This is a genomic window from Altererythrobacter chaiwopuensis (genome assembly GCF_054957735.1).
In genome coordinates this window covers 1,321,482-1,376,532 of sequence record NZ_JBTXJF010000001.1, presented here as the reverse complement: position 1 = coordinate 1,376,532, position 55,051 = coordinate 1,321,482, and the positions used below count along the sequence as shown (strand labels likewise).

Genomic DNA, 55,051 nt, shown 5'->3' with positions numbered 1-55,051 from the left:
TGGCGCCCCGCAGGTGGTTTGCGTTTCGACGTGTGTAACCATGGACCGACATCTGCGCAGCGCGCCAGAAAAGTGCAAGTCCATTCGCCGCAAGATCGCTTGCACCTCTTGCAAGATGATACACCATAACATAGATACAACCGGTACCATGCCAGTAAACAACATCTCGATTCGCCGCCGGCTTGACCGTGCGGGCATCTGGCTTTCGAGCCTGTGCCTGCTGCATTGCCTTGCGACTATCCTGATTGTTTCGGTGTTGGGATTGGGCGGGCAATTGCTGCTTGCGCCGGAAATCCACCGTTATGGCCTTGCCTTGGCGCTGATCATCGCGGCGGTGGCGATCGGCTGGGGCGCGCTGCGCCACCGGCGCCCTGCGCCGTTCGTGACGGCAATGATGGGGCTTACCTTTATGGGCGGCGGGCTTGCCGTGCCGCATGGCTGGCACGAGGCGGCGCTAACTATTATCGGCGTGGCGCTGGTTTCAATCGGCCATTTGCTCAATATGCGATAGCACTTGCCTGACACGCATTGAGGCTTATGTGGCCCTTGTATGAGCGCCACCAAGACCATCACACTCAACGGCGATACGCGCCGGACCACAGCCCGAACCATCGCTGCGCTTGTACGCGAGCTCGAGCTTGAACCGGCCAAGGTTGCGGTTGAGCGCAATCACGTGATCGTGCCGCGCTCGACACTGGAAGAGACCGCCCTGTCCGATGGAGATATGCTGGAGATCGTGCATTTCGTTGGCGGCGGTTCTGCTGCGGCAAAGGCGGATGACAGCTGGAGCGTGGCGGGCCGGACATTTCGCTCGCGCCTGATCGTGGGCACCGGCAAATACAGGGATTTCGAGCAGAATGCCGCCGCGGTCGAGGCGTCAGGGGCGGAAATCGTTACCGTGGCGGTGCGCCGGGTCAACGTCAGCGATCCCAAGGCACCGATGCTGACCGACTATATAGATCCCAGGAAGATCACCTATCTGCCCAACACCGCCGGGTGCTTTACCGCCGATGAGGCCATCCGCACCCTGCGGCTGGCGCGCGAGGCGGGCGGTTGGGACCTGGTGAAGCTGGAAGTGCTGGGCGAGGCGCGAACGCTCTATCCCGATATGCGTGAAACGCTTAAAGCGACCGAAGTATTGGCGGGCGAAGGCTTTCTGCCGATGGTCTATTGCGTCGATGATCCGATCGCGGCGAAGCAGCTGGAAGATGCCGGCGCGGTGGCGGTGATGCCGCTCGGCGCACCCATCGGTTCCGGCCTTGGCATCCAGAACCGAGTCACGATCCGCCTGATCGTCGAGGGCGCGAGCGTGCCGGTGCTGGTCGATGCGGGTGTGGGCACTGCGTCGGATGCGGCAGTGGGCATGGAGCTGGGCTGCGACGGGATTTTGATGAATACTGCGATCGCCGAGGCAAAGGATCCGGTCCGCATGGCGCGCGCAATGAAGCTGGCTGTCGAGGCAGGGCGCGAAGCCTATCTCGCCGGGCGCATGGGGCGGCGCATGTATGCCGATCCGAGTTCACCGCTGGCAGGCCTGATCTGACTTCGGGTTAGTTTCCGGCGGCTGACCATGACCCTGTGCGCAAGCAATCCCGCTATAGTTACCGTTAATTAACCACGCTCGGCCAAAATGCTCCTTGCAACAGGGAGCAAAAGCCATGCCGGTAACTGGCACCGCCTCGATGACCATTAGCGAGATGCGCGAATTTGCGAGCTTTTCGGCCGCAGAGCAGCGTTACATCAAGCGCAGCCTGGATATCGGGCTGGGACGGCAGGATGCGTTCAAGCTGTGGGCGCGCAGCGAAGGCGAGAACGCCGCGATCCGCTGCCAGTATGTTGCCTATCAGGAACTGAAGACGCTCCGCGCGACCATTCCACATGATGTCACCATTGCGCAGATCGAAACCTTCATCGGCAAGCTGGTGCGAGTTGCCGCTTTTGATCTGTCACAAGAACGGATCAGCAGCTTCTCGGCATTCCGCTTTCTCTACGAGCGCTTGCTGGGCGCCGATGTGCGCCCTTGGCTGCCCAGCGCATTCTGTGCTGCCGCTGCGCTGCCGCAAATCCGGCCCGATTGCCGCAAGGAGTTGCTGCAAAGCCTGAGCGAAGCCGCCGCCACCGCACCAGGCTGGTCGGATCGCGAGCCGAGCTTCTATCCGGAATATGTTGAGGATGTTGAGGCTGCGTGAGCAAAGAGATTCCAGTTGTCGCGGCAGGCCCGACGGGTGACCTCGCCGATGCCTATCAATGGCTGGCACAGGTGCTCACGAGCTTTGCAAAGGCCGAACAAGCGATCGGCCTGCTATGTTTGCGGCTCGATTTGTCGATGAAGAACGGACCACTCGGCAGCACTAACGAGCTGCGCACCCGGCTTGCCCGGACCGAGGACCGCCGCTGCAAGAGCCTTGAGAAACGTATCGTGCGCTGGCAATCGCTCCGCCCCGTGCGGCACGTTCTGGCGCACGGGACTCTGCAAGTCGTCTATGATGACAAACGAAATCCGCTGTTCGTGACGAGGCATTTGCCGCTCGACAGGGACGATGTGACGCCTGACCGCGTGTGGACCGATGACGAACGTTTGGAATTGCTGCGCATGGCGACCGGAGATGGCCGCTCGATTCACGACCAAGTGCGCAATCTGCTCGATGACGCAAAGATCATCGAGCAGCTTCGCAAGCCCTAACCCTTGTAAAGCCCGTCAATCCGGTCCTGGTAGCGCTCGCGGATTTTGTGGCGGCGGATCTTCATGCTCGGCGTCAGCTCCTCGTTCTCGATACTGAACGGCTCGTCAGCGCAAGCGAACTTGCGTACTTTCTCGATCACGGAAAGGTCATGGTTCACGCGGTCGATTGCTACGCGCAACGCGCTCTTGAAAGCGGGCAGGTCCTGCAGCGCCGCCATGTCGAACTTCTCGTCATTGGCCTTGGCCCATTCCAAAGCCCATTCGGCGTCGGGCACGATCAGGCCGACGATATAGGGCCGCTTGTCGCCGCTCACCATGGCCTGCGCGATCTCGGGCTGTAGCGTCAGCATGCCTTCGATCTTCTGCGGTGCGACATTGTCGCCCTTGTCGCTGATGATCATGTCCTTCTTGCGATCGGTGATCACGATCCGGCCCTTGTCGTCGAGATGGCCAATATCGCCGGTGTGGAGCCAGCCATCCCTGATCGTGCGCGCGGTCTCCGCCTCGTTGCGCCAATAGCCGTGCATCACCAGTTCGCCGCGCACCAGAATTTCGCCATCTTCCGCGATCTCCACCTCAACCCCGCGCATTGGCGGGCCAACCGTGTCCATCTTCAGCCCGGCCTTGGGCCGGTTGCAGCTGATGACCGGGCCGGCCTCGGTCTGGCCATATCCCTGCAGCATGGTGAGCCCCAGCGCGTCGAAGAAATTGCCGACATCGGGGTTGAGCGGCGCGCCGCCGGAAACCATGGCCTTGATCCTGCCGCCAAAGCGTGCCCGGATCTTGGGCCGAAGGGTCTTTTCCAGGATAAAGTTCATCGGCTTGTCACGCTTGCGCAAGCGCCCGTGCTCGCCTTCCTTTTCGCTGATCATCAGCGCCCGGCCCATCAGATAGTTCGCGACCTTGCCCTGCTTTTCGACCTGTTTCATGATGCGTGCGCGCAGCACTTCGAACAGGCGGGGCACCACCACCATGATCGTGGGGCGGGTTTCCTCGATATTGCTGGCAAGCTTTTCCAGCCCTTCGGAATAGAAAATTTCCGCGCCTACGCTGATCGGCAGGTACTGCCCGCCGGTATGTTCATAGGCATGGCTGAGCGGCAGGAAGCTGAGGAAGCGTTCGTCACTAATCCCGAAATCCTCGATCAGGATATCCGCCGCCCCGGCGACATTGCACAGGATCGCGCCGTGATGCTGCAACACGCCGCGCGGTGCCCCTCCAGTGCCGCTGGTATAGATGATGCAGGCGGTCTGCTCGCGATCGATTCCCGCCATTCGCTCGTCCACCGCCTTGCGCGCTGCCACAGGATCGCCAGCGATCATCTGCTCCCAGCCATGGTAATCGAAGCTGCCCGACTGATGCCGATGCAGGTCCTCGATACCGATAACGTGCTCGATGATTCCTGTTGCCAGGATCGCTGGATGAAGCGGCTGAAGCAGCCTTTCGGTCGACACGATCACCGCCCGGGCGCCCGAATTGTCGAGAATATGCGCATGGTCGCGCTCGGTATTGGTAACATAGGTCGGCACGGTCACACAGCCCGCCGCCATGATGGCCAAGTCTGCTATGCACCATTCGGGGCGGTTTTCACTTACCAGGCAAACCCGGTCGCCATCCCTCAGGCCAAGTGTGCGCAGGTTTTCCGCCAATAGGCAGACGTGATCCGCCACTTCACGCCAGCTTTGCGTCACCCAGCTGCCGCCTTCCTTGCGGCCAAGGAAGGGCGCATCACCTTTGGCGTCCGCGCGTGTAAGGAAAAGCTCAACCAGATTTCTGGCATTGTCGATATCGGTCAGCTGCACTGACTTGCTCCTGCTCCCGGGGAAGCCCCCTTTATTCTATGGCCGAGGTCTAGGGTCCTGCCCGCCGCACCGCAAGAGCGACTGCACTTGCGCGCCGCGCAAGCCACATTGCCTTGTCCTGCGCGCCGCCTTAATGGGCGGCGCATGACACTGCACCGTCTGCTCCTTTTGCTGCTCGCCGCCCTCGTCACCGCCTGTGCCACTGTGCCGCCAGGCGATGCCGCCACACCTCGGGCGGGAGTGGCCCAGCCATTCGTGATCGCGGCAAATCCAATGGCGGCAAAGGCCGGTATGGACGTGCTCGATCAGGGCGGGAGCGCAGTCGATGCAGCGATTGCGGTGCAGGCGATGCTTTCGCTGGTTGAGCCGCAGTCTTCGGGCATCGGCGGCGGTGCATTCCTGTCCTATTATGACCAGCAGTCGCGCAAGATAGCCATCTATGACGGGCGCGAAACCGCGCCTGCCGGGGCCACGCGAACGATGTTTCTGGGGCCGGATGGGGCGCCACTGGCGTTCCGCGAAGCAGTTATCAGCGGCCGGGCCACGGGAGTTCCCGGGGCTGTGGCGGCGCTGGCAATGGCGCACCGCGAACACGGCGCATTGGCATGGAGCAGCCTGTTCGATGCCGCGATCGAGACAGCGCAAGAAGGCTTTGTCATCAGCCCGCGGCTCGGGCGGTTCCTGACAAGACCCTTTCCCCAGCTGTCCACGCCAGATGCCAAGGCCTATTTCTCGCGGCCCGATGGCACTCTGCGGCAGGCCGGTGACCTGCTGGCCAACCCTGACTATGCGCGCTTCCTGCGGCGGCTGGCCGAGCATGGGCCGGAAGCGCTTTATGGCGGCAGCACTGCGGCAAAGATCGTAGAGCGTAGCCGCGCCGCACCGCTGGGCGGCACCATGACCATGGCCGATATCGCCGCCTATCGCCCGGTCAAGCGCGAAGCTGTGTGCCATCCCTATCGCGCCTATCTGGTATGCGCTCCGCCGCCGCCATCGAGCGGCGCGGCGCTGCTTCACCTGCTGGGCCTGCTCGAGCGGACTGATATCGCCGAGCGCGGCCCGCACGATCCGCAAGGGTGGTACCTGTTCGCCGAGGCAAGCCGGCTGATGTATGCTGATCGCGACGCCTATTTCGGCGATGGGGATTTTGTCTCGGTGCCGGTGCAGGGCATGCTCGAAGCTGCCTATCTTGACCGCCGTGCCGCGCTCATTGGCGAGCGTGCGGCGGCGAAGGCTTTGCCTGGCGATCCGGAGGGCTCGACGCAGGGCGTAGCGGACCAGACGCTGGAGCCGGCGGGCACATCGCATTTCATCGTGCGCGATGCGGCGGGCAATGTGGTTTCCATGACCACTACGGTCGAATCGATCTTCGGCACCGGCAGGATGGTCGACGGCTTTTTCCTCAACAACCAGCTGACGGATTTCTCATTCAACCCGCTGCAGCCCGATGGAGAGCTGGCCCCCAATGCGGTTGCACCGGGCAAGCGGCCGCGCTCGTCGATGAGCCCGCTCATCCTGCTTGATCAGGACGGAAGCTTCGCCGGCGCGATTGGATCGGCTGGCGGCAATTCGATCCTGGCCTATGTCGGCAAGTCGCTGGTAGCCGCGATCGACTGGAACCTCCCGATGCAGGAGGCGCTCGCCCTGCCCAATCTGGTCGCGCGCGGAGACAGGCCGATGGGCGAAGTGGAGAAGTTCGATCCTGCGGTCATCGCGGGGTTGAAGGAACGCGGCATCGCGCTTGTTCCCGGGCAAGGAGAGGATTCAGGGGTCCACGCCGTGCTGATCCGCCCCACTGAAGACGGGCGCGGCAGGGTTGATGGCGGATATGATCCACGCCGCGAAGGTGTGGTGCTGACCGGCGCGCGTTAGAGTGATTTCGAGTGAAATGGAACATTTCGCGGCTCGGAAATCACGCTAAAACAAGAATTTAGACTCAGATTTTGGTTCAATCAAAATCGAACAGAGTCTAGCGGCTTTCAGAGCCCACCGCCTCGGCAATGCTGGCGAAGCCTTCGCGCCGCATCAGGCGTTCCAACCCGCGCACGATCCTGGCCCCCAACCATGGGCCCTCATAGACCATCGCGCTGTATATCTGCACCAGACTGGCGCCGGCCTTGATCCGTTCCCATGCATCATCTGCGCTGGCAATACCGCCCACGCCCACCAGCGGGATCGCGCCGCCGGTGGCCTTGCGGAAATCGCGCAAACGCTCGAGCGCAAGTGGACGTAGCGGCGCGCCCGAAAGCCCACCAGTTTCCCCGGCATGGGATGATCTTAGCGGTGGACGTGAAATGGTTGTGTTGGACACGATCAGCGCGCCGAGCTGCTTGTCGAGTGCGATTCGGGCGATTGCATCGATGTCGGCCGGTTCGAGATCGGGCGCGACCTTGAGGAATATCGGCGGCGGCGCTTCGGGCATTGCTCCGGCACGCGCAGCCAGCACGGCATCGAGCAATTCCGCCAGAGCGCCTTCGTCCTGCAGCGCGCGCAGCCCCGGCGTGTTGGGGCTCGAGATATTTACCGCCAGATAGCTTGCATGCGGCGCCATCAGCCGGGTCATGGTGGCATAATCGGCAATGCGATCCTGCGAATCCTTGTTGGCGCCGATATTGATACCGACCACGCCCGCTCGGCTCTTGCGCGCAGCAAACTGTTCGAGCGCGGCCTGTGCACCACCATTGTTGAAGCCCATGCGATTGATCACTGCGCGATCCCGGGTCAGGCGAAACAGCCGCGGGAGCGGATTGCCTGCTTGCGGGAGCGGGGTGATTGACCCCACCTCTGCAAAGCCGAATCCCAGCCCCAGCAGCGCGTCGGGCACTTCCGCATCCTTGTCGAAACCGGCCGCCACGCCCACGGGGTTGGGAAAAGCAATTCCGGCGACTTCGGTGGCGAGAATCCCGGCTTTGGGCGGGTTGCGCTGCGGCAACATCTTCAGCCCGCCCACCGCGAGTCGGTGCGCGGCTTCCGAATCGAGCAGGAAAAGTGCCGGGCGAAGGAGGTCAAAGAGCATGAAGCACGCCTATGGCAAGCGTGGGCGCGCCTGTCGAGCACCGATCAAGCTTGACCGATTTATTTAATTGTTTCAGAATAATGACTTAAAAAGACCTGATTCAAATCAACTCTTGTCGTTTGCATACAATTCAGGACACTACGAATCGGTTAAGTGGGGACTGCGACCCGAAGGGCTCAGAGCAGCGATGCGAAGAGTTCCTCAACTTCAACGGCGGTCCCCCACAAGGGGACCGCCTTTTTTCGTTGAATTGGAGGCTGATGAAGAATCCAGACGAGCCGGGTGCTCCGCGTGAACGGAACAGATCCGACTTTGCGCTCACGCCGCAAAGCCTGTTCCAGCTCGACTATATCGCCGCGCCGCCTGCGCTCAGCGACTTCATCACCACGCTTTATCACTTTCGCTGCGATGCAGCGCTGATTCGCGATATCCAGCCGGCGGCGCTCGGTCAGCTCTCCATTTTTCCTCATGGTGTGGGTGAGATGCGGTTTCTTGATGGGCGGGTTGATCCCAGCCATGAAACCAATCTGCTCTCCCCCTTTTCAATGGCGGCACCGTTTGTGGTCGATGGACCATTCCATGCGATCGGGGCGGCCCTTTCGCCACTTGGCTGGGCCGCGTTGACCGGGCGCAGTGCGGCGAAATATAGTGATCGGTTCGTTCGTGCGGGCGAGTGGCTTGGCGATGAAGCAGACGCGATGGGCGGTGAATTATGCGCGGCCTATCGCAGTGGCGAGAAGAGCGGGCGCGATTGCGCGCTGGGTCTGTGCGATTATATCGCCGCGCATCTCAGGCCCGTGAAACCGCGCCACATCGAGCTTATTCATACCACCACACGCTGGCTTGGCTCCTCGCTCAATCCCGATCTTGCACAGCTCAACCATGAGGCGAGCTATTCAGAACGGCAGGTACAACGGCTGGTTGAGCGCTATTTCGGCCTTCCGCCGCGGGCCCTGGCGAGGAAGTACCGCGCTTTGCGCGCAGCTGCATTGATGGGCCTGCCGCAGCTTTCCGACGAATATGAAGCGCAATTGGGCGAGGCCTTTTACGACCAGTCGCACATGATTCGCGAGATCAGCCTGTTCGTGGGGCGCACGCCTGCGCGCCTGGCGGGCGATGAAAACCCCTATCTCGCGGAAATGCTCACGCCCAAGAATCTGCGCGAAGTGCGCATTCCCGGCGAAGTTGGAAACAAAGCGGCCCATCCGCTTGATGAGCCCTGACGCCGGCGAGGTGATCTTGATGCGGGCGCTTGTGACAACTTCTGCGGCAAGATGGCCTGCCATGTCGCTGAGCTACAATGGAAGTGACTAGCTATGGACTATCCCTGCTCACGCACCAAAAGAATGAGTTCCTCGCAAAGCCCTTGTTCGGTGCATGGGGCGGTTCGGTCCGTGGTTGGGTCGTAGATGACAGGCTATGCCGCCCCACTTTCACCTGGAATATTACGAACCTCCTCAAGGACTTGAGCGCCATCTGCTGGCGCTGTTTCATTTCGCCTGGGACGCGCCGGTGATCCATGAGCGCCACCCCGGGGCGCTCGCCCAATTGGTCCTTTTTCCACATGGAACCGGGACGGTGACGTTCGGGCAACGCGAAGATGCCATTCTGGGCGAAGCGTATATGATCAGCGCGTTTTCGACCGCTGTGCCCTATTCGATGAACGGCCCGTGGCACGCCATCGGGGCTTCGCTTTCCCCGTTCGGATGGGCCGCGCTAACCGGCCGCTCGGTCAAGGACCTGCTGGACAGAGTCCATCCCGCACACGAATTGCTGGGAGATGATATCAGGCAAGCCGCCCATAACATCAACACCGCCTATCGCGCCGGCAAACTAGACGGGCGGCAGGCCTGCAAGTGCCTCGCGCAATGGATCGAGGCACGGCTGCAACAACTGCCTCCTGCGCATGAACGCCTGATCGAACGCACAATCGACTGGCTCGGGCAGTCGCTCAAGCCCGATGTCGAAGCCCTGTTTGATCGCCTTGACTATTCACGCCGCCAGGCTGAGCGCCTTATCGAACAATATTTTGGCTTTCCGCCCGCCGCATTGGCACGCAAATATCGTGCGGTGCGCGCCGCATCGCTGCTGGCCCGTGCAAATCTTAGCGACAGGGCGGAATCCGAAATCGCGGAGGCATTCTATGACCAACCGCATATGGTGCGCGAAATCCGGCGCTATTGTGGCTATACACCTGCCAAGCTTGGCGGAAGCGATGAGCCGCTGTTTCTTACCCTGCTGCGGATGAAGAATCTCAGCCAGTTGGGCCGGTCGCGCACGAATGGTTGAGACCTTTTGCTAACGACTCGCAACAAGGGATTTCGCATTGAAACCCACCGAACCCGCTCCTAACTGCAAATACGAACGAATCAGTCTGATTTAAGTAGGAGCGCTATGCGCCTGTCGAACCTTGCCGATTATGCCGTCGTGACGATGAGCGCCGCCGCGCGCCATTGCGGCGGTGGGCGCGTTTCGGCAGCGGAACTGGCGGCGGAAACCGGCTTGCCCGCTCCAACGGTGCAAAAACTGGTCAGCAAGCTGACGGCGGCGGGCCTGCTGCGATCGATGCGCGGCGCGGGCGGCGGGCTGCAACTGGCGCGTCCGGCAGCAGCAATCAGCCTGGCCGATATTGTCGAGGCCGTTGAAGGGCCGATTGCGCTCGCTCAATGCATCGATGCGCATGCCTGCGGTTATGAGAAGGGGTGCGAGGTCAAACCGCATTGGCCGGTCATCAACCAGGCCCTGCGCGGAGCCCTGGCGGCCATTCCACTCACCCAACTGACTCGCATGGAAGAAGCCGTATGAGCGAAGAACTGAACATTCAGGATCGCCCCGAAATCGACAGGGAGGCGCACGAAGCTGCCGCCAAGGCCGCCGATTACGAGCACGGCTGGTCATCCGAAATCGAGACCGAATTCGCGGAAAAGGGCCTCAGTGAAGACACCGTCCGGTTCATTTCGGCCAAAAAGGGCGAGCCGGAATGGATGCTCGAATGGCGCCTCAAGGCTTTTCGCCTGTGGCAGACCATGGAAGAGCCTGACTGGGCCAGGGTTGGCTATCCGCCGATCGACTACCAGAACGCCTATTATTATGCCGCGCCCAAGAGGAAACCCACGCTGACTTCGCTTGACGAACTCGATCCCGAGATCAAGGCGGTCTATGACAAGCTCGGCATCCCTGTAGCCGAACAGGAAGTGCTCGCCGGGGTAGAAGGCGCGCGCAAGGTCGCGGTCGATGCTGTGTTCGACAGCGTAAGCGTTGCCACCACTTTTCGTGAGGAACTGAAGCGCGCGGGCGTGATCTTCCTCTCGATCTCCGAAGCGATCAGGGAATATCCCGAACTGGTGAAAAAGTGGCTGGGCAAGGTGGTGCCGCAGCATGACAATTTCTTCGCTACATTGAACTGCGCGGTCTTTTCCGACGGCACCTTTGTCTACGTGCCCGAGGGGGTGCGCTGCCCGATGGAACTCAGCACCTATTTCCGCATCAATGCCGAAAATACCGGCCAGTTCGAACGCACGCTGATCGTGGCGGAAAAGGGCAGCTATGTCAGCTACCTCGAAGGCTGCACCGCGCCAATGCGCGACGAGAACCAGCTCCACGCCGCAGTGGTGGAACTGGTCGCGCTGGAAGATGCCGAGATCAAATATTCGACCGTGCAGAACTGGTATCCCGGCGATGCCCAGGGCAAGGGCGGGATCTACAATTTCGTCACCAAGCGCGGGCTGTGCCAGGGCGCGCGCAGCAAGATTTCATGGACGCAGGTGGAAACCGGCAGCGCAGTGACGTGGAAATATCCGTCATGTGTCCTGAACGGCGAGGACAGCGTGGGCGAATTCTACTCGGTCGCCGTCACCAATAATTACCAGCAGGCCGATACCGGCACCAAGATGATCCACAATGGGCGCGGTTCGCGCTCGACCATCATCTCCAAGGGAATTTCTGCGGGCAAGAGCAACAACACCTATCGCGGCCTGGTGCGCGTCGGCCCCAATGCCGACAACGTGCGCAATTTCACCCAGTGCGATTCGCTGTTGCTGGGCGATCAGTGCGGCGCGCACACCGCGCCCTATATCGAGGTCAAGAACCCCACAGCGCAGATCGAGCACGAGGCGACCACTTCGAAAATCTCCGACGACCAGCTGTTCTACGCCATGCAGCGCGGATTGCCGCAGGAAGAGGCGGTGGCGCTGATCGTCAACGGCTTCGCCAAGGACGTGCTGAAGGAACTGCCGATGGAATTCGCAGTCGAGGCGCAGAAGCTGCTGGCGATTTCGCTTGAGGGGAGTGTGGGGTGATGAGCTTTACCGACAATCCGCTAGCCATCCTCAAGGGAATCTTTTTGCTGATCGCTGCCGGGGCATTCGCGTGGGGCGCATTTGGAGCTCTCCGTAAGAAATCTGCGCAAACCAGTTTCGGCACCTGGTCACCGAAAGAAACGCCTGTGCGCTTCTGGGCTTCGACTTCGCTCGGATTGTTTTCCGCACTATTGCTTATGGCCGCAGGGATTTCGGTTGCTTTGGGAGTAATTGAGTGATGAGCACCCGCAAAATCCTGAAGCTCCCGGAAGCGGATGCCACTGACACCCCCGGGCTCAAGAAGCGCGGTCGCGGCTGGGAAATCTCGGACAAGCGGCTCGACGTGCTGCACGAGCAGGCGCGCGAGATGCGGCGGCATTCGTCCGAAGCGCACAAGGCGCTCGCGGCGCGCTTCGCCAAGGCCGATCTCGGGCGCCACAAGTTCACCCGCCATGCGGTGGTGGGCAGCGCGATTGTCGATTTCAACTGCCACAGCCTCGGCATGGCGATCGATATCGACGAGGAAGGCGAAAACGAAGCGCTGGCGAAACGCCGCGACAAGAGCCTGGAGAGCGTCGGCATCCGGGTGATGCGGATCAAGGCCGCCGACATTCTCGAAAACATGGACGATGTCCTCGCCCGGATCACCGCCGGAATGCGCATACGGATCGCCGACAAGCGGGATGCCGCGCGCGCGCACAAGGAAGCCAACCCCAACCAGCACTATTCGCGCCCCACACCGCGCGCCCCGCAAGATCGGGCGCCAGCTGGAAGGAAGCCACGATGATCCGCACGCTTGCCTTTGTCGCCGCGCTGGGTGCTTCCGTACCCGTAGCCGCCACCAACGAAGCTGCGGAGCTGGCCGAATCGCGCTTGCGTGGCTGCCTGCTGGTTGGCTCCAGTGCAGCGCCGCAAACCGGGCTGGAGGAAGCGATCATCTCGGTACGCGCGTTTTGCGGCACCCAGATCCGGCGCGTGCGTGACGACCGGGTGGAGGCCGCGACCGCCGGCCTGTCGGGCGAGGCCCGCAAAGCTGCCGAGGACACCGCGATCCGTGCGCTCAATGACGAAATCGCCCTAACCATTGCCAATTTTACCGGACTGACATCCTGACCATGCTCGAAATCACCAACCTCCACGCCACTGTCGCCGACAAGCCCATCCTCAAAGGCCTGTCCCTCACCGTTGCGGCGGGCGAAATCCATGCGATCATGGGGCCGAACGGCGCAGGCAAATCGACGCTGGCCTATGTGCTGGGCGGGCGGCCCGGCTATGAAGTGACCGAAGGCAGCGTCACCTTCATGGGGCAGGATCTGTTTGCGATGGAGCCGCACGAACGAGCGGCTGCCGGCCTGTTCCTGGGCTTCCAATATCCGGTCGAAATCCCCGGCGTCTCATTTGTGCAGTTCCTGCGCGAAGCGCTCAATTCGCAGCGTAAGGCGCGCGGGGAAGACCCACTGTCGGGCGGCGATTTCCTCAAGCTGGCAAAGGCAAAGGCGGCCCTGCTCAAGCTCGACATGGAAATGCTCAAGCGGCAGGTGAACGTCGGCTTTTCGGGCGGCGAGAAGAAGCGCGCCGAAATGGTGCAGATGGGCATCCTCGATCCCACGTTTGCAGTGCTCGACGAAACCGACAGCGGGCTCGATATCGACGCGCTGCGCGTGGTGGGCGAGGGGATCAATGCGATCATGCGCGATCCCTCCAAGGGCGTGTTGCTGATTACGCATTACCAGCGCTTGCTCGACGTGGTGAAGCCAGACAAGGTTTCGGTGCTTGCCGCCGGGCGGATCGCCCAGACCGGCGGGCCCGAGCTGGCGCAGCGGCTGGAAGAAGAAGGCTATGACGCGGTTATGGCTGATGCCTGAAGCGGCGATCCTTGAGCGGCCTACCAATAGGGACGAGGCCTGGCGCTATGCCGATGCCGGCTATCTGGCGGAGGCGGAACTTGCCTTGCTGACCGGCTGGCAAGAGCTCCACATTCCGGCGGGCGAAGCGCGTGAGGAAACGCGAATTGTCGAAGCGGGCGTCGAACGTCTGCGCGTCAACGTGGGGCAGGGCGCGCGCTATGCCCTGTTCGCGATCAACGCGGCGGGGCCTTACGCCCGGCTCGAAGTCGAGGTGACGCTGGAAGAGGGCGCGCATTTCGAATTCGGCGGCGTGACCCTTGGCGGCGGCGACAAGGTGCAGGAATTTGTCACCCGCACGATCCATGCACAGCCCCATGCGACCTCGAACCAGGTTGTGCGCGCGGTGCAGTGGGGCCGCTCCACGGGCAATTTCCTTGGCCGGATCGAAGTGGTGAAGCACGCGCAAAAGACCGACGCCGCACAGAATTTCCGCGCGATGCTGCTGGAGAAGGGCGCCAGCGCGAATACCAAGCCGGAGCTCGAAATTTTCGCCGACGATGTGCAATGCGCGCATGGTGCGGCGATCGGCCAGCTTGATGAAGCCGCGCGTTATTACATGGCTGCGCGGGGGATCGCGCCCGATGTTGCGCGCAAGCTGCTGGTACAGGCATTCATCGGCGATGCCTTTGTCGAAATGAGCGACCAGTCACAGGCCGAATCGATGCTGGAGCGTGCGCTGGCGCAGCTTGACGAGGCCGCGCTGTGAGCAGCGCCGCCACCCTTTCACGCCTTGCCGATGCGCGGGCGCAGTTTCCCGGCATGGTGACCGCGGACGGCAATCCGTGGCACTATCTCGATACTGCTGCCACCGCGCAAAAGCCGCAAGCGGTGGTGGATGCGATGGCGCGCGCGCTGGGCAAGGATTATGCCACCGTGCACCGCGGGGTCTATGCGCGCTCGGCAGAGATGACCCTGCGCTATGAAGCTGCGCGTCGGCGGGTGGCGGAATTCATCGGCGGCAGGGAAGAAGAAGTGGTCTTCACTCGCGGCGCGACCGAGGCAATCAACCTGGTCGCCGCGACATGGGGCGCGGCCAATATCGGTGCGGGGGATCGCATTCTGCTGTCCACGCTCGAACATCACTCCAACATCGTGCCGTGGCAGATGCTGGCCGAGCGGGTGGGCGCGCAGATTGACGTGTGCCCGCTCACCGATGACGGGCAGATTGACCTTGATGCTGCCGAGGCCATGCTGAGCGAGCGGCACAAGCTGGTTGCGCTGGCGCATGTCTCGAACGTGCTCGGATCGGTGCTTGATTGCCGCCGCGCGGCGCGCTTGGCGCACAAGGTTGGCGCAAAGCTGTTGCTTGATGGCTGCCAGGCCGTTCCGCGCCTCCCCGTGGATGTGGCCGCGATTGATTGCGATTTCTATGTTTTCAGCGCGCACAAGCTCTATGGCCCGACCGGGATCGGTGCGTTGTGGGCGCGGGCCGAAGTCCTGGCCGAGATGCCGCCATATCAGGGCGGCGGCTCGATGATCGATCGCGTAACCTTTGCCAAAACCACATATGCCCCGCCGCCGCAGCGCTTCGAAGCGGGAACCCCGGCGATCGCAGAGGCAGTGGCATTGCATGCGGCGATCGACTTTGTCGAAGCCATCGGGCTCGATAGGATCCATGGGCATGAGGCGCAGCTGGTGGCGCAGTTGCGGGCAGAGCTTGGCGCCATGAACGATGTCACGCTGTTCGGCCCGGCAGATAGTGCCGGAATCGTAAGTTTCATGATGGACGGGGTTCACCCGCACGATCTGGGCACCATATTGGATGAAGCGAATGTGGCGATCCGCGCCGGGCATCATTGTGCGCAGCCGCTGATGGATCATCTGGGCGTGCCGGCTACGGCGCGGGCCAGTTTCGGGCTCTACTCGGATGAAAGCGATATCGCGGCGCTGCTCGAAGGCATCGCCAGAACCAGGAGGATATTCGGATGAACAAGCCATCCGAGGATAAGGAATTCGTGGCGGCTCCCTCGCCTGCCGAAGCGGTAGGGGGCGCGCTTCAGAAGCCAAGGCGCGCACGAGTGGAGGATGCTGTCGATCCTGATGAGACGCCGCGCGAAACCTTGGAGCGCAAACGCGATTATCTTGAGGGCTTTCTGGCCAAGAAGCCGGAAAATGTCTCGCCCGGCGAACCGGGAGGCGAGCTGCATGACGCAGTGATCGCGGCGCTCAAGGAAATCTATGACCCCGAAATTCCGGTCAACATCTATGATCTTGGCCTGATCTATGGCGTCGAGATCACTGACGATGCCGATGCGCTTGTAACCATGACGCTTACCACGCCGCATTGCCCGGTGGCCGAATCGATGCCCGGCGAAGTCGAGCTGCGCGCCGCCAGCGTGCCCGGTATCCGCGATGCCGAGGTCAGCCTGGTGTGGGATCCACCTTGGGGGCCGGACAAGATGAGCGACGAGGCCCGGCTCGAACTGGGGATGCTGTGATGCCAGAATCAGATAACGCAACGAAAACCCGCGAAATTCCCGCAGCCGTCAAGCTGACGCCCGCCGCCGAGGCGCGCATTGCCGAATTGATGGGCATGGCGCCTGAAGGCGCGATCGGGGTGAAGCTGTCGACCCCCCGGCGCGGCTGCTCGGGCCTTGCCTATTCGGTCGATTACGTCACCGAAGAGGCGAAGTTCGACGAAAAGATAGTGACCCCGGGCGGCGCGTTCTACATCGACGGGGCAAGCGTGCTCTACCTCGTCGGCAGCACGATGGATTGGGTGGAAGATGATTTCACCGCCGGTTTCGTGTTCGAAAATCCCAATGCCAAGGGCGCATGTGGCTGCGGCGAGTCCTTCATGGTGTGAATTCCACCGTGGTGGGCTGCGAACGGCGCCGGGCTGCGCTTCCGGTGCTCACGGACCTAAAAGTCCGCTGCGCGCCGGTTCTCGCGCGGCGTCGTTCTCGCTCCACCACGCCGTAATTTCATGACAGGCCTATAGAGTTTCAGCCCTCGTCGATGATCCGCGCGAGCAGAGCGCGTTCGAGATCGTCAACCTCGCCATCGGCGTCGATCATCTTCTCGAGCCATTCCTGCTCGAAATCGTCGACCAGGTTTCCGGCGGCGGCAGCCTCGGTATAGCTCTGGCCCTTATCATTCCTGCCGAAGACCTTGCCGAAATGGTTCCGCGCTTGCGGCACCTCGCGCGCCATGGCGCCGATGAAACGACCGACGCGCGCCTGGTTGTCGGCAACGAAAGCTTCAAGCTCCTTGACCCGTGCATGGTCGAGTTGCGCATTCTGCAGCTGGAAGCCCTTGAGGTAATTGGCCACACCGTCGACGAAGAGATCGTCCCACAGGGGCGAGTTCTCATCCTGCATGGTCGCATCTTTCAGGCGGAACAGCAGCTCGGCATCGTGGCGGCTGACGGCAGCAGGGCCATAGCCCCCGCTGGCAAAGATCACGCGGCGCAGCAGGCGGCATTCACTCGTGCTGATATGGCTTGCCGAAAGTTCGCCGCCGCAGCGCGTCGGGCCGTTGCCAGTCATGACCGCCTGTTCGATCTGGCGCAGGACATAGCGTTTGAAGAACTCTGGCACGTTCTGTGCCTTCTCAATCACGCTCACCAGCAGTTCCAGCTCGGCCATGGAGTCGAGCTTGCCGTCATGATCCAGCGCGCCGATCAGCCAGCGCGCCTCATCATCATCGCACATGCCGCGCGGTTCGGTGCCATTGAGCACGAATTCGCCGATCGCCTCGACGAAGAAATCGACCCATTCGTCCGAGGGCTGCTTGAGCAAGCGATTGATCGCGAAGATGGCTTCGGCTTCCTCGCGGTAGATCTTGCCGTCGCCCCAGCCGAGCTGGCGCAGCGAAAGCAGTTCTTCAGCAGTTAACTGGCCATCTTCCGCCACGCGGCTGGCCAGATCGGCAAATTGAATGCTCATCTTGCGCAGATCCCCTGATTAATGCGGGATTTCTATCGCAGAACAGACTTAAAACCGGGTTACCAGCCGCAATATCGGCTTCATTTGCCGCCCAGCGCTTTCACGCAGGCGGCGCGATCGACATCGAGCCCGTCGCTGGCGCGGCGTGCCTCTATATGCGTGGCCACCGGGTCCGCGCCAGGGCGCAGCGGATAGAGGAAGATGTCGAGCACACAGGGCTCACCGGCAAATTGCAGCTTGCGCGCATCGCCCTCGATCACATCAAGCCTGGGCTTGCCGAAGCGTCGTTCGAGCTGCGCTGCGCCCACTCCGATGACATTTTCGAGCCCCGGTGCGCGCATCAGCGGCGGCGGGATGAAGCCGGAAGTTGGCGGCGCGGGATCGCTTGGAGGCACGCGCACAGCCTGTGTTGGCGCGCCGCTTGACGATGGCCGGTCAGGGACCAGCACCGGCGCGCTTCCGGCCGAGACGCAGGCGGCAAGCAACGGCAGCGGGGCGATGGCGGCAAGGATTTGGCGAAAGGGACGCATGGCTTGTTCCTAGGTCGCTTTTGGACGGGAAAGTTGCACAAGGTGGGTTCCGGCCGCTGCACCGATAATTGGCGCCAGCAAATTGATGAAGGGCACCGCCATCAGCGCAGCGATCACGCCGCCCAGCAGCAGCCGGTCAAATCTGCTCACCGGGGATGGATCGGTTGGTGCCGGGCGATGGCGCAACCAGCCCATATCGGTAAGCTCGCGCCCCAGCAGCACCGCATTGACAAGCAGGAACACCACTGCGGGGCCGATCGCGGTGAACAGCAATACCAGCGCCACCGGCGCTGCGAGCGCGTTGAACAGGAGCGCGCGGCCAGCGCCGCGCAGGCTGTTGGCCAGGTCCCTGTGGAATGGCAGTTGGCGCGCTGTCACGGCGGCTTGCGGATAGTGCTTGCGCTCGACCGCGATCACCACCTCGTCAGCAAAGAACTGCAGCACGGCCAGGGCGACAACGCGAAACAGCAGCCACGCGGCCAGCAAGGTCAGCACCAATGACGCCAGATAGGTGGCTTCAGCTCCAATATTCATGCCGATATAGGTGCTTAGCGCCGCAATAGCCTGGAATGTCGCCACGCCGAGCAAGGCGAAAACCACAAGCGTCAGGGCAACACTCTTCGCCAGCACGCGCAGCACTGCGCGGTCACCCATTTGGCTGAAGGCAAGGCCGAGAGATTTGAGAACAGCGCTCATCCGAGTGTGCATTTCCCTGCGATTGCGCGACAAGTCAACGCACTGAGAGACAATCCGCCCTTGGCGCGGGCGGCGCGGGGCGCTAGGCGCCGCTTTCCATATCTGATCCAGCAACGAAATCAGGAATTCGTGTGTCCGAACCCCGTTATGATGTAATCGCCATCGGCAACGCTATTGTCGACGTGATGGCCCCTGCAACAGATGAACTGATCGAGGAATTGCAGCTCAATCGCGGCGGGATGACGCTGGTTGATGCAGACCGCGCGCGCGAACTCTACGAAGCAATGGGTCCCGCGCGCGAGATTTCCGGCGGTTCGGCTGCCAACACGCTGGCGGGGCTTTCGGCGCTGGGCGCGCAATGCGCCTTTATCGGCCAGGTGGCGAATGACCAGTTGGGCGAGGTTTTCGCGCATGATATCCGCGCCGTGGGAATCGATTTCGACGTTGCCCCGCGCCCGACCAGTCACACCGATGCCGATCCGCCCACCGCGCGCTGCCTGATCTTTGTCACGCCCGATGCGCAGCGCACCATGAACACCTTTCTGGGCGCGAGCCAGTTCCTGCCGGCCAGCGCACTGGATGACGAGGCCGTGGCGGCGGCGCGCGTGCTTTATCTTGAGGGTTATCTGTGGGATCCGGAAGAACCCCGCGCGGCGATGCGGCGCGCCATTGAAACCGCCAAGGATGCCGGGCGCGAAGTCGCCTTCACCCTGTCCGAAGTGTTCGTGATCGACCGCCATGGCGACGATTTCCGCGCGCTGATCGAGGATGGGCTGATCGACATATTGTTCGCCAATCATCTCGAGCTCTTCGCGCTCACTGGAACAGACAATATCGAAGCGGGGATCGCCGCGCTCAAGGACAAGGTGCCGACACTGGTCGTAACCCGCAGCGCCGATGGCGCGATCGCGACCCGCAATGGCGAACGCGCCGAAGTGCCCGCCGAACCGATCAAGCATGTGGTGGACACGACCGGGGCGGGCGACCTGTTTGCTGCGGGCTTCCTGTTCGGCCACGTCCGCGGCGAGCCGCTCGAACGTTGCCTGCGGCGCGGGGCGATTGCTGCGTGCGAGATCATCTCGCATTATGGCGCGCGAACCGAGGTGGACCTCAAGGCCCTGATGGACGCAAAGCTGGGTTGATCAGGCCCGGGCGGCTGCAGTCGCTGGCTTTGCTCGACTGCTGCCGGCCCGCCATCCGTACCATCCGGCCAGGGCGCCCGCTGCGACACCGGCAGTGAAGGTTACCCCCTGGGGAATCTGCGCATAGGCGACGAACCAGCCATCAAGCCCTGGCATGAAGGGCACATTCCACATCACCACCGCCTGCAGCCCCATGAAGAACGAGGCGACCAGCCACGGCATGCCATGCTTGCGATCCATGAAATACAAAGTCATGGCAAAGATGATTGCCATGCCGTCGCTGATTACAATCGTGTCCTGCACTGCCTGCGGCCCGTCGCTGCCAATCACATTCATCCACGGCATGAACTGATCGATTACGCGGCTAAACGGTGATTCAAACAGGATCAGCGGCGTGGCCAGCATGTAACCTGCGTGGAGCTTTACGTTCCGCCGGTTCTTGAGCGCCTGGTAGAACAGAGTCAGATAGGCACTGATTGCGATCACCATGCCGATCCCGAACGAAGGGCCATTGTGCAGGATGAATTCATTTTCTGCCGAAGCCATGCGCTGCGCGGAAACGTCGATGATCATCATGAAGCCGAGGATCAGGAAGGGGAAGAGCGCGAAGCTGGCCAGCCCCATTTGCTTGTGAAAAGCGTTTGAGCGGCGATGGATCGCAACGCTCTGGACAATCAGCAGCAGCAACCAGGCCGAAGAGCTGATCGCATGGACGTGGAAGGCCAGCGGAACATTGCCGATTGCCGACCAGTAGCTGGCCCAGAATCCGGCCAGGATAACCAGCAATACGAAACCGACGAAATAGTGGCCATGACGATAAGGCATCGAGTAATCCCCCTCTCGATGCGACCCCTGATTTCATATTAGCACGGACGGTGGGAAATCCGCAATCGGCGTGGCGTCGGCCCTATTCGGGCACGCGCCGGTAATCCTCGCTCTGCAGGGTCAGGATGTAGTCCGCAATCTGTTCAACCTGCGGCGGGTCCAGGTCAAAATCCATCATCTCGGGATAGTTGTGTGCATCGGTCAGCCAGGTGACCAGCGTGGCGCGGGAAAGCCCTTCGCGATTGGCAATATCGGCGAATGGCGGCGAGGCCGGGTTGGGCGAGAGGCCGGGAACTTCAACCGCATGGCAGCCGCCGCATGCCGCCTGCACGAAGGCAAGCCGGTGGTGTTCGGCTTCGGACATGGCCTGCGGTGCAGGGGCGTCCGCCAAGCCCTCTTCCGGCGCTGTATAGGCGCAGGCCGCAGCGCCGAACACCAAGGAAACGATGAAACCAACTCTCGTCATTGCACTTCCTTCCCAACATCGCCCAGTAAATCAAACCGCAAGTCTCTGAGCCAGTCCATGACCGCGATCAAACTTCCGTTTCGCGCAGCACTTCGCGCCAGCCGATGTCGCGGCGGCAGAAGCCGCCGGGAAAGCTGATCCGACCCACCGCTTCATAGGCGGTGCGCTGTGCCTCAAGGACAGTCTTACCCGTTGCAGTGACATTAAGCACGCGCCCACCGCTGGCGACAAGCTGGCCGTCCTTCATTGCAGTGCCGGCATGGAATATCTTGGCGCCGTGTCCCTCGGCATCGCGCAGATGGATTGCGCCGCCCCTTACTGGCGTGCCAGGATAGCCATTGGCCGCCATGACCACGGTCAGTGCTGTCTCATCGGCAAATTCGCCTGTCACGCCCTCCAGCTTGCCAGTGGCGCAGGCGAGCATAATCTTTGCCAGATCGCTCTCCAGCCGCATCATCAGCACCTGGCATTCGGGATCACCGAAACGGCAGTTGTACTCGATCAGCCTGGGGCCGGTATCTGTCAGCATCAGCCCGGCATAGAGCACACCCGAATAGGGCATGCCTTCGGCTGCCATGGTGCGCACGGTCGGTTCGATGATTTCGCGCATTACCTGCGCCTGCAATTCGCTGGTCAGCACCGGGGCGGGCGAATAGGCGCCCATCCCGCCGGTATTGGGGCCGGTGTCGCCATCACCCACCCGTTTGTGATCCTGCGCCGTGCCAAACGGAACGATGGTGGTGCCATCGGTCAGCGCGAAGAAGCTGGCCTCCTCGCCCGCCATGAATTCCTCAATCACCACCTCGGCCCCCGCTTCACCGAAACTGCCGCCGAACATGTCGGCCAGCGCAGCTTCGGCTTCCGCGCGGTTTTCCGCGATCACCACACCCTTGCCCGCGGCCAGCCCGTCAGCCTTCAGTACAAAGGGGGCGTCGAAGCGATCGAGCGCTGCCGTCGCTTGCTCAAGCGAAGCCGTGCGAACATAGCCAGCGGTTGGAATGCCTGCGCGTTCGCACAAATCCTTGGTGTAACCCTTGCTGCCTTCAAGCTGCGCGGCCGCCTGCGAAGGTCCGAATACGGGGATGCCTTCCGCACGCAAACTGTCCGCCAGCCCGTCGACCAGCGGAGCCTCCGGCCCGATCACAACCAGGCCAATCTCCTTCGTCTGGCAGAATGCGATGACTGCGGCATGATCGGTTGCATCAAGGCCGACCAGCTCTGCCTCTTGGGCAATGCCGGGATTGCCGGGGGCAGCATAGAGTTTTGTGCAGCCGGGGGATTGCGCAAGCTTCCATGCCAACGCATGTTCGCGCCCACCCGAACCGAGCAAAAGGATATTCATGGCCGCCGCGTCCTCCGATGATCAGTCAAACGGGCTGGTAGCGCGCACGCCGCCGGGCGACAACGCCGCACCGCTCTCGATCACCGAGATTTCGGCATTGCTCAAGCGCACGGTCGAGGATCGCTTCGGCTTTGTCCGGCTGCGCGGCGAGCTTTCGGGGGTGAAGCGCGCCGCATCGGGGCATCTCTATCTGGCGCTCAAGGATGAGAATGCCGTGCTCGACGGGGTGATGTGGCGCGGCAGTGCGCAGCGCCTGCCCTTTTTGCCCGAAGACGGGATCGAGGTTATCGCCAGCGGCAAGCTGACGACCTTTCCCGGGCGTTCGAAATACCAGATCGTGATCGACAGCCTGGAGATCGCAGGCGAAGGCGCCTTGCTGGCACTGCTCGAAAAGACCAAGCTGAAGCTCGAGGCCGAGGGGCTGTTCGCGCGCGAGCGCAAGCAGGCGCTGCCCTTCCTGCCGCGCGTGATCGGCGTGGTGACCTCGCCCACCGGATCGGTGATCCGCGATATATTGCACCGGCTGGCGGATCGCTTCCCCAGCCATGTGCTGGTGTGGCCGGTGCTGGTGCAGGGGCAGGGCGCAGCGCAGCAGATTGCCGATGCTGTACGCGGGTTTGCCGCGCTCGATGGGAGCGACACGGTGCCGCGCCCCGATGTGGTGATCGTCGCGCGCGGAGGCGGCTCGATCGAGGATCTGTGGGCCTTCAACGAGGAAATTGTGGTGCGCGCCATCGCCGATTGCCCGATCCCCGTGATATCTGCCGTGGGGCATGAGACCGATACCACGCTGGCGGACTATGCCGCCGATCGCCGCGCGCCTACGCCAACGGCCGCCGCAGAAATGGCGGTACCGGTGCGTGCCGACCTTGTTGCGACGGTGGCGGATCTGGTCAATCGCCAGCAGCGCGCAGTGCTGCGCCCGGTTGAGCTGGGGCGCGAGCGGCTTGAGGCGCGAATGCGGCGCATGCCCCGGCCTGAACAATTGTGCCAGCCATATTCGCAGCGGCTCGACGAACTTGGCGAGCGCCTGCGCCGCGCCTTGCGCGACAGGGCCGGGCAGGGGCGCGAAAGGCTTGCCGGGGTCTCCTCGCGCCTCGCGCCGGTGCTGTTGAGGCGGAACCTGGCCGATGCAAAGGGCCAGCTTGAACGCGCCCGGCTCAGGCCCGCGCTTGTCACCGCGCCAATTGACCGCAAGCGCGAAGCGCTCGCCGCTCTCTCGCGGCTGGCGCAGCAGTTCCATCCCGAAGAGCCGCTGAAGCGCGGCTATGCAATCGTTCGCGATGCGAGTGACAAGGCCCTGACCAGCCGCGAGCTGGCAGCGAAGGAGGCGGCATTGGTGCTGCAATTTGCAGACGGGCGGCTCGATGTGGTGCAGGCCGATGGAACCCAGCCAGCATCCAGGCCCCGCAACCCGGCCCGCAAGGCGGCCCCAACCTCACCCAGGCAGGATGATCTGTTCGGTTAATTGCAGGTTCGGTAATCACTTGCTAGAAACCGGGGCATGTTGATGTCGTCAAGCGATGGTGAGGCCAAGCTCTATTACGGTCCAAGCGCGTTCAAGGTGCTGCGCGGCGGGAAATTCGTGCGCTGCGCGATCAGCGGCGAACCGGTTGCGCTTGAGGAGTTGCGCTATTGGAGCGCGGAATTCCAGGAAGCCTATGCCAGCTGTGAGATTGCGACCCGGCGGCTGACCGGACAGATTTGATGCAGCTGCGGGCGATCGGAGCACTTGTTGCTCTTGCCGCTTTGCTCGGGCTTGGGGCTTGCGAAAACCGTGAGAACACCACAGCGCAGCCGGGCTATCTCCCTGTTCTTGCGGCACCGCTGTTAACGATTGATCTGGCGCAGGGCGCCGTTGACGCGCCCCCACCGCAAGCGGAACCGCGAGATGGGTCGTCCGAGGCCAAGCTGAAAATGGTGGCCAATCTCGCTCAGGGCGGCTGGATGCGCGGCCAGTTCACCTCTCAGGCCAAATCGGTCCGGCTCGACGGGACCGAACTTGCGCTCGATGACAATGGCCGATTCTTCGCCGGTTTTGATCGTGATGCGCCCAGCGAGATGTTGCTCACCGCGATGCTGGCTGACGGTTCCGAATATCGGCATCGGATCGAATTGGCCGCGGGGGATTGGCAGATCGAGCATGTCGATGTCGCGATGCGGCCGAGCGGAACAAGCGAGGCTTTCCTGGAGCGCCGCCGCCCAGAACTGGCCGCGATCCATGCTGCGCGCGCCAAGGAAACCGGGGCGCAAGGCTGGCGGCAACCTTTCATCTGGCCGGTAAATGGCCGCATTTCAGGGCGCTTCGGATCGCAGCGGATATATCGCGGCGAGCCGGGCAGCTACCATTCCGGCCTCGACATCGCGACCGGCGCGGGCACGCCCTTTGCTGCGCCGGCTGACGGTGTGGTGGTGCTGGCGGCGGACGATTTCTCGCTTGAGGGCAAATTGCTTATCATCGACCATGGCCAGGGGCTCAACAGTGCCTTCCTGCATGCCTCGCAGCTGTTCGTGCGCGAGGGTGATCAGGTCAGGCAGGGCCAGCATATCGGCAATGTCGGCGCCAGCGGGCGCGCCACTGGCCCGCACCTGCACTGGAGCCTCAAATGGCGCGATGCGCGGCTCGATCCGCTGCTGTTTCTTCGGCCGGCTAGCCAAGCGGCAATTCCTGCCAGCGATTGATGCCCTCGCAAGGAAGAGGAATGCGCATGAAAAGAGGCGCGCAGGTTACCCTGCACGCCCCGTTTGATTTCGTATAGCCCTTGCGGGGAGAGTTCAGGCGGCTTCGCTGCCAGCCTTTTTCAGCTCGCGCTTTATCTTGAGCGCGCGCGCGCTTAGCTTCTCGTCCTTGGTCTTCAACAGCCAGTTGTCGAGCCCGCCATTGTGCTCGACCGAGCGCAAGCCATTGGTCGAGACGCGGAACTTGAAGCCGCGGCCCAGCTTTTCGCTCAGCAGCGTAACGTTCTGCAGGTTCGGCAGGAACACGCGCTTGGTCTTGTTGTTGGCGTGGCTCACATTGTGGCCCACCTGGCGGCCCTTGCCGGTCAGTTCGCAAATACGCGACATGGTATCTCTCGTTCGTTCTCTAATGCTGGCTTCCGAACGAATCGGGCGGCCACTCACAATCGGTATGAAACCGTCAGGTTTCCCGGGAAGGCGGGCGCATAGCGGCGGCTTCCCGAATCGTCAAGCAAAGTTGCGGCATGGCGCGAGTGCCGCTAGCGCGCAGTTATGACCCGCCAAGGAACCCGGTGGCCGATCCCGCAAGCGATGCAACTGGCGCTCGATGCCGCGCGCACGGCCGCTGCGGAAGGTGAGGTACCGATCGGAGCGGTGGTGGCGCGCGGGGACGAGGTGATTTCCGTCGCCGCCAACCGCACCCGCATTCCGCCCGATCCCACCGGCCATGCCGAGATTGTCGCGCTGCGCGAAGCGGCGGCGAAGCTCGGCAGCGAACGGCTCAGCGGCTGCGACCTCTATGTCACGCTAGAGCCCTGTGCGATGTGTGCCGGGGCGATCAGCCACGCGCGGATTGCCCGGCTCTATTATGCGGCACCCGATCCCAAGGGCGGTGCGGTGGAACATGGCGCGCGGGTGTTCGAACATCCGCAATGCCTCCATCGACCCGAGGTTTATAGCGGCATGGGCGAGGCCGAAGCAGCAGAATTGCTCAGGGATTTCTTCAAGGCGCGGCGGTAAACCCGGCAATTGCCGGCCCCCTTTTTCGTTTGAACGCAAGAAGCGGGACGCGGAGTCCGGTTTCCCGCTCCATGCTGCGCGAATTGAAAAGGAAACGCCATGTCATTTCGCGTAAAGGGGCTTGAAGCCGATCAGTTCGTCCACCTCTATGGGTTGAGCGACGAGGAGTTGAGGGCGCAGGGCGTGCTCCGCTACCGCGCCGATTCATCCCCCGGCTTCCCGGACCGAATTGAAATGCGCGACGCGCAACCCGGCGAACCCCTGTTGCTGCTCAATCATGAGCATCTTCCGGTCGATAGCCCTTATCGCTCCAACCACGCGATCTTCGTGCGCGAGGGCGCGCGGAAAGCCTATGACGAGATCGACCAGGTGCCTGCAGTGATGGCGGTTCGTCAGCTCTCGGTACGCGCTTTCGACGACCTCGGCATGATGCGGGACGCGGCGCTGGTCGATGGCCGCGAGGCGGCCACCATGTTCGAACGCCTGCTGGCGGATCCTGCGGTTTCCTACCTGCATGTGCATAATGCCGCGCGGGGCTGCTATTCGGGCCGGGTCGAACGCGCCTAGAGGCCGCGCCAGATCTTGGCAGGCGTATTGTCCTTCGCGCCCAACCGCGTGCGGTCACAGCGTTTGGGCATGAAGTCCCTGCCGTAGCAAAGCCTTAGCTCTTCGAGCCAGCCGCGTGCATTGAGCTTTACCCCGATCATATCGGGCTCCCAATGCCTGCCGTTGGCATCGGAGAATGCGCGGCGAATATCGCCAGCGGTCAGCCCATTCTGGCGCGAAAGCCGGTCATAATCGGGGATGCGCAGACTGTTCCACAAGATACGGGCGGCCTTGAAATAGGACTCGGGCCGCGCCGCCATGCAAGAACCATGCTTGGCCCATTGGCGCGCCATCAACCGGACAGAGGGCGTCATGCACAAATTGCGGCGCACCTCGGCCGGGCTGACGGTTCGCGCAGTTTGGCACCACTCAGGCCAGGTGCTGCGTCCGTGAGGCCACAGTCCGTGGACGATGAGGCCGAAACGACCGTTGCGGCCCGAACATTGCAGGCGTTGGCGCGCGTCCATTTCGCGGTTCTTGCAGAATTCGGGGCTCCAGCTGAGTGCAAGCGTATAGCCGGTGACGGGGACCTGCCGCGTCGGCCCGTCGGCGCGCACCTGCGGCACGCTGACACTTTGCGGCATGCGGCATTGATAGGCCTGGGCTGACGCAATTCCCGGGAACAACAGCAAAAGGACCGTCATCGCGAGCGACGAAGTCGCGCGGCGATCCAGAGCGCAAGCATGCAACCGGGCTGGATTGCCGCGTCGCCTGCGGCACCTCGCAATGACGACTTTGGGCACCAACCTATTCCAGCGTGAAGTCCAGCCCGATATCGGCGGCTGGCGCACTCTGGGTCAGCCGCCCGACCGAGACATAGTCCACGCCGGTTGCTGCCTTGGCCTTGATGGTTTCAAGATTGATTCCGCCTGAAGCCTCGGTGGGGACGCGGCCTGCCACAATGCCAACCGCTGCGCGCAAAGTCGGCGGGTCCATATTATCAAGCAGCAGCCGCGTTGCGCCCGCTGCCAGCGCAGGTTCGATCTGGTCCAGTCGGTCGACTTCGCAGATGATTTCCTTCACCCCCGCCGCCACCGCGCGGCGCACCGCTTCGCCGACATTGCCGGCAACCAGCACGTGGTTGTCCTTGATCATCGCCGCATCCCACAACCCCATGCGGTGGTTGCTGCCGCCGCCCATGCGCACGGCGTATTTCTCAAGGTGGCGCAGGCCGGGGATGGTCTTGCGGGTGTCGAGCAGGGTGCAATCGGGATTGTCCATCGCGCGCACGTATTCGCGGGTCAGCGTGGCGATGCCGGAGAGGTGCTGCACAGTGTTCAAGGCGCTGCGTTCGGCCGTAAGCATGGCGGGGGCATTGCCGTTAAGGCGCATCAGGTCCGTGCCCGGCGGCACCTGCTCGCCCTCGCCGACCAGCAGCTCGATCGCCATGTCGGGATCGAGCGCGCGGAAGAAGGCCTCGGCAATCGGAAGCCCGGCAACGGTGATCGCATCGCGGCTGTCCATCACGCCGGAAAAGCGTGCATCGGCGGGGATCACGCTTTCGCTGGTGACGTCATGCCCGCCGCCGGGAAGCCCTGTGCCAAGGTCTTCGGCGAGAGTCTCACGCACGAATGCGTCCAGATCAAAGCCGGGAAGAGTGAACGTGCTCAAGCCTTATCCCTCATCATTGCGAGCGACCGAAGGTCGCGCGGCAATCCACGGCGCTATGGATTGCTTCGTCGATTGCGCTCCTCGCAATGACGGGCGGCGGGGTCAATGCACGAAGCGCGCCACGACATCCCGGTAGCTGCGCGAAACCTTCACCTCGGCGCCGCTTTCGAGCACCAGGAAGCATTCGCCATTGGTGTGCGGCCTTACCTGGCGGACCTGGTTCAGATTGACGATGGTCGAGCGGTGAACGCGCTGGAAGGTGCGCGGATCAAGCCGCCGCTCGAGGTCTTTCATGGTTTCGCGCAGGATCAGCGAATTGTCGCCGGTATAGATGCACATATAGTCGCCTGCGGCTTCGATATGTTCGATCGTATCCACTTCGACGCGGAAAATCTGGCCGCGGTCCTTGATGTTGATCAGCTTTTCGAACCGGTCGCTGGCTTCGGCCTCGCCGCTGGAAAATTCCACCGCCATCTCGGGCGCGACTTCGGCCAGCACATTCATCAGCTTGTCCGCTTCCTCGGCCGATTTCTTTTCGGCCAGGCGCTGACGCACGCGTTCGATTGTGTCGGCCAGCTTGTCGGTATCAACCGGCTTCATCAGGTAATTGACCGCATTGGCCTCGAAGGCGCGGATTGCATGCTCTTCATAGGCGGTGACGAATACGAACAACGGCGGCTCAATCTCCATCACGCCCTTGACCACGCCGAAGCCGTCAAAACCAGGCATCTGGATATCAAGGAACACCAGATCGGGCTTTTCGGTCTTGATCGCGCGGATCGCCTCGCGCCCGTTCGAACAGGTTGCGATCACTTCGATGTCCTCGAACGGTTCGAGTCGCAGTTGCAGGCCCTGGATAGCCAGCTTCTCGTCATCGACCAGTATTGTACGGATTGTCATGCTTTGGGTTCCATGCTGCGGATTGGCGAGAATGCCATGGCGGGCGCCTGCTTGGCCAGCTGTGCCGGCAGGGGTGGGGTTGGGGGCTGGGGCTGGGGCGTTTCTTCCGCATCGGCCGAATCCTGTCGTGCTGTCTCGAACGGTATTTCGATCAACACAGTAAATCCGCCGCCAGCGCCAGAGCGGGTTTCAAAGCGGTGATCCGGACCATAAGCCTGGATCAGACGGTTGCGAATATTGGCAAGGCCCACACCGGTCGACATGGTCTCGTCTGGCTTTTCGCCAGAGCGCAGCAGATCTCCCTGGCGCTGGCCGGAAACCCCGGGACCGGTGTCTTCGATCTTGATCCGCAGCCGGTGGCCCTGAACCTTGGCAGTGAGCGAAATGCGCGCGCCCTCCTCTTGCGGCGAAACTGCGTATTTGACTGCATTTTCCACCAGCGGTTGCAGGAGCATCGAAGGCAGCAGAGCCTCCTGTGCAGCATCGTCGATATCGAAACAGGTGCGCAAGCGATCCTCGAAGCGCATACGCTCAATATCGAGATAGAGTTGCAAGGTTTCAACCTCCTGCGCCAGCGTGACCTGGCTGCCTGGCTGCATGATCAACGTATGACGCAGGAAAGCGGACAGGCGCGAAAGCATGGCATTGGCCGGCTCGGTCTGCTTCAGCAGCACCAGAGTGCTGATCGAATTCAGCGTGTTGAACAGGAAATGCGGGTTGAGCTGGTAACGCAACATGGCCAGCTGCGCGCTCGTGGCCTGTGCTTCCAGCCGCTCTAGCCGATCCGCCTGTTCCTCTACGGTGAGGAAGTAATTGATTGCGAAGTAGAGTGCACTCCATCCGCCCAGCAGCGTCAGCGGAATATAGGAGAGGCCGATGAATCGCTGGGCAAATGTCGTCTCGCGAATCCCGGCAAAATAGATGCCCTGCACCCAGGCATCGATCGAGGCATGCACTATCACTGCCACCAGCAAGATTACAACGGTCATGCCCCATGCCACCAGCGGCTGCCTGTCGATCAACTGACGGAACACGACCGAAAGCACCATGCTGATCGAAAAGCCGGTGATGGTCGTGACCAGTATAACCGCCAGCAGGTCCCACGGCTGGCCATTGGCGATTGCGGCACTCGCGCGCAGCAGGAATGCCCCGCCCCAGCCGACCAGCTGGAGGTTCCAGAATGCCCGATTCTTGTTGGCAAAGAAGGGCGTGGGACGGAAGGGCAGCACTGCCATAGCGCTTCCCCTTAGCCGATTTGGCAGGCGGGGTGCAGTTTGTTTTGCGGCCAACCGTCGCGCGGGCTACACTGGTCACCAGCAAGGAGAGGAATCATGGCCACGATCGAACATCCGCAAGAGCGCGCCAAGTTCACCGCGATGACAGAAGGCACTGCGGAAGACTGGGCAATCATAGGCAGTCAGTATCGCACCTTTGCCAAGGGCTTGCCGGATCGGGTGCTCGATCATCTGAAGCTGCTCAAGGGGGATTTTGGCGGCTTCCCGGTGTGTCGACTCGAGCATTCGCTGCAGACCGCGACTCGCGCGCATCGTGACGGGCGCGACGAGCGATATATCGTCATGGCATTGCTGCACGATATTGGTGACACACTGGGCACCTATAATCACCCCGATGTAGCCGCCGCGATCATCAAGCCATTCGTGCCGGAAGAATACCACTGGATCTGCGAAAAGCATGGCGCCTTCCAGGGCTATTACTATTTCCATTACGTTGGCATGGATCGCGATATCCGCGAACAATATCGCGGTCATCCGCACTTCGAGGCCTGTGCCCATTTTTGCGAGAAATACGATCAGGCGGCGTTCGATCCCGGCTATGACAGCGCGCCGCTGAGCTTCTTCGAACCGATGCTGCGACGGGTGATGGAAAAGCCGATAAACTCGATGTACGCAAAGGTGATCGACGACTGAGGCTCATTGGTCCGGATCAATATCGCGCCGGAAATGGCTGTGCCAATCAGCGCTGCCATCTGCATGCCTCACCTTGTCGATCTGTACCAGTTCGGCCTCGATGAATTCGAGCCGCTCGTCCCAACCGTCATGGCTGCGTTTGCGGAAAATCCCGCCCGAATGGTCCGGGCCCCAGCGTGCCATGAAGCGCGACGCGGCTGACGGCTGGTAACCGGCATTGGCGAGCAGCCACGGCATCAGCCGGTCGGCCTCGCGCTCGGTCAGGCGGATGTTGCGGCGACCGCGCCCTTCGCGCTCGAGCCATATCCTGTGCCGCAGCAGATTGTGCGCCAGCTCGTGCGCCAGCGCGGCGGCCAGTTCGTCTTCAGGATAACCCAGTCCCGGGAAATCGCGTTCAACAATCACCCGCATACCCTCAGCAAGCGCGCCCTTGCCGCCGCCGCCCATTTCGAAACGCGAGGCGCAGGCAGGTTCGCCGGCCAGCTTCACCCGGCTGCCTTCACGGCGCTGCAGAACGACTACTCCAGAAGTTGCGAGCCGCGCAGAGATCAGATCATGCGCGCGCACTGTCCGGCGCCAGTCGCCATGCGTTTGCGAGGGCCAGCTTGAGAGCACCTCATTGTCAATGGCGGCAATTTCGACGCCTGTAGCCAACCCAGCTTTAGCGGCAGGTGACCCCTCGGCTGCGGCCAGCACGGCGAAATCGCTCTCGAGCCCCAGCAGGTTCCGCACTGCGGCTGGTTCGCGATAGCTCGCCATGTCGTGCAGCAACAGGCCGATCGCGGGCACCACATTATCGCAGAAGCGGCTGTTCCCGGTGACCAGGCGCCAGCCGATGTCCTGAACGCGCTGCTCAACCTGTTGCTGGGCCTGAAACCGCTCGAGCGCAGGGGTGTTGCTGCCAGCTTTGGCGCTTGAAGCAGGAGTTGCCGCCGCAGCAAGCGCGGCAGACAAGGCCAGGGCAAGCGCGCGGGCCGCAGGCATCAGCTACCGCTTGGTTCCAGCGCTTCCTTGAGTGCGCCAAAGCCCACGGCACCTTCGAAGGCGCGGTCCCGCGTCACCCAGCTGGGCGTGCCGGTAAAGCCCAGCTGGCTGGCCAGGGCATGGTTGCGGGCGATTTCCTGCGCCACTTCTTCCGATTCGGCATCGGTACGTGCGCGCTCGAGATCGAGCCCGGCTTCGCGTGCGGCTGCCTCGACACTTTCGGGTGAGACCGGGCCAAGGCGGAACATGGCATCGTGAAAGGCAGGGTATTTGCCCTGTTTGGCTGCGGCGAGCGCCATCTTTGAGGCGATTTCGCTGCCCTGGAAAATCGACCATTCGCGGATCACAACCTTCACTTCGGGATCGGATTCGACCAGCCGCTGCACATCGGCCTGACTCATCGCGCAATAGGGGCAATTGTAATCGGTGAACTCGACCAAGACTTTCGAACCCTGCGGATTGCCGATCACGGCGCCGGGAAAGGGCACCATCACCTGATCCGAAATGCCCGCAAGCCGTTCCTGCGCCTGCCTTTCCTGATAGGCTTCGGCCATCTCCGGCAGGATTTCGGGATTGGCGACGAGATAGCTGCGGGTGCGCTGATCACCCAGGCCTGAATATGACCATATAGCCGCACCTGCAAAGCCGAACAGCATGGCCAGTGCGGCAGTCAGCAGGGATTGTTTGAACATAGGGGTCATCCGTAATTCCAGTGGTGCGGTCTAATTGCGGTCGCGGATTTCTTCCAGCGAGGCGCGGGCCTGAAGGGCGATGTCCTGCGCGCGGATCCAGTCAGGTGTGTAAGGCTCCAGACCTACCTCGGCGGCCTGCGCACTGCGCAGGGCTTCAGCGTAGCGGCGGTTCATGACCTGCTGTTCGGCACTGGCGAGCCTTGCCCGGGGCATGTCGCCGCGTGCAGCATAGACCACGCCAAGCTGGTACCAGGCAAACGGGTTGAGCCGGTCGCGCGCAACGGCCGCGCGCAGCACCCGCTCGGCCTCGTCATAGCGCGACTTGTCCTCGGTTGCGATCAGGGCATGGCCGAACATCGAAGCGATCAGCGGATTGTGGCCGGTCAATTCGGTGGCTTCACGCAAATATGGCAGTGCGCCAGCAGGATCGCCGGATTCAAGCAGCACCTGGCCGCGAAGTTCCAGGAAGTAGGGGTCTTTCGGGCTGATTTCGAGGAGTCTGTCCGTCTCTGCCAAAGCCTGATCGATCAGCGCGCTCTTGTGATAGGCATAGGCCCTGGCATAATGCGCCGGAATGCTGCTGTCGGTCGCCGGATATTGGGTCAGGGTGCGCTTTGGATCGGCAAGATAGCCTGACAGCTTGGCCTTCACGCGCTCGAAGCGGGCTTGCAGCACCGGATCGCCGGGCGCCTCCCATGCGGGGTCGACAATATAGGTTTCGCGCAGGCGCGCGATGCGATCGCCAGAAAGGGGGTGTGTGCGGGTGAAGGCGGCGTCATCATCCTGGCTCACGCCATAGCGGAACTCCAGGCTCTGCAGCTTGCCGAAGAAGTCCAGGCTTCCACGGCCTGAAATTCCCGCGAGCGAGAGATATTCGGCACCAGCCGCATCGGCCGAAGCCTCCTGCACGCGGCTGAATGCAAGGAATTTGCCCATTGCCGCGCGCTGGCCGGCCATCATCACGCCCATCGCCGCCTCGCCGCCGCCAGCGAGTGCCGCGCCAACGCCCAGCAGCAGGCTGAGGATCGAGATATTGCTCGCGGCACTGACGCCTTCGCTGAAGCGCACGACATGCCCGCCGGTAATATGGCCCAGCTCGTGTGCGATCACGCCCTGCACCTCGTTGGCGGTGTCCGCCGCGTCAATCAGCCCGGCATGGATATAGACCGCTTGCCCACCAGCAACGAATGCGTTGATCGAGGGATCATTGATCAGGACGATATCGACATTGCCCGGGGCAAGCCCTGCGGCATCAACCAGTGGCGCAGCCATATCGGCCAGCAGGGCTTCGGTTTCGGCATCGCGCAGCACCGATTGTGCGACGGCGGGGTGCGCCGCAAGCAGCAACACGGCAAGGAAAGCGGCAATATGACTCAGCAATCGCATGATGCCACCGTGCTAACTGATTTTGTCCTGAACTGGAACTGAAGCTGTGGCATTGCGTGCGAAATTGACCACCGCATCGATTAGCTTGCGATCGCGCCGCCAAGGGTTTGCCAGCGCGAGCAAGGGATCATTGTGGTTCATATCGGCGAAGAACAGGGTTTCCACTTTAGCCCCAGCAGCTTTGAGGCGGCGGGACAATTCACGCGTATTGCGCGGGCGCACCAGTGTATCGCGCTCACCATGGATCAGCAATTTGGGCGGTGCGTCGGCGCGAACATGGTTGACCGGCTGAGTTGTTTCGGGCCGCGCGACGTGATTGAAGCTGGCGCGGGTCGAATCACTGTCGAACGGATAAAAGTCATAGGGCCCTGCCAGCCCGATCACACCGGCGATGGGAGGCTCGGCTGTCTCGCCATTCGCCAGCCATCGCTGGTCGAGCGCGGTCATCACCACATTGTATGCGCCGGCAGAATGCCCGGCCAGCACGATCCGCGCGGGATTGCCGCCATATTGCGCGATATTGGCACGGGTCCAGTCGACTGCGGCGGCGGTATCTTCAAGCATCGCGGGATAGACCGCTTCGGGGTGGAGCCGGTAACCCGCCAGCACCACAACAAAGCCTTCGGGCACGAAAGCGCGACCGATGAAACCGTAATCGTCGGGGCTGCCCTTGTTCCAGCTGCCGCCGTGCACGAAAAGCAGCACCGGACGCGCCTCGCCAGCCTGCCGGTTGGCCGGGCCGAACACGATCGCCTTGTGCTGCGGCGACGGGCCGAGCGCGACCTCGGCCAGCCTGGCCGTTCCGCGCTGGCCGCCGGTTATGCGGTCAATGGCGTCGACCACCGCCGGGCCGTTGCGCCAGATTGCGATTTGCATTGCTATCGCGGCCAGCGCAGCAATCGCCAGTATCCCGCCGATTGTCCAGATCATGCCGCGCCGCCTCCGCCTTGCCATGGATGCGCCCTATCGCGCGCCGAAAGCGCTGGCCAGCGGGAAGTGAACCGTAGGTGTGGCGGGGCAATCAGCCGAGCAGTTTGCGCGCGGCGCGCTCGATCAACGGCACATCCTGTTCGATTTCGCCCAGCATCACGACTTCGCCGGCTTCGGTGCGGCGGATCATCACCAGCGCGAACTCTTCGCCAGCGCTTGCGATGTCGGAAAATTCCTGCGGGGCGAGCTTACGCAGCTTCTTGGCCAGCGCGCCGCGCACTTCGCTTTCAGGCTCGATATCCTGCCCGGCCTGCTCCTTGCGCCAGCGGCGTTCGGCGCTGACCACGCCCTTCAGGCCGCCGCGTGCCTGCGCGATATAATCGGCCAGGCCGCCAGGAGCGATACCTACGCGGTGGGCATAACTCAGCACGGCCGCATATTCGGTCAGGCGCGTCTTGTCGTAATCGGCGCCAAAAACCAGCTTTACCACTGGCGTCATGGGCGCACGCGCCTGAGCTTCCAGCCCGCATTCGGCGAGCAGCTCGGCATAGTCGTCGGGTGCCTCTTGCGCCGCAACAGAGAAGTCGTAAGCCTGGCCTACCGCAAGATATAGCGCTCTACGGCCGCGGTCCTCGCAATCGCTGGCGTGCTGCGCGGCCTCACGAGCTGCGGCAAGGTAATCATACAGGCCCGCATCTTGCGACAAGTCGACGCTGAATTCGACCTCGTCTTCTTCGGCGGCGAGCTCTTCGTCGAAGCGTGCGGGTGTGTATTCTGCTTCGCTTTGCGCTGCAGCGCGGCCAAACTCTTCGCGAGCGGGCGCGACCGTTGGCGCCTCAGGTTCGTAGCCGGGTTCCTGGCCGGTATCGTAGTCGGTTTCGTAGCCGGTTTCGAGGTCGGTTTCGAAGCCGGGTTCGTCGCCTGCCTCTTCATCCTCGTCATCCTGTGCATCTGACGGCACCAGATCATCAAGATCGAGCGAGAGCGCTTTCTTGGTGGGCGTGGCGATATGATCGCTGAGCGAAGCGAAATCATAATTGGCTTCTTCCTCACCCTCTTCATCGCCGAAGTCCTCGTCATCGAGCGAGTAGTCGCCAAAGGCGATCTCGGACAAGTCGAGCGCATCCTCGTCATCGAGCGAGTAGTCGCCAAAGGCGGGCTCAGGCATGCCTTGCGCTTCCGCGTCATTGCCGATGCCGAAGGATCGGCCGAAGGATGCGCCGAAGCCGCCGATGTCACGGATATTGGATTCTTCATCCGCCACTGGTGCAGGTGTGGAAGCAGAGAGATCGCGATCCGCGCTTGGCCCGTCGGCCCAATCGGTCACCGGATCATTATCGCGTTTGACCGGCTCGTCTTCTTCGGCTTCGATTGCCTGGTCGATTTCGAGCAGCAATTCGTCGGCCTTGTCCTGGCCCGCCATCTCCTTCCAGTTGATCACGCCGTAAATGAAGTCGATCGTATCATTGTCGCTGGAATAAGGCAGCAGGATGCCGCGATAGAGGATTGTCACCGCGCGTTGGTTGACGAACTCGGCTTCGAATCCGATCGGCGCCTGGTTGGCGAGAATCTGCAGGTAATGGTCGGTTATCCGGCTCAGCAAAGAGCGGCTGGGAACGTCTGACAATCGGGCGATATGCCCGTCTGTGCCGCATTCGGCGGCCAGTTCGTCGCCCAGGAACTGGATCGCCGGGTCTTCGATCCCGGTCGAGAAGTCGAGCAGCACGCTGTAGGGGCCGAAATCAGGCAGGTTCTCCGGGTGGAGGTCTTCGATTGACGGGAAGCTGTGCTCACCCAGCATGCTCGCCCAGTGATTGTAGGCGCGCACCTGCATGCGCCGCTCGTCCTGGCCGATCGCTGCCGGGGGCAGGTCGCGGGTGCCGTCATCGTCTCCAAGATCGTAATCGTTCGAGATCTCGGTGAAGTCCGGCGCATCGAAATTGCCGCGCAAGCTGTCCATGGCCCAAAACTACTCCTGCAAGTTCAGTCAGACAGGGTTTTGACGGACCATGGTAAATTTACCGTTAAGCCCTGATAAAAAGCATACAGCCTTGCAATGGGAGCCCCAGCATCACTCCTCGCAAGGCGGGGACACGGGCTGCAATTCAGCGCCGGCTCAGAACAAATAGCGCATCCTGATGGTTAGCGACGCACCGTCCCCGTCGTAATCGAACGCGGCATCGTTAAACGATGGTGGGCCCATCTTGACCTTGGCGTCACGCGAAAAGCCAAAACCTTCCCGCGGGGCAATACCCAGCACGCGGTCGGCCTTGCCGTTGTCATTCTCGTCATGCAGCAAGGCGATCGAATAACGGCCAGGCTTAACATCGGCAAAGCGCAATTCGATCTTGCCTTCTGCAGCAGCGGCCGTCGCGCGATAGGAAGCGGGATCCTTGTCGCAATCCGGGAAGGTTTCCGGCCTGGCAGTCATGCAGGCCAGTACCGTCCCCTTCGTAACGCGCAGGCCGGTGGCCGTAACCGCGATTTCGCCAGACCGGGGCGGTGCGGCTGCGCCGATCACCATTGCCATGACCGCAAGGCTGACAGGACCGGCGCGCATCAAGCGAATTTTTCCGTCAGACCCCGGTCGGTGCGGCACAGGTGATCCCAGAAACGGAAATAGAGACCGTAATTGCATCGATATTCCTCATGGTGCCGCTCGTGATGGCTGGCGGTTATCAGCCATTTGCCCAGTTGCGAATGAACAATCCAGCGCGGAAAAAGCTCCCAGCCCATATGATTGGTGACCCCCATCACCGTCATGATCGCCAGGACCAGCGCCAACGCACCGGCGTGGATCGGTACCACGAATACCAGCGCAGGGATCACCACCGCGCCCAGCACAGCTTCGATAGGGTGGAAACTCATCGCCGTCCATGCAGTGGGCGGTTTGCTGGCATGATGCACCGCATGGGCCAGGCGAAACAGGCGCGGCCGGTGCAACCAGCGATGGGTCCAGTAGAACCAGGTGTCATGCGCGAACAGATATATCGCCAGCGATAGCGGCACGTACCACAGCGGATAGGCTGCAATGTCGGTGTAGATCACAGTCCAGCCCCGCTGTTGCCAGCCCCAGGCCACTATTCCTGCCGGCACGCCATAGATTGCCGCGGAAGCCAGTGACCAGCCGATTTCCTTGCGAATCTGCGAGCGCATCCCGGCATATTGCCCTGGGCGCAGCCTGCTGGTGATCCAGGCGAACAGCCCGCTGCTGGCGAAATAGCGCAGTGCAATGATGGCGCTCATGGCGATGGCTGAGAGGAGAAGTCCGGGCAACATGCCGGTGTTCTAGCGAGCATGGAGACGAATGGCGATGCCCCGCGCTCTGGGGGCTCCACCTATTGCGCCCCGGCCAGCCTGGCGCAGTGCGGATCGATCAATCCGGCGTGGCGCCGCAAGGCCGCCCGCGCGAGCCGTTCCAGCTCTTTCTTGCGGCGCGCTGCATTGAGTGGCTGGAGGGGGGCCGGGCGCAGGATTTCCGCATCATAGCCATCGGCCACGATCACGCCGCAGCAATCGGGACGAAAGGCCTCGATTTCGAGCGGACTGCGGTCCAGCCTAGGTGGGAGCGCCCAGAAAAACCGGTCGCAAAAGTCGAGATACTCGGGCCACTTCGCATCTCCCAGCAGATCGCTGCGCGCCACCTTTATTTCCACGATCACGATCTGCCCTTTGGAATCCACTCCCATCAGATCAGCGCGGCGGCCATTGCGCAGCGGCATTTCGGGCAGGCACCAGATATCGTTGCGCGCAAACAGGCGGCCAACACCGCGCGCGACGGCAAGGGCATCGGGCAGGGCTGCAACAAGCGAATCAGGTGTGGCTACGGCAGGGTTCGGCATAATGCCAGAATGGAACAGAGAGCGAACAGCGTCAAGCCTCAGGCGGCAACCGAAGAGGGCTCGCCTTCACTCTCATGTGCCAGGCCAATCAGCGCGGTGCGCAGGGCGTGGAACTCGCGCCACAGCGCCAGCGCGGGCGCGGTGGTGTCTTGTCCGCGGGCCTGTATCGTGCGCAAGGCGGCAAGGCCTGGTTGCAGGATCGCGTCGATATCGGCCAGGGCGTCGCGCGCCAGGGCAAGCCGGGCGCCGCCAATCTCTTCGATGCGTGAGGGAAACATTGCCAGCGTGCCATCAAGGGGTTCAGGGGCAAGCGCGGCCATTGCCCCGATTTCCTTGCCGGTTTCGTGCAGCGCGCCCCAGCGCCGGGCAAAGAGCTTCGCTTCGCTAGCTGGGGATGCTTCAATGGTGGCGGATTCCGACATGACGACTCGGATTAGCGCGGTGGGCTTGCCAATTCCCTAACAGCGCCGCCAGCCGCGTTAACTGCGCATGGTTGTGCTTGCGAGCAGCGGCGATGCTTGTAGCCTGGGGCCCGGCGCGATTTTGGCTGGCAGGCGCTGCATTGCTTTGCTAAGCGCGCCGCTCGCTTGTCGCTGACGGCGCCACGCACCCGTAGCTCAGCTGGATAGAGCGCTGCCCTCCGAAGGCAGAGGTCACAGGTTCGAATCCTGTCGGGTGCGCCATAATTTCAGTCATTTTTGACCAACCCACCCGCCAGCACTAAGCGCCCGGGCAGGCCATGGCTAGGCCATAGGGCAGTTCGCTTCTATCTACTCCTTCGAGTTAACTTAGCCGTTCGCTTTCAGTTGTGATGGTGGCACGATGGGCCGATGCACTGACCATCTGCACTTCACCCCGGCCTTACCCAAGACACGCAGCGGCAAGATCATGCGGCGCATCCTCAGGAAGATCGCGGAGAATGACTTCGGTGCATTAGGCGACACATCGACTCTTGCCGATCCGGGTGTCGTCGACAACTTGATCGAAGGGCGACAAAACCGCTAGCGCAGCTGATTCGCCGGCCGCCCGGCCCTGCGCAAGGCTTCATCCGGTCTATGCATGCGAATTCATAAACAGCCTACCGAGGCCCGGCCGGCCTTGGCAGCAGTGATGATTTCCCAAGGAAAATTGCGATCTGCCTATCGCGCATTTGTGGCAAGCACGCCACAATCAGGCACGAAATCCGAATAACCGAAGCTACGCCGCTGTTGACCGAGTGAACGTTCTCAATTATGCGAACGTTCACATAAGTCGTCACGCGCGTAATATTATTGCGTGTCTTTGGGAGGGAGTATTGGAATGACTTGGAAGCGTAAGCCCGCTTGCGTGAAGTTCATGGCGGGGGCCTCGGTTCTTGCCCTGGGTCTCACTGCGCAAACTGCGGTCGCACAGGATGCGGGCGCAGACGAGGAGGTCGCGGAAGGTGAGGAGATTGTCGTAACCGGCATCCGTGCCTCGCTGCAGCAATCGATGAACGTGAAGCGCGAGGCTATTGGTGTGGTCGACGCGATTTCGGCCGAAGACATCGGTAAGTTCCCGGACACCAACCTTGCTGAATCGCTTCAGCGTATCACCGGTGTGTCGATCGATCGCAACAGCGGTGAAGGTTCAACTGTTACCGTTCGTGGTTTTGGACCGGATTTCAACCTGGTTGTTCTGAACGGTCGTCAGATGCCGGCTTCGGGCCTTGGCAGTTGCTGCGAAGCGCCTGCATCGCGCAGCTTTGACTTTGCCAATCTGGCTTCCGAAGGCATCGCTGGGGTCGAGGTCTACAAGTCGGGTCGCGCATCTCTGCCGACCGGTGGTATCGGTTCTGTCATCAACATCAAGACTGCCAAGCCTCTGGACCGTCCGGGCCTGCAGGGCAGTATCGGCGTCAAGGGTGTGTACGACAACTCGTTCGAAGGCACCGACATCACGCCGGAAGTTTCAGGCATCATCTCGCAGACTTTTGCCGACGACAAAATCGGCATTCTCCTTAGTGGTTCATATCAGAAGCGTAAGGCGAGCCTCGCTCAATTTAACGCCGGCTGGCGTGAGGGTTATACGCCCAACACCGATGCATGGTCATGGGGTGGTCTGAAAAATGGTGACCCAAACGACTGGCGCGCTGCAAGCACTATCGAAAACGGTCCCATGGGCGACGATATCTACCAGACCACGCAGAACGCTGGTTATGACTTCACCGACATTGATCGTGAACGTATCAACGGTCAGGCCGTGCTGCAATTCGCACCGACGGACTCGCTGACGGGTAGCATCGATTTCACCTATGCTCAGAACACCATTGATGCACGTACCAGCAGCATCGGCGTTTGGTTCAACCACAATACAACGCAGAGTAGCTGGACCGACGGTCCGGTCGCTGGGCCGAACTTCTACGGTGAAACCTTCGGCGCCGGCGAAAACAAGGATCTGGCGATCACCGGCGCTGTTGCGGCCAACCGCACGATCCTGAAGTCGCTGGGTGGTAACCTTGCATGGGACAAAGGTGGCCTGCGGCTTGAGCTGGATGCGCACCGTTCGACTTCGGAAAGCAAGCCGACTTCGCCATTTGGCAGCAACATCGCTGTCGGCAGCGCCGTCTATGGCGTGGAAAGCCAGCGCGTCGATTACACGACGGATATGCCGGTGATTTCGGTCAACATGTATCCGGGTTCGGAAGTTCAGGCATCGAACATCCGCCCTGCGGGTAACGCCTTCCGTAACGCCTACATGAAGGATACCATCACTGAATTCACTTTCCGTGGCGGTTACGATTTCGATGCCTCGTTCATCGAAAGTATCGACTTCGGGGTGACCTACATCGAAAACAAGGTCCGTTCGGCCTTTGGTGTGATTCAGAATGACACCTGGGGCGGCACGCTTTCTGCAGCCGAAACGCCGGACGATCTGTATGAAATGACGAATCTTCCGAACGATCTTGCTGGCATGAGTGGTTCGAATGATCCTTCGATCATCCCGAACTACTTCAAGGTCAGCACCGAAGAACTGATCGGCCTGCTTGATACGCAGCTGGGCATTTGTTCCAATGCGCAGGTGGCAGGGACCTGCCTTGCGGCTTACACTACCGATCGCCGCATCGAGGAAAAGACGATTGCGCCGTACATCCAGTCGTCGCATGAATTTGACCTTGGCGAAGCTAGGGCAACGCTGCGGATGGGGCTGCGCTACGAAGAGACAGAGATCGATTCGTCCGCGCTCGTGCCGATCCCGACCGGTGTTGTCTGGGTTGCTGATAACGAAATGAACCTGGTGTTCGGAGGCGGTTCGGACTTCACCACGCTTAGCGGTAAGTACGATAACTGGCTTCCGGCTATCGATTTCAGCCTTGAGCCGTTGGATGATGTCGTGCTGCGCGCATCGTACAGCCACACCATCACGCGTCCGGACTACACCAGCATGCAGGGTGGCCTGACCGTCAACCAGCCGCTGCGTCCGCTTGGGGGCAGCACTGCCAGCAGCGGTAACCCCGGCCTGCTGCCGTACAAGTCGAAGAACATCGATCTGTCGGCTGAATGGTACTACGACACATCAAGCTACGTTTCGGTTGGTTTCTTCAGCAAGAACGTCAGCAACTTCATCGCCAGCGCACCAATTCAGGGTTCGTTGTTCGATCTGCCAAACCCGGCACAGGGTGCAGCGGTTGAACAGGCGCGTGCTGCTCTTGGTGGCAACCCGGGCTTCAGTGATATCCTGAACTGGCTCGATGCCAACAACCCGAGCGTTGTTCAGTACAACGGAGCAGGCGCCCCGACCGGGATTATCGGTCAGGCTGCTGATCCGGACGTGGTGTTCACTATCACTCAGCCGGCCAACAGCGACGACACTGCTAACCTCACGGGTTGGGAATTCGCAATCCAGCACAGCTTGTGGGACACCGGGCTGGGTGTGATCCTGAACTACACCGTGGTGAATTCAGACACGAGCTACGACAACACGCAGCAGTTCCTGAATCCGCAGTTTGCCGTCACCGGCGTCAGCGACAGTGCCAACGCGGTTCTGTACTACGACAAGGACGGTATCCAGGCGCGTGTTGCCTACAACTGGCGCGATGAATTCCTGTCCGGTTATGGGTTCGACCCGTTCTACGTCGAATCCTACGGTCAGTTTGACGTCAGTGCGAGCTATGAGTTCCGTGAAGGGTTCACAGTGTTCGTCGAAGGCATCAACATCCTGAACGAAGATCGTCGCGGCCATATGCGCGCTGACCAGGCTGTGTTCTTTGCAGCACCGGGCTATGCACGCTATGCTGGCGGTGTTCGCTTCAGCTTCTAACGCTCAGGGGTTGATAGACCCCGCGCTTTAAGAGAGAGTCGCTTTGCACAGGCAGGGCGACTCTCTTTTTTTGGGGCCGATCGCGCGCACGAGAATGGACATGCAAGCCAAGACAAGAAAGGTGGTTATCCTGGGCGGCGGCACTGCCGGCTGGCTATCTGCCTGCATGCTCGGCGCGCGGCGACCCGAACTTGATGTAACCCTTGTCGAGGCGCCTGACATTGCCACGATCGGAGTGGGCGAAGGCACCTGGCCGACAATGCGCAGCACCTTGGCTGCCATCGGTATTTCCGAGGTGGAATTCCTCAAGTCATGCGATGCGAGCTTCAAGCAGGGTTCGCGCTTTGATGGCTGGGTCAATGGCGAAGCTGGCGACAGCTATCTGCACCCCTTCACCCCACCTGCGCCAGGCGACATGATGCAGTTGCTTGCTGCCTGGCGCGATGTCTCACCCGAAGACACCTTTGCGCAGGCCATGACTGCACAAACCGTTTTGTGTGATCAGGATCTTGCACCTCGCCAACGGCAGATGCCCGATTATGCGGGCGCGCAAAATTACGGATATCATCTGGATGCAGGCAAATTCGCGCAACTGCTGAGCCAGCACGCGGCGCAGCATTTGGGTGTCGAACACAGGCCTGCCCATGTGACAGCGATCCAGCGCACAGCGAATGGCGATATTGCTGCGCTGGAAACTTCCACTGGCGATTTGATTGCAGGCGATCTGTTTATCGATTGCAGTGGAGCAGCAGCAGTCTTGATCGGCAAGGAGTTGGGGGTCGAGTGGATTGACCGCTCCGATGTGTCCCTCAACGACCGCGCGTTGGCGGTGCAAGTACCGACCGAACCCGGCAGCGCGATTGCCTCGCAAACTGTTGGCACCGCGCATGAAGCGGGTTGGATATGGGACATTGCCTTGCCGAAACGGCGCGGGATTGGCTGTGTCTATAGCACGCAATTCCTCGACGATGACCGCGCCGAAGCTATCCTTCGCGGTTACATCGCCGATAAGATGCCTCAAGCCGATCAATCTGGCTTGCAGCCGCGAAAGCTACAATTTTCAACGGGCTATCGTGCGCAATTCTGGCACCGCAATTGCCTCGCGATCGGCCTGTCAGCGGGTTTTATCGAGCCGCTTGAAGCATCAGCCATTGTCCTGATCGAATTGTCGCTGAATGCATTGACGGAAAACTTTCCGGCCTCACGAGCGGCAATGGACATTCACGCGAAACGGTTCAACAAGCTGTTCCACTATCGCTGGGAACGGATCGTGGATTTCCTGAAACTGCATTACGCCCTGAGCGAGCGCAGCGGACCTTATTGGCAGGCGCAGCGCGCGCCCGAAGCCATGCCCGAGCGATTGCGCGAACAGCTGGAGCTGTGGCGCGACCAACCCCCGTCAAGCTGGGATTTTCCGCAAGTTGACGAAGTGTTTTCGGCTGCCAGCCAGCAATTTGTGCTATATGGTATGGGATTTCCGGCTCCGGATACAGTTCCCGCGACACCAACAACACAGGCGCTTGTGCGGCTGCGCCAGGTGCGCGAACAGGCCCGGGCAATGAGCGCGGCCTTGCCGACAAACCGGACCTATTTTGATAGTCTTGACGCGGACAATGGTTTGTCGGCGTTGAAGGAGAAGACCGGTTAACATGAACCAGCATCGCATTCTCAGCCGTGATGAACATCGTGACTTGCGTGTCCGCAACGATTCCCATGCGGAATTGGGAGACGCGGTCATGGCCTGCATCACGACGCCATATGAATTCCGACAGGTGCAAACGTGTTACCCGATCGTTTTCAAGCGGGATAATGAAACGGGTCAATTTTCTGCCATGGCCCTGTTCGGATTTACCAATGGCGAAAACCTGTTCCTCGAAGACAATCAATGGACCGCCCGCTACAAACCGTTGGCGCAATCGATCCAGCCGTTTCTGATTGGCCGGATTGAATCCGAGGATGACGCGCAAATCCATATCGATATGGGCCATCCGCGCATTTCGAGCGATGGCGAGGGAATTCGTGTTTTCGACGAAGATGGAGCTGCGACGCCTTACCTTGAAGGTATCGCCGACAAACTCGGCCTGCTCCACGCGGGATATCAGGCCAGCCCGGCATTCTTCGAAGCGCTTGAGCGCTATGAATTGATCGAACCCTTCAAGCTCGAAGTGCCATTGGAGGATGGTTCCAAACATTCACTGGTGGGATTTCATACCATCAACGAAGACAAGCTGCGCGATCTGGGTGCGGATGAACTGGGGGACCTGCATCAGGGGGGTCATCTTATGCCGACCTTCATGGTGGTGGCATCCCTCGGCCATTTCAGCGATTTGATTGACCGCAAGAACCGCCAATTAAGCCGTGGCTGAAGCTGATCCTTCCATTTTTTCCTCCATCGAGCGAGTTGAGGAGCGCGAGGCGGTGGATCTCGCTGCTCTCGACGCGCTGATCCGCGCTGCGCACACTCCGTTTGTCGTGCGCGGAGTGGCCCGCGATTGGCCATTGGTTCAAGCAGGCAAGCGGTCTGCCCGCGAAGCGCGCGAATACATCGCGAACCATGCCCGCAACCGCCCGTTCACCGTTTCCATCGGGCAACCCGGTGGTGATGGCCGGATGTTCTATGATGACGGAATGCAGATGAATTTCCGCACGGGCACAGGCAAGCTTGCGGATATATTCAAAGGGCTGGATGACAATGAAGGTCGGCCCGATCTGCCGCCCGTGTATCTATCTTCGATCGACATGCACCAGTTCTTCGACGGGTTGCACGAAGCGAACCATATCGACCTTGGCGATCGTAATTCCTTGGCGAGCATCTGGATTGGCACGCCGACCAGGATCGCAGCACATAATGATTTTCCCGATAACCTCGCCTGTTGTGCGGTTGGAAAGCGACGCTTCACGATCTTTCCGCCCGATCAGTTCCGCAATCTATACCTTGGACCGATCGACAATACTCCGGCGGGCCGGGCGGTTAGCATGGTCGATTTCCATGAGCCCGACCTCGAAAGGTTTCCGCGCTTTGCCGATGCGCTGGAGACAGCTCTCGTGGCTGAACTCGACGCAGGAGATGCGGTGTTCATCCCGTCGATGTGGTGGCACCATGTCGAAGGGCTCGCCCCGTTCAATGTTCTGGTCAATTACTGGTGGCGGGAAACCCCGCGCTGGCTGGGTCAGCCGCAGGATGCGCTCAATCACGCGATCATGGCGATCCGCGATTTGCCTGATGCAGACAAGGCCATCTGGCGCGAACTGTTTGACCATTACGTGTTTGAAAACGATGAAAGCGTAGTCGCGCATATTCCGCAAGGAGCGCGCGGAATTCTCGATCCTCTAACCCCCGAAAGCGCCGGACGACTCCGCGCGTTCCTGACCAGGAGCATCAGCCAATGAACAGCAGCAAACCAGTCACCCGTGTTGTGGTCGCTGGCGGCGGCACAGCCGGTTGGATGACGGCAGCCGCCCTGGCCCGAACTTTGGGCAAGACAATCGAATTGACCCTGGTCGAATCCGAAGCGATCGGCACGGTTGGAGTTGGAGAGGCGACGATTCCGCCGCTGGTAGCTTATAACAGGCTACTGAATATCAACGAGGCGGAATTCATGCGCCGCACCCAGGCGACCTTCAAGCTTGGGATCGATTTTGAAAACTGGAAAGTCGATGGCGAAAAATACTTTCACTCTTTTGGCTCTACCGGCCGTGACCACTGGGCCGCGGGGTTCCTGCATTTCTGGCTCTATGGCCTGACGAAGGGGCACACGGCGAGCTATGACGATTACTGTCTGGAGTTGACAGCAGCCTATGCGGGCAAATTCGCGCAATTGCCGGACAACAAGCTCAATTACGCCTATCATCTCGATTCCGGGCTTTATGCTGCGTTTCTTCGCAGCCTCGCAGAAGCCGACGGCGCCGTGCGCGTCGAAGGCAAGATCGCAGATGTGGAACTCGACGGAGAAAGCGGCGATATCGCCGCCTTGCGGCTCGATTCAGGCCAGCGCATCGAAAGCGACCTGTTCATCGATTGCACCGGCTTTCGCGCGCTGTTGATCGAAGGTGCGCTGCACGCCGGTTTCGATGACTGGGCGCATTATCTGCCGTGCGACCGGGCGATTGCAGTACAGACCGCCAGCGTGCGCCCGCCGCTGCCCTATACCCGTTCGATCGCGCATGACGCGGGCTGGCAGTGGCGCATCCCTTTGCAGCACCGCCAAGGCAACGGGATCGTCTATTGCAGCCGTTATCTGAGCGATGAGGATGCGGCCGAGCGCCTGCTTTCCTCGGTCGAGGGCGAGCAGCTGACGAAGCCCAATTTCATCCGCTTCACCACCGGTGCGCGGCGCAAGCAATGGTATCGCAACTGTGTTGCCGTGGGGCTTTCCGGTGGGTTCATGGAACCGCTTGAATCGACCAGTATCCATCTGATTCAGCGAGCAGTGCTTCGCATCATCCGGATGCTGCCCGCTGGCAAGGTAAGCCAGCACGATATTGATGAATTCAACGATCAGCAATTGACCGACATGGTGCAGATCCGCGACTTCCTGATCCTGCATTACAAGGCGACGGAACGCGCAGATTCCCCGTTCTGGCGGCAATGTCGCGATATGGACATTCCCGACACGCTCCAGCACAAGATGGACCTGTTCAAGGCCACCGGGCGCGTGTTCCGCAAGAATGAGGAACTGTTTGTCGAAAACAGCTGGACGCAGGTCATGATGGGGCAGGGGATTGCTCCGCAAAGTTATCATCCCATCGCAGAGAAGCTGTCGGATCAGGAATTGAATGCCTTGCTCACCAACCTGCGGGAATTGGTAGAAAAAACGGTGGCAGGCATGCCCGCCCACCACGAATATGTGACGCAATTCTGCGGCACCAAAGAGGAAAAGGCGGCATAAGACGCAATTAGGCCCCAGCCTGCGGCACGGAGGGATTGCAGCAGGCAATAGAGGGGAATTCGGGATCGAATAGGGGGTAGGCGGGAATGGCTAGACGGCGGCAGGCTGTCACGATCAGGCACGTGGCCGACGATGCAGGGGTTTCCCTGCAGACGGTCAGCCGCGTAATCAACAATGAACCCAATGTTCGCCCGGCGATGAAGCAGCGGGTGCAGGCCTCGATCGACAAGCTCGGTTATGTTCCCTCGATCGCGGCGCAGCGCATGAGTGGTTCGCGCTCATACCTCATTCTTGCGCTCAACGATCGGGAAAAGACGATCGCCGAATGGCGCGCACGCAGCGGCACGGACTGGGTTGATCAGATGCTGCTGGGCGGGATGCTAACCTGCGCCGAGCATGGCTATCGCATGATGGTCGAACTGGTCGACACGCATAATGACCATGTCGAGCGCGAACTCAGCGCTGCGATTGCCGCGCTCCAGCCCGATGGTGTGATCCTGACACCGCCGCACTCGGAAAACCCGCTCATCACAGGTTTGCTCGCCGCGCGCAAAATCCCTTTCGCCCAGATCGGATCGCTCGAGCCTGGTCCCGGCATCCGCCTGACCATGGATGATGAGCATTCGGCGGTGATGGCGACCGAGCATCTTATCGCACTGGGCCACCGCCGCATCGGGCTGATTGCAGGGCCTGCAGAATACAGCCTTAGCGAATGGCGCATCACCGGTTGGTGCAAGGCAATGGAGGCGGGCGGGCTCGCCACCGACGGCCTGTGTCAGCGCGGCGATTTCGGCTATGAATCCGGGCTTGCCGCAGCACGATCCCTGCTTACCCTGCCCGATTCACCGTCAGCGATCATTGCCAGCAATGACCAGATGGCGCTTGCGACGCTGGAGGTGGCGCGCGAAATGCAGCTTGATGTCCCGGCGCAGCTTTCGCTGATCAGTTTCGACAACACGCCGATCGTGCGCTTTACCGATCCGCCATTGACCGCTGTCGACCAGCCGATCGCGGCCACCATTGCGCAAGCGGTCGAGCTGTTGATCAAGGCGCCGCGCGAGCCTTTGCCCGAAGCGCCGATCACTGTCGAAGGGAGCCTGGTCGAGCGTGGATCGACTGCACCGCCGTCGGGCGGTAATGACTGCTGACACCGCCCAACCGGCGCGCCAGCCGCTGTGGTTTCTGCTGCTTCTGGCGTTGGCGGCGGCCGGGGGTGCAGTGGCCTATGTGCCCTTTCTCACCGTACTGCTTCCGGTGCGGATTGCCGAGCTGACCGGCAGCGATGATGTGGCCGCGCTGTCCTATGCCACCTTTGCCGGTGCGATAGTCGCAAGTCTGGCCAATATCGGTTTTGGCTGGCTCAGCGATCGCAGTGGAGGCCGTCCGGCCTGGATCGCGGCTGGCCTGCTGCTGTCGAGCGGATTGCTGATCGCCGTGGAGCAGGCGGCCTCGTTGACCCAGCTGATCATGGTGATCATGGCCTGGCAGCTGGGGCTGAACATGATGCTGGGACCGCTTGCGGCATGGGCTGGCGATTGTGTGCCCGACGGGCAAAAGGGCCTGCTGGGCGGATTGTTTGCCTTCGCCCCGGCGTTGGGGGCGCTGGCAGGCGCGGTGGTGACGATACCAGGGCTGGCCGACAACGCTACCCGGCTGGCCATCGTGGCGCTGCTGGTGGCGGCCATGGTGGCGCCTGTCCTGCTGCTGGGCCGCGGCCGCGAGTTGCCGCAGCTGATGCAGCCGCATCTACCCACGGCAGAGCCTCGCCGGGAAGCGTGGCAGACCCGATCGACCGTTCTGAGGATGTGGTTTGCGAGGCTGCTGGTGCAGATTGCCGAAGCCGCGCTGTTTGCATTCCTGCTGTTCTGGCTGCGCTCGATCGCGCCGGGCTTTGGCGAGAATGACGCTGCACGGATTTTCAGCATCGTCCTGGCAATTGCAGTGCCGCTGGCGCTGGCCGCGGGCCGCTGGTCCGACCGCACTCAGCGCCCCATTCTGCCTCTGGCTATCTCGGCAGCGATTTCGTCTTGCGGTCTGATGTTGATGGCGCTCGCCGGGGACGCGAATGTGGCGATTGCGGGTTATGTCCTGTTCGGGGTGGCCTCTGTGCTGTTTCTGTCGCTCCATTCGGGCCAGACCTTGCGCGTGCTGCCGCGTCCGGGAAACCGCGGGCGGGATCTGGGCCTGTTCAACCTGACCAACACGGTGCCCTCGTTGATTATCCCGTGGCTCACGCTTTCGCTGGTGCCTGTGTTCGGCTTCAGCGGGCTGTTTTGGGTGCTGGCGGCACTATGCGCACTGGCAAGCACGCTGCTTCTGGCCATTTCCCGCCGGATTTAAGCCCTTGCAATTTGGATTCCCCCGTGCCAATCGAGTAAGTTGAGAACGTTCTCAATTAGCGTTCACAAGGGATTTGCATCCTGCGGGAGGGGATGGGTTAATGCGTTTTTCCGGGTTGTTTCTGGCAACGGCACTGGGCCTTGGCGGCTGCGCTACAGTGCCATTGGCAAGTGTATCTGAATCAGGTGAAGCTGCGGCATCCGCCAGTGCGGCTGCGCCAACACCTGCCGACGCCGAGATTGCAAACCTGATTGCGCGGATGAGCCTCGAGCGCAAGATTGCGCAGCTCATCCAGCCCCAGATCAACTCCTTCACTGCCGAGGATATGGAGCGTTATCGCTTCGGCAGCTATCTGAATGGCGGCAATGGCGGGCCCTATGGCGACGAGTTTGCCCCGGCATCGCAATGGCTTCGCCTTGCCGATGAAATGTATGATGCCTCGGTCAAGCCGCTGCCGAATGGCGAGCCGGCCATCCCCACGATGTGGGGGACCGACGCGGTGCACGGACATTCAAACATTGTCGGCGCAACGCTGTTTCCGCACAATATTGCGCTTGGCGCGACCGGCGATCCCGACCTTGTGCGGCGGATTGGCCATGCCACCGCGATTGAAATAGAGGCGACCGGCATCGACTGGAATTTCTCCCCCACTGTCGCCGTGGCGCGCGATGACAGATGGGGCCGTACCTACGAAAGCTATTCAGAAAATCCCGAACTTGTTGCCAGCTTGGGCGCTGCGCTGGTCGAAGGCCTGCAGGGCAAGCCCGGCAGCGAAGACTATCTCGGCGGCGGCCGCGTGATCGCCACGGCCAAGCACTTCTTCGGCGATGGCGGCACGGACCAGGGCGTTGATCAGGGCGATGTAAACGGCGATATCGATGCTCTCCTCGCCCTGCACGGGCGGCCCTATCCGGCGGCGATAGACGCGGGTGTTGAAGCAATCATGGCCAGCTTCAATTCGATCAACGGCCGCAAGATGCATGGCCATCAAGCCCTGCTAACCGATGTGCTGCGTGGCCGGATGGGCTTTGACGGACTGGTCGTTGGCGACTGGAACGGTCACGGCCAGGTCAAGGGATGTGAAGTGACCGACTGCCCGCAATCGCTGATGGCCGGGCTCGACATATATATGGTGCCGGATGACTGGAAGCCGCTGATGGAATCGCTGATCGCGCAGGTCAGGGACGGGACCATTCCCATGGCGCGCGTCGATGAGGCAGTCGCCCGCGTGCTCAGGGTCAAGCAGCGTGCGGGCCTGCTGGGCGAGAATGTGAGGCGACCGTCGGAACGCGCCTTTGGGGGGCGGTTTGAAATGCTCGGCTCGCCAGAGCACCGAGCGCTCGCCCGCGAAGCCGTTGCGCGCTCACAAGTCCTGCTGAAGAATGATGGGGTTTTGCCGCTCAGGTCCGGGGCGAATGTTCTCGTGGCGGGAACTGCCGCTGATGATATTGGTCAGGCTTCCGGTGGTTGGACGCTTGAGTGGCAGGGCGGCCGCAAGGACCGGTTGGGGCGAGACAAGTTTCCCAATGCGAGCTCGATCTGGGAAGGATTGCGCGATAGTGTGGCCTCCACGGGCGGCACAGCCATCCTGTCCAAGGATGGAACGTTTGGAACCCGTCCCGATGTGGCGATAGTCGTGTTCGGAGAGGCGCCCTATGCCGAATTCGCGGGAGACCAGCGCGATCTGGTGTTCCGCGACGAGGAAGGGCTCAAGCTTTTGCGAAGCTTCCGCGAACAAGGCATCCCCACCGTGGCCGTATTCCTGTCCGGCCGCCCGCTGTGGGTGAACCGCGAACTGAATGCAGCCAACGCCTTCGTGGCGTCATGGCTACCGGGCAGCGAAGGTGCTGGCGTGGCCGATGTGCTCACCGGCGCGCACGATGCTAGCGGCCGCCTTCCCTTCTCCTGGCCCGCAGCTTGCGAAGGCCAGCCGGTCAACGGGCCAGAGGGCGCGCTGTTTCCCTTCGGTTATGGGCGCTCGCTGAGCGACACCACGCCGCTTGCCCAATTGAGCGAGGAATGCGCGGCGCTGGCGGAGAATAACAACGCCGACATGTTCAGTTCAGGCCGCCTGGGCGCCGGGGTGGTCGCTTTTGTCGGGCGGCTCGATCACAGCGGCGTCGAGGAACTGATGCCGCAAATGCGCGGCGACATGAGTGCTGCCGGCGTGATCTCGCGCGGTCATGATCGCGATGCCCAGGAAGATTCGCGCGAGATCCTGATGCGCGGCGGTTCCTATTTTGGTCTTGCGCAAGCGACAGATACCGGCGGAGCCTATCGTATCGATTATACAGTGGTCACGCGGCCCAATGCACCGGTCCGCCTGCGCGTCAGCACGGCCGATGGAAACGAGCAGGTAATCGATGTCACGCAGCAGTTCGACCACGCATTTGCCAAGGGTTGGCGCGAAATGGTCATCAGCGAAAGCTGTGTCGGCAGCCTGGGCCCGCGGATCGCTTTCGAGACCGAGGGTGACGTTACTCTCCGCATTTCCAGCATTCAGCGCGAGGAACTGCCGGAGGGAACCGAATGCGCGTTCTGAACGGTATGGGCGGCGCGCATTCGTATACAGCTAGACCGGGATTGGCGCGCCGCTAATCTGCCGGGGTGAGAGAACCAGGCCGCAGGATGTCGGCCTGTTGGGGGAGGAAATACATGGCGTTGGTACCCGATGTGGCTTCCAGTTCGGACCCGGTTCCGATCGAGCACGAGGGCACGTCGATTGACGCGCCCGGCCTGAACTACTTCGTGTTTGGCCTGTTCTTCATCTTCGGTGGCATCACCTCGCTCAACGATGTGATCATCCCCAAGCTCAAGGAGCTGTTCACGCTCAGCTACACCGAGGCGATGCTGGTGCAGTTCTGCTTCTTCGCCGCTTACCTGATAATCGGGATTCCTGGCGCCAAGCTGGTGAAGAAGATCGGCTATATGCGCGGCGCCGTCGCGGGACTGTGCACGATGATCCTGGGCTGCCTGCTGTTCATCCCCGCCAGCCAGACAGCGACCTATGCGATTTTCCTGGGCGCCTTGTTCATCCTCGCCAGCGGCGTGGTGATCGTGCAAGTCGTGGCCAATCCGCTGATCAGCCTGCTTGGCCCGCCCAGGACCGCCCACAGCCGGCTGACATTTGCTCAGGCATTCAATTCACTGGGCACCACGGTTTTCCCGATCGTTGGTGCCGCCATCATCCTCGGCAGTCTCGCCGACGTTTCGGCAGACCAACTGGAGGGCGCTGCCCTGCAGGCATATCGCGCTGCCGAGAGCGAGGCGATCTGGCAGGGCTATCTCGGCGTCGCGGCGCTCATTGCGGTAGTGGCTGCGGCTGTCTGGATGTTCCGCAACCGGCTGCCGCATGACGCCAGGATCATGGGTGACGGCGAACTTGTTTCCAACAGCCGCTACCTGATCGGCCTCGCTCTTGCAGCCGCAGGCGTGTTCCTTGCGATCCAGGTCAACGGATGGCTGGGTGTACTGGTGATTCTGCTCGCACCGGCGTTCTGGCTGTATGACAACGACCTGCTGAAGCGGTCCCGCTTCGGCTATGGCGCGCTGTGCATCTTTCTCTACGTCGGTGCCGAGGTTTCCATCGGATCGATCGTCATCAATTACCTCTTGCAAGAACATGTGATGGCAAACGGCGGCCCCATCACCGCCTTCCTGAACGGAATCTTCGGGGCAGAACCAAATGCCGTGGAATGGCTGATCGGTCTTTACTGGGGCGGTGCCATGGTTGGCCGTTTCATCGGCTCGTGGGCGTTGCGTATTTTCAGCCCGGGTAAAATCCTTGCGTTCAACGCGACGGGTGCAATCCTGCTCATCCTGATCTCGGCGAACAGTTCGGGGGAGCTCGCGGGTTACACGCTGCTGGCGGTGGGCCTGATGAATTCGATCATGTTCCCCACAATCTTCTCGCTCGCCTGCGAGAAGCTGGGGCCGCGCGCGGCGGACGGATCGGGTATCATCAACGTTGCCATCTTCGGTGGTGCCGTTGTCCCGCTGCTCTATGGCGTGATGGCTGATGCAACCGGTGGCAATCTGGCGCTGGCTATGGTGATCCCGGTGATTTGCTACGCAATTATCGCAGGCTTCGGGATTTTCGCCCGCCGGCCAGCCTGAACGGGCTCTCCCCGGCGCTTCGAGAGGAGCGGTGGACAACTGACCGGGGTCGCCTTGGGCGGCCCCGGTTTCTTGTTGGTGCTACCCCTCGTTCCAGCCCGATTCGAGGAATTCGAGCGCGCAGCCTGCCAGCATAGCCGTGCCCTTGGGCAAGGCCTTTTCGTCGACATGCATGCGGGGTGAGTGGATCGCGCAGCATTGCCGCCATTCCTCGCCCTCATTGGCCACCCCCAGGAAGAACATCGCCCCGGGCACT

58 protein-coding genes and 1 tRNA gene (2 of these 59 only partly in view) are annotated in these 55,051 nt (G+C 61.5%); 35 read left to right on the top strand and 24 right to left on the bottom strand.

Annotated features, from left to right (window positions below; all coding sequences use genetic code 11):
* A protein-coding gene (locus ACX3VQ_RS06660) for a COX15/CtaA family protein (protein ID WP_462580101.1) crosses the window boundary here: on the bottom strand, window positions 1-42 show its 5' end (the start). It extends 1,032 nt beyond the left edge of the window; only the first 42 of its 1,074 coding nucleotides appear in the window; it begins with the start codon at window positions 40-42; its stop codon lies beyond the left edge, outside the window.
* A gap of 73 nt (window positions 43-115) precedes the next feature.
* On the opposite strand from ACX3VQ_RS06660, the gene ACX3VQ_RS06655 reads away from it, so the two are divergent.
* The 4 genes from ACX3VQ_RS06655 (at window position 116) to ACX3VQ_RS06640 (ending at window position 2,683) form a co-directional block, all read left to right on the top strand.
* Window positions 116-511 (top strand): MerC domain-containing protein, encoded by a 396-nt coding sequence (locus tag ACX3VQ_RS06655; protein ID WP_462580100.1) that lies wholly within the window; start codon window positions 116-118, stop codon window positions 509-511.
* Between the two features lie 39 nt (window positions 512-550).
* Entirely contained in the window at window positions 551-1,543 is a 993-nt protein-coding gene (gene thiS / locus ACX3VQ_RS06650) for a sulfur carrier protein ThiS (protein WP_462580099.1), read from the top strand.
* Between the two features lie 115 nt (window positions 1,544-1,658).
* A complete protein-coding gene (locus tag ACX3VQ_RS06645; RefSeq protein ID WP_462580098.1) occupies window positions 1,659-2,189 on the top strand; it encodes a hypothetical protein in 531 nt (176 codons plus the stop codon).
* Window positions 2,186-2,683 (top strand): hypothetical protein, encoded by a 498-nt coding sequence (locus tag ACX3VQ_RS06640; protein WP_462580096.1) that lies wholly within the window; start codon window positions 2,186-2,188, stop codon window positions 2,681-2,683. The genes ACX3VQ_RS06645 and ACX3VQ_RS06640 overlap by 4 nt, the downstream gene beginning before the upstream one ends.
* Here ACX3VQ_RS06640 and ACX3VQ_RS06635 read toward each other — a convergent pair.
* Complete coding sequence (locus ACX3VQ_RS06635; RefSeq protein WP_462580095.1) at window positions 2,680-4,485, bottom strand: AMP-dependent synthetase/ligase; 1,806 nt, start codon at window positions 4,483-4,485, stop codon at window positions 2,680-2,682. The genes ACX3VQ_RS06640 and ACX3VQ_RS06635 overlap by 4 nt on opposite strands.
* Before the next feature lie 144 nt (window positions 4,486-4,629).
* Between ACX3VQ_RS06635 and ggt the strand changes: the two genes are divergently transcribed.
* Window positions 4,630-6,357, top strand: coding sequence for a gamma-glutamyltransferase (gene ggt, locus ACX3VQ_RS06630; RefSeq protein WP_462580094.1), 1,728 nt, complete (start codon window positions 4,630-4,632; stop codon window positions 6,355-6,357).
* Window positions 6,358-6,454: 97 nt separating this feature from the next.
* Here ggt and ACX3VQ_RS06625 read toward each other — a convergent pair whose 3' ends face one another.
* Window positions 6,455-7,501, bottom strand: coding sequence for a quinone-dependent dihydroorotate dehydrogenase (locus ACX3VQ_RS06625; protein WP_462580093.1), 1,047 nt, complete (start codon window positions 7,499-7,501; stop codon window positions 6,455-6,457).
* 260 nt (window positions 7,502-7,761) lie between these two features.
* Here ACX3VQ_RS06625 and ACX3VQ_RS06620 point away from each other — a divergent pair, with 260 nt between their 5' ends.
* The 12 genes from ACX3VQ_RS06620 (at window position 7,762) to ACX3VQ_RS06565 (ending at window position 16,512) form a co-directional block, all read left to right on the top strand.
* Complete coding sequence (locus ACX3VQ_RS06620) at window positions 7,762-8,724, top strand: helix-turn-helix domain-containing protein (protein WP_462580092.1); 963 nt, start codon at window positions 7,762-7,764, stop codon at window positions 8,722-8,724.
* A 196-nt stretch (window positions 8,725-8,920) separates the two neighbouring features.
* Window positions 8,921-9,790 carry a helix-turn-helix transcriptional regulator gene (locus ACX3VQ_RS06615; RefSeq protein WP_462570879.1) on the top strand — a complete coding sequence of 290 codons (870 nt, stop codon included), beginning with the start codon at window positions 8,921-8,923 and terminating at the stop codon, window positions 9,788-9,790.
* Between the two features lie 105 nt (window positions 9,791-9,895).
* Window positions 9,896-10,306, top strand: a complete 411-nt coding sequence (locus ACX3VQ_RS06610; protein WP_462570880.1) for an SUF system Fe-S cluster assembly regulator — start codon at window positions 9,896-9,898, stop codon at window positions 10,304-10,306.
* Window positions 10,303-11,799, top strand: a complete 1,497-nt coding sequence (sufB, locus tag ACX3VQ_RS06605) for a Fe-S cluster assembly protein SufB (protein ID WP_462580091.1) — start codon at window positions 10,303-10,305, stop codon at window positions 11,797-11,799. The genes ACX3VQ_RS06610 and sufB overlap by 4 nt, the downstream gene beginning before the upstream one ends.
* Window positions 11,799-12,038, top strand: coding sequence for a hypothetical protein (locus tag ACX3VQ_RS06600; protein WP_462580090.1), 240 nt, complete (start codon window positions 11,799-11,801; stop codon window positions 12,036-12,038). The genes sufB and ACX3VQ_RS06600 overlap by 1 nt, the downstream gene beginning before the upstream one ends.
* On the top strand, window positions 12,038-12,586 hold the full coding sequence (locus ACX3VQ_RS06595) for an endonuclease domain-containing protein (RefSeq protein WP_462580089.1): 549 nt from the start codon (window positions 12,038-12,040) through the stop codon (window positions 12,584-12,586). Before ACX3VQ_RS06600 ends, ACX3VQ_RS06595 begins: the two co-directional genes overlap by 1 nt.
* Window positions 12,583-12,912 (top strand): hypothetical protein, encoded by a 330-nt coding sequence (locus ACX3VQ_RS06590; protein WP_462580088.1) that lies wholly within the window; start codon window positions 12,583-12,585, stop codon window positions 12,910-12,912. Before ACX3VQ_RS06595 ends, ACX3VQ_RS06590 begins: the two co-directional genes overlap by 4 nt.
* Window positions 12,913-12,914: 2 nt before the next feature.
* Window positions 12,915-13,664 carry a Fe-S cluster assembly ATPase SufC gene (sufC, locus tag ACX3VQ_RS06585; RefSeq protein WP_462580086.1) on the top strand — a complete coding sequence of 250 codons (750 nt, stop codon included), beginning with the start codon at window positions 12,915-12,917 and terminating at the stop codon, window positions 13,662-13,664.
* Window positions 13,639-14,412: a SufD family Fe-S cluster assembly protein gene (locus tag ACX3VQ_RS06580; RefSeq protein WP_462580085.1), complete on the top strand. Its 774-nt coding sequence runs from the start codon at window positions 13,639-13,641 to the stop codon at window positions 14,410-14,412. Before sufC ends, ACX3VQ_RS06580 begins: the two co-directional genes overlap by 26 nt.
* 53 nt (window positions 14,413-14,465) lie before the next feature.
* On the top strand, window positions 14,466-15,635 hold the full coding sequence (locus ACX3VQ_RS06575; protein WP_462580716.1) for a cysteine desulfurase: 1,170 nt from the start codon (window positions 14,466-14,468) through the stop codon (window positions 15,633-15,635).
* A complete protein-coding gene (locus tag ACX3VQ_RS06570; protein ID WP_462570888.1) occupies window positions 15,632-16,144 on the top strand; it encodes an SUF system Fe-S cluster assembly protein in 513 nt (170 codons plus the stop codon). Before ACX3VQ_RS06575 ends, ACX3VQ_RS06570 begins: the two co-directional genes overlap by 4 nt.
* Window positions 16,144-16,512, top strand: a complete 369-nt coding sequence (locus tag ACX3VQ_RS06565) for a HesB/IscA family protein (RefSeq protein WP_462570889.1) — start codon at window positions 16,144-16,146, stop codon at window positions 16,510-16,512. The genes ACX3VQ_RS06570 and ACX3VQ_RS06565 overlap by 1 nt, the downstream gene beginning before the upstream one ends.
* A gap of 139 nt (window positions 16,513-16,651) precedes the next feature.
* On the opposite strand, the gene ACX3VQ_RS06560 is transcribed toward ACX3VQ_RS06565, so the two are convergent.
* The 3 genes from ACX3VQ_RS06560 to ACX3VQ_RS06550 form a co-directional block, all read right to left on the bottom strand.
* Window positions 16,652-17,593 (bottom strand): hypothetical protein, encoded by a 942-nt coding sequence (locus ACX3VQ_RS06560; RefSeq protein WP_462580084.1) that lies wholly within the window; start codon window positions 17,591-17,593, stop codon window positions 16,652-16,654.
* 80 nt (window positions 17,594-17,673) lie between these two features.
* Window positions 17,674-18,123, bottom strand: a complete 450-nt coding sequence (locus ACX3VQ_RS06555) for a hypothetical protein (RefSeq protein ID WP_462570892.1) — start codon at window positions 18,121-18,123, stop codon at window positions 17,674-17,676.
* A gap of 9 nt (window positions 18,124-18,132) precedes the next feature.
* Window positions 18,133-18,819: an EI24 domain-containing protein gene (locus ACX3VQ_RS06550; RefSeq protein WP_462580083.1), complete on the bottom strand. Its 687-nt coding sequence runs from the start codon at window positions 18,817-18,819 to the stop codon at window positions 18,133-18,135.
* Window positions 18,820-18,950: 131 nt separating this feature from the next.
* On the opposite strand from ACX3VQ_RS06550, the gene ACX3VQ_RS06545 reads away from it, so the two are divergent.
* Window positions 18,951-19,961 (top strand): adenosine kinase, encoded by a 1,011-nt coding sequence (locus tag ACX3VQ_RS06545; RefSeq protein ID WP_462580082.1) that lies wholly within the window; start codon window positions 18,951-18,953, stop codon window positions 19,959-19,961.
* On the opposite strand, the gene ACX3VQ_RS06540 is transcribed toward ACX3VQ_RS06545, so the two are convergent.
* The 3 genes from ACX3VQ_RS06540 to purD all read right to left on the bottom strand — a co-directional run bounded on the left by ACX3VQ_RS06540 (window position 19,962) and on the right by purD (window position 22,594).
* Complete coding sequence (locus tag ACX3VQ_RS06540; RefSeq protein WP_462570896.1) at window positions 19,962-20,786, bottom strand: hypothetical protein; 825 nt, start codon at window positions 20,784-20,786, stop codon at window positions 19,962-19,964.
* 82 nt (window positions 20,787-20,868) lie between these two features.
* Window positions 20,869-21,252: a c-type cytochrome gene (locus ACX3VQ_RS06535; protein WP_462580081.1), complete on the bottom strand. Its 384-nt coding sequence runs from the start codon at window positions 21,250-21,252 to the stop codon at window positions 20,869-20,871.
* 67 nt (window positions 21,253-21,319) lie between these two features.
* Entirely contained in the window at window positions 21,320-22,594 is a 1,275-nt protein-coding gene (gene purD / locus ACX3VQ_RS06530) for a phosphoribosylamine--glycine ligase (RefSeq protein ID WP_462580080.1), read from the bottom strand.
* Here purD and xseA point away from each other — a divergent pair.
* Genes xseA through ACX3VQ_RS06515 form a run of 3 tightly spaced genes read left to right on the top strand, consistent with a single transcriptional unit; the run spans window position 22,593 to window position 25,276 of the window.
* Window positions 22,593-24,062 carry an exodeoxyribonuclease VII large subunit gene (xseA, locus tag ACX3VQ_RS06525; RefSeq protein ID WP_462580079.1) on the top strand — a complete coding sequence of 490 codons (1,470 nt, stop codon included), beginning with the start codon at window positions 22,593-22,595 and terminating at the stop codon, window positions 24,060-24,062. The two genes, purD and xseA, sit on opposite strands and share 2 nt — an antisense overlap.
* Window positions 24,063-24,098: 36 nt before the next feature.
* Window positions 24,099-24,302: a DUF2093 domain-containing protein gene (locus tag ACX3VQ_RS06520; RefSeq protein WP_462570903.1), complete on the top strand. Its 204-nt coding sequence runs from the start codon at window positions 24,099-24,101 to the stop codon at window positions 24,300-24,302.
* Window positions 24,302-25,276 carry a M23 family metallopeptidase gene (locus tag ACX3VQ_RS06515; protein WP_462580078.1) on the top strand — a complete coding sequence of 325 codons (975 nt, stop codon included), beginning with the start codon at window positions 24,302-24,304 and terminating at the stop codon, window positions 25,274-25,276. The genes ACX3VQ_RS06520 and ACX3VQ_RS06515 overlap by 1 nt, the downstream gene beginning before the upstream one ends.
* 93 nt (window positions 25,277-25,369) lie before the next feature.
* On the opposite strand, the gene rpmB is transcribed toward ACX3VQ_RS06515, so the two are convergent.
* A complete protein-coding gene (gene rpmB, locus ACX3VQ_RS06510; protein WP_462570906.1) occupies window positions 25,370-25,660 on the bottom strand; it encodes a 50S ribosomal protein L28 in 291 nt (96 codons plus the stop codon).
* 165 nt (window positions 25,661-25,825) lie between these two features.
* Here rpmB and ACX3VQ_RS06505 point away from each other — a divergent pair, with 165 nt between their 5' ends.
* Both ACX3VQ_RS06505 and ACX3VQ_RS06500 read left to right on the top strand, forming a co-directional pair.
* Window positions 25,826-26,293, top strand: coding sequence for a nucleoside deaminase (locus ACX3VQ_RS06505; protein ID WP_462570907.1), 468 nt, complete (start codon window positions 25,826-25,828; stop codon window positions 26,291-26,293).
* Window positions 26,294-26,392: 99 nt separating this feature from the next.
* Window positions 26,393-26,860 (top strand): DUF1203 domain-containing protein, encoded by a 468-nt coding sequence (locus ACX3VQ_RS06500; protein WP_462580077.1) that lies wholly within the window; start codon window positions 26,393-26,395, stop codon window positions 26,858-26,860.
* Here the strand turns inward: ACX3VQ_RS06500 and ACX3VQ_RS06495 are convergent.
* The 4 genes from ACX3VQ_RS06495 to ACX3VQ_RS06480 all read right to left on the bottom strand — a co-directional run bounded on the left by ACX3VQ_RS06495 (window position 26,857) and on the right by ACX3VQ_RS06480 (window position 30,645).
* Window positions 26,857-27,543: a ribonuclease T2 family protein gene (locus ACX3VQ_RS06495; RefSeq protein ID WP_462580075.1), complete on the bottom strand. Its 687-nt coding sequence runs from the start codon at window positions 27,541-27,543 to the stop codon at window positions 26,857-26,859. The genes ACX3VQ_RS06500 and ACX3VQ_RS06495 overlap by 4 nt on opposite strands.
* A gap of 103 nt (window positions 27,544-27,646) precedes the next feature.
* Window positions 27,647-28,510, bottom strand: a complete 864-nt coding sequence (gene nadC / locus ACX3VQ_RS06490; protein ID WP_462580074.1) for a carboxylating nicotinate-nucleotide diphosphorylase — start codon at window positions 28,508-28,510, stop codon at window positions 27,647-27,649.
* Window positions 28,511-28,612: 102 nt separating this feature from the next.
* A complete protein-coding gene (locus tag ACX3VQ_RS06485) occupies window positions 28,613-29,410 on the bottom strand; it encodes a LytR/AlgR family response regulator transcription factor (RefSeq protein ID WP_462570911.1) in 798 nt (265 codons plus the stop codon).
* Window positions 29,407-30,645, bottom strand: a complete 1,239-nt coding sequence (locus ACX3VQ_RS06480) for a sensor histidine kinase (protein WP_462570912.1) — start codon at window positions 30,643-30,645, stop codon at window positions 29,407-29,409. The genes ACX3VQ_RS06485 and ACX3VQ_RS06480 overlap by 4 nt, the downstream gene beginning before the upstream one ends.
* A 96-nt stretch (window positions 30,646-30,741) precedes the next feature.
* Here ACX3VQ_RS06480 and ACX3VQ_RS06475 point away from each other — a divergent pair, with 96 nt between their 5' ends.
* Window positions 30,742-31,338, top strand: a complete 597-nt coding sequence (locus ACX3VQ_RS06475) for an HD domain-containing protein (protein WP_462570913.1) — start codon at window positions 30,742-30,744, stop codon at window positions 31,336-31,338.
* A gap of 3 nt (window positions 31,339-31,341) precedes the next feature.
* Here ACX3VQ_RS06475 and ACX3VQ_RS06470 read toward each other — a convergent pair whose 3' ends face one another.
* From ACX3VQ_RS06470 to ACX3VQ_RS06430, 9 genes are all read right to left on the bottom strand, one after another.
* Entirely contained in the window at window positions 31,342-32,322 is a 981-nt protein-coding gene (locus ACX3VQ_RS06470) for a hypothetical protein (protein ID WP_462570914.1), read from the bottom strand.
* Complete coding sequence (locus ACX3VQ_RS06465) at window positions 32,322-33,014, bottom strand: DsbA family protein (RefSeq protein ID WP_462570915.1); 693 nt, start codon at window positions 33,012-33,014, stop codon at window positions 32,322-32,324. Before ACX3VQ_RS06465 ends, ACX3VQ_RS06470 begins: the two co-directional genes overlap by 1 nt.
* A gap of 30 nt (window positions 33,015-33,044) precedes the next feature.
* Window positions 33,045-34,400, bottom strand: a complete 1,356-nt coding sequence (locus ACX3VQ_RS06460; RefSeq protein ID WP_462580073.1) for a M48 family metalloprotease — start codon at window positions 34,398-34,400, stop codon at window positions 33,045-33,047.
* A 12-nt stretch (window positions 34,401-34,412) separates the two neighbouring features.
* Window positions 34,413-35,330: an alpha/beta hydrolase gene (locus ACX3VQ_RS06455; protein WP_462580072.1), complete on the bottom strand. Its 918-nt coding sequence runs from the start codon at window positions 35,328-35,330 to the stop codon at window positions 34,413-34,415.
* A gap of 91 nt (window positions 35,331-35,421) precedes the next feature.
* On the bottom strand, window positions 35,422-37,290 hold the full coding sequence (locus tag ACX3VQ_RS06450) for a PAS domain-containing protein (protein ID WP_462580071.1): 1,869 nt from the start codon (window positions 37,288-37,290) through the stop codon (window positions 35,422-35,424).
* 156 nt (window positions 37,291-37,446) lie between these two features.
* Window positions 37,447-37,890, bottom strand: a complete 444-nt coding sequence (locus tag ACX3VQ_RS06445; protein ID WP_462580070.1) for a DUF2141 domain-containing protein — start codon at window positions 37,888-37,890, stop codon at window positions 37,447-37,449.
* Window positions 37,890-38,609 carry a sterol desaturase family protein gene (locus ACX3VQ_RS06440; protein ID WP_462580069.1) on the bottom strand — a complete coding sequence of 240 codons (720 nt, stop codon included), beginning with the start codon at window positions 38,607-38,609 and terminating at the stop codon, window positions 37,890-37,892. The genes ACX3VQ_RS06445 and ACX3VQ_RS06440 overlap by 1 nt, the downstream gene beginning before the upstream one ends.
* A gap of 59 nt (window positions 38,610-38,668) precedes the next feature.
* Complete coding sequence (locus tag ACX3VQ_RS06435) at window positions 38,669-39,172, bottom strand: MmcB family DNA repair protein (RefSeq protein ID WP_462580068.1); 504 nt, start codon at window positions 39,170-39,172, stop codon at window positions 38,669-38,671.
* 38 nt (window positions 39,173-39,210) lie between these two features.
* Window positions 39,211-39,594 (bottom strand): hypothetical protein, encoded by a 384-nt coding sequence (locus tag ACX3VQ_RS06430; RefSeq protein WP_462570921.1) that lies wholly within the window; start codon window positions 39,592-39,594, stop codon window positions 39,211-39,213.
* A 184-nt stretch (window positions 39,595-39,778) separates the two neighbouring features.
* Here ACX3VQ_RS06430 and ACX3VQ_RS06425 point away from each other — a divergent pair.
* The 11 genes from ACX3VQ_RS06425 to ACX3VQ_RS06375 all read left to right on the top strand — a co-directional run bounded on the left by ACX3VQ_RS06425 (window position 39,779) and on the right by ACX3VQ_RS06375 (window position 54,795).
* Window positions 39,779-39,855, top strand: a tRNA-Arg gene (locus ACX3VQ_RS06425).
* A 139-nt stretch (window positions 39,856-39,994) separates the two neighbouring features.
* A complete protein-coding gene (locus ACX3VQ_RS06420) occupies window positions 39,995-40,177 on the top strand; it encodes a hypothetical protein (RefSeq protein ID WP_462572595.1) in 183 nt (60 codons plus the stop codon).
* A 294-nt stretch (window positions 40,178-40,471) separates the two neighbouring features.
* Window positions 40,472-43,450, top strand: a complete 2,979-nt coding sequence (locus tag ACX3VQ_RS06415) for a TonB-dependent receptor (protein WP_462580066.1) — start codon at window positions 40,472-40,474, stop codon at window positions 43,448-43,450.
* A gap of 100 nt (window positions 43,451-43,550) precedes the next feature.
* Window positions 43,551-45,098 (top strand): tryptophan halogenase family protein, encoded by a 1,548-nt coding sequence (locus ACX3VQ_RS06410; RefSeq protein WP_462580065.1) that lies wholly within the window; start codon window positions 43,551-43,553, stop codon window positions 45,096-45,098.
* Between the two features lies 1 nt (window position 45,099).
* Window positions 45,100-45,816, top strand: coding sequence for a SapC family protein (locus ACX3VQ_RS06405; RefSeq protein WP_462570924.1), 717 nt, complete (start codon window positions 45,100-45,102; stop codon window positions 45,814-45,816).
* The gene (locus ACX3VQ_RS06400; protein ID WP_462570925.1) at window positions 45,809-46,840 is read left to right on the top strand and encodes a cupin-like domain-containing protein; all 1,032 of its coding nucleotides are present in this window, start codon (window positions 45,809-45,811) and stop codon (window positions 46,838-46,840) included. The genes ACX3VQ_RS06405 and ACX3VQ_RS06400 overlap by 8 nt, the downstream gene beginning before the upstream one ends.
* Window positions 46,837-48,339: a tryptophan halogenase family protein gene (locus ACX3VQ_RS06395; protein WP_462570926.1), complete on the top strand. Its 1,503-nt coding sequence runs from the start codon at window positions 46,837-46,839 to the stop codon at window positions 48,337-48,339. Before ACX3VQ_RS06400 ends, ACX3VQ_RS06395 begins: the two co-directional genes overlap by 4 nt.
* Before the next feature lie 86 nt (window positions 48,340-48,425).
* Window positions 48,426-49,487 (top strand): LacI family DNA-binding transcriptional regulator, encoded by a 1,062-nt coding sequence (locus ACX3VQ_RS06390; RefSeq protein ID WP_462580064.1) that lies wholly within the window; start codon window positions 48,426-48,428, stop codon window positions 49,485-49,487.
* A complete protein-coding gene (locus ACX3VQ_RS06385) occupies window positions 49,477-50,679 on the top strand; it encodes an MFS transporter (protein WP_462570928.1) in 1,203 nt (400 codons plus the stop codon). The genes ACX3VQ_RS06390 and ACX3VQ_RS06385 overlap by 11 nt, the downstream gene beginning before the upstream one ends.
* A 100-nt stretch (window positions 50,680-50,779) precedes the next feature.
* On the top strand, window positions 50,780-53,221 hold the full coding sequence (locus ACX3VQ_RS06380) for a glycoside hydrolase family 3 protein (protein ID WP_462580063.1): 2,442 nt from the start codon (window positions 50,780-50,782) through the stop codon (window positions 53,219-53,221).
* Window positions 53,222-53,334: 113 nt separating this feature from the next.
* Complete coding sequence (locus ACX3VQ_RS06375; protein ID WP_462570930.1) at window positions 53,335-54,795, top strand: sugar MFS transporter; 1,461 nt, start codon at window positions 53,335-53,337, stop codon at window positions 54,793-54,795.
* 81 nt (window positions 54,796-54,876) lie between these two features.
* On the opposite strand, the gene ACX3VQ_RS06370 is transcribed toward ACX3VQ_RS06375, so the two are convergent.
* A protein-coding gene (locus ACX3VQ_RS06370) for a M20 metallopeptidase family protein (protein WP_462580062.1) crosses the window boundary here: on the bottom strand, window positions 54,877-55,051 show its 3' end. 1,028 nt of this gene lie beyond the right edge of the window; the window shows 175 of its 1,203 coding nt (coding positions 1,029-1,203); the start codon falls outside the window, past its right edge; it ends in the stop codon at window positions 54,877-54,879.

Coding starts and splice junctions, on each gene's coding strand:
- ACX3VQ_RS06550 (WP_462580083.1), bottom strand. CDS start 18,819: ATGAGCGCTGTTCTCAAATCTCTCGGCCTTGCCTTCAGCCAAATGGGT.
- ACX3VQ_RS06380 (WP_462580063.1), top strand. CDS start 50,780: ATGCGTTTTTCCGGGTTGTTTCTGGCAACGGCACTGGGCCTTGGCGGC.
- ACX3VQ_RS06440 (WP_462580069.1), bottom strand. CDS start 38,609: ATGTTGCCCGGACTTCTCCTCTCAGCCATCGCCATGAGCGCCATCATT.
- ACX3VQ_RS06450 (WP_462580071.1), bottom strand. CDS start 37,290: ATGGACAGCTTGCGCGGCAATTTCGATGCGCCGGACTTCACCGAGATC.
- ACX3VQ_RS06415 (WP_462580066.1), top strand. CDS start 40,472: ATGACTTGGAAGCGTAAGCCCGCTTGCGTGAAGTTCATGGCGGGGGCC.
- ACX3VQ_RS06600 (WP_462580090.1), top strand. CDS start 11,799: ATGAGCTTTACCGACAATCCGCTAGCCATCCTCAAGGGAATCTTTTTG.
- ACX3VQ_RS06565 (WP_462570889.1), top strand. CDS start 16,144: ATGCCAGAATCAGATAACGCAACGAAAACCCGCGAAATTCCCGCAGCC.
- ACX3VQ_RS06645 (WP_462580098.1), top strand. CDS start 1,659: ATGCCGGTAACTGGCACCGCCTCGATGACCATTAGCGAGATGCGCGAA.
- ACX3VQ_RS06485 (WP_462570911.1), bottom strand. CDS start 29,410: ATGACAATCCGTACAATACTGGTCGATGACGAGAAGCTGGCTATCCAG.
- ACX3VQ_RS06390 (WP_462580064.1), top strand. CDS start 48,426: ATGGCTAGACGGCGGCAGGCTGTCACGATCAGGCACGTGGCCGACGAT.
- ACX3VQ_RS06615 (WP_462570879.1), top strand. CDS start 8,921: ATGCCGCCCCACTTTCACCTGGAATATTACGAACCTCCTCAAGGACTT.
- ggt (WP_462580094.1), top strand. CDS start 4,630: ATGACACTGCACCGTCTGCTCCTTTTGCTGCTCGCCGCCCTCGTCACC.
- ACX3VQ_RS06655 (WP_462580100.1), top strand. CDS start 116: ATGATACACCATAACATAGATACAACCGGTACCATGCCAGTAAACAAC.
- ACX3VQ_RS06595 (WP_462580089.1), top strand. CDS start 12,038: ATGAGCACCCGCAAAATCCTGAAGCTCCCGGAAGCGGATGCCACTGAC.
- ACX3VQ_RS06625 (WP_462580093.1), bottom strand. CDS start 7,501: ATGCTCTTTGACCTCCTTCGCCCGGCACTTTTCCTGCTCGATTCGGAA.
- ACX3VQ_RS06515 (WP_462580078.1), top strand. CDS start 24,302: ATGCAGCTGCGGGCGATCGGAGCACTTGTTGCTCTTGCCGCTTTGCTC.
- ACX3VQ_RS06410 (WP_462580065.1), top strand. CDS start 43,551: ATGCAAGCCAAGACAAGAAAGGTGGTTATCCTGGGCGGCGGCACTGCC.
- ACX3VQ_RS06460 (WP_462580073.1), bottom strand. CDS start 34,400: ATGCGATTGCTGAGTCATATTGCCGCTTTCCTTGCCGTGTTGCTGCTT.
- ACX3VQ_RS06395 (WP_462570926.1), top strand. CDS start 46,837: ATGAACAGCAGCAAACCAGTCACCCGTGTTGTGGTCGCTGGCGGCGGC.
- ACX3VQ_RS06505 (WP_462570907.1), top strand. CDS start 25,826: ATGACCCGCCAAGGAACCCGGTGGCCGATCCCGCAAGCGATGCAACTG.
- ACX3VQ_RS06610 (WP_462570880.1), top strand. CDS start 9,896: ATGCGCCTGTCGAACCTTGCCGATTATGCCGTCGTGACGATGAGCGCC.
- ACX3VQ_RS06420 (WP_462572595.1), top strand. CDS start 39,995: ATGGGCCGATGCACTGACCATCTGCACTTCACCCCGGCCTTACCCAAG.
- ACX3VQ_RS06535 (WP_462580081.1), bottom strand. CDS start 21,252: ATGACGAGAGTTGGTTTCATCGTTTCCTTGGTGTTCGGCGCTGCGGCC.
- sufB (WP_462580091.1), top strand. CDS start 10,303: ATGAGCGAAGAACTGAACATTCAGGATCGCCCCGAAATCGACAGGGAG.
- ACX3VQ_RS06445 (WP_462580070.1), bottom strand. CDS start 37,890: ATGCGCGCCGGTCCTGTCAGCCTTGCGGTCATGGCAATGGTGATCGGC.
- ACX3VQ_RS06620 (WP_462580092.1), top strand. CDS start 7,762: ATGAAGAATCCAGACGAGCCGGGTGCTCCGCGTGAACGGAACAGATCC.
- ACX3VQ_RS06575 (WP_462580716.1), top strand. CDS start 14,466: ATGGTGACCGCGGACGGCAATCCGTGGCACTATCTCGATACTGCTGCC.
- ACX3VQ_RS06375 (WP_462570930.1), top strand. CDS start 53,335: ATGGCGTTGGTACCCGATGTGGCTTCCAGTTCGGACCCGGTTCCGATC.
- ACX3VQ_RS06465 (WP_462570915.1), bottom strand. CDS start 33,014: ATGTTCAAACAATCCCTGCTGACTGCCGCACTGGCCATGCTGTTCGGC.
- ACX3VQ_RS06580 (WP_462580085.1), top strand. CDS start 13,639: ATGACGCGGTTATGGCTGATGCCTGAAGCGGCGATCCTTGAGCGGCCT.
- ACX3VQ_RS06590 (WP_462580088.1), top strand. CDS start 12,583: ATGATCCGCACGCTTGCCTTTGTCGCCGCGCTGGGTGCTTCCGTACCC.
- rpmB (WP_462570906.1), bottom strand. CDS start 25,660: ATGTCGCGTATTTGCGAACTGACCGGCAAGGGCCGCCAGGTGGGCCAC.
- ACX3VQ_RS06520 (WP_462570903.1), top strand. CDS start 24,099: ATGTTGATGTCGTCAAGCGATGGTGAGGCCAAGCTCTATTACGGTCCA.
- ACX3VQ_RS06470 (WP_462570914.1), bottom strand. CDS start 32,322: ATGCCTGCGGCCCGCGCGCTTGCCCTGGCCTTGTCTGCCGCGCTTGCT.
- ACX3VQ_RS06500 (WP_462580077.1), top strand. CDS start 26,393: ATGTCATTTCGCGTAAAGGGGCTTGAAGCCGATCAGTTCGTCCACCTC.
- sufC (WP_462580086.1), top strand. CDS start 12,915: ATGCTCGAAATCACCAACCTCCACGCCACTGTCGCCGACAAGCCCATC.
- ACX3VQ_RS06430 (WP_462570921.1), bottom strand. CDS start 39,594: ATGTCGGAATCCGCCACCATTGAAGCATCCCCAGCTAGCGAAGCGAAG.
- ACX3VQ_RS06560 (WP_462580084.1), bottom strand. CDS start 17,593: ATGAGCATTCAATTTGCCGATCTGGCCAGCCGCGTGGCGGAAGATGGC.
- ACX3VQ_RS06480 (WP_462570912.1), bottom strand. CDS start 30,645: ATGGCAGTGCTGCCCTTCCGTCCCACGCCCTTCTTTGCCAACAAGAAT.
- ACX3VQ_RS06385 (WP_462570928.1), top strand. CDS start 49,477: ATGACTGCTGACACCGCCCAACCGGCGCGCCAGCCGCTGTGGTTTCTG.
- thiS (WP_462580099.1), top strand. CDS start 551: ATGAGCGCCACCAAGACCATCACACTCAACGGCGATACGCGCCGGACC.
- ACX3VQ_RS06475 (WP_462570913.1), top strand. CDS start 30,742: ATGGCCACGATCGAACATCCGCAAGAGCGCGCCAAGTTCACCGCGATG.
- ACX3VQ_RS06405 (WP_462570924.1), top strand. CDS start 45,100: ATGAACCAGCATCGCATTCTCAGCCGTGATGAACATCGTGACTTGCGT.
- ACX3VQ_RS06495 (WP_462580075.1), bottom strand. CDS start 27,543: ATGACGGTCCTTTTGCTGTTGTTCCCGGGAATTGCGTCAGCCCAGGCC.
- xseA (WP_462580079.1), top strand. CDS start 22,593: ATGGCCGCCGCGTCCTCCGATGATCAGTCAAACGGGCTGGTAGCGCGC.
- ACX3VQ_RS06455 (WP_462580072.1), bottom strand. CDS start 35,330: ATGATCTGGACAATCGGCGGGATACTGGCGATTGCTGCGCTGGCCGCG.
- ACX3VQ_RS06555 (WP_462570892.1), bottom strand. CDS start 18,123: ATGCGTCCCTTTCGCCAAATCCTTGCCGCCATCGCCCCGCTGCCGTTG.
- ACX3VQ_RS06540 (WP_462570896.1), bottom strand. CDS start 20,786: ATGCCTTATCGTCATGGCCACTATTTCGTCGGTTTCGTATTGCTGGTT.
- ACX3VQ_RS06570 (WP_462570888.1), top strand. CDS start 15,632: ATGAACAAGCCATCCGAGGATAAGGAATTCGTGGCGGCTCCCTCGCCT.
- purD (WP_462580080.1), bottom strand. CDS start 22,594: ATGAATATCCTTTTGCTCGGTTCGGGTGGGCGCGAACATGCGTTGGCA.
- ACX3VQ_RS06435 (WP_462580068.1), bottom strand. CDS start 39,172: ATGCCGAACCCTGCCGTAGCCACACCTGATTCGCTTGTTGCAGCCCTG.